This window comes from Aureispira sp. CCB-QB1 (genome assembly GCF_000724545.1).
In the GTDB taxonomy this organism is placed as follows: Bacteria; Bacteroidota; Bacteroidia; order Chitinophagales; family Saprospiraceae; genus Aureispira.
Genome location: NZ_JHBV01000030.1, coordinates 230,687 through 288,357 on the forward strand (window position 1 = coordinate 230,687; position 57,671 = coordinate 288,357).

At 35.6% G+C, this 57,671-nt stretch carries 46 protein-coding genes (2 of these 46 running past the window's edge); 17 read left to right on the forward strand and 29 right to left on the reverse strand.

Annotated elements, in window-relative coordinates:
• The 3 genes in view from CG11_RS15400 to ruvB are tightly spaced (at most 60 nt apart) and all read right to left on the reverse strand, a layout consistent with a single transcriptional unit that may run on beyond the window.
• Positions 1–431, reverse strand: partial view of a ribonuclease HII gene (locus CG11_RS15400; RefSeq protein ID WP_052597676.1) — the 5' portion only. 184 nt of this gene lie to the left of the window's left edge; the window shows 431 of its 615 coding nt (coding positions 1–431); its start codon is at positions 429–431; its stop codon lies beyond the left edge, outside the window.
• A 1-nt stretch (position 432) separates the two neighbouring features.
• The gene (locus CG11_RS15405) at positions 433–888 is read right to left on the reverse strand and encodes a DinB family protein (RefSeq protein ID WP_063833120.1); all 456 of its coding nucleotides are present in this window, start codon (positions 886–888) and stop codon (positions 433–435) included.
• A gap of 60 nt (positions 889–948) precedes the next feature.
• Complete coding sequence (gene ruvB, locus CG11_RS15410) at positions 949–1,986, reverse strand: Holliday junction branch migration DNA helicase RuvB (RefSeq protein WP_052597677.1); 1,038 nt, start codon at positions 1,984–1,986, stop codon at positions 949–951.
• A 1,415-nt stretch (positions 1,987–3,401) separates the two neighbouring features.
• On the opposite strand from ruvB, the gene CG11_RS15420 reads away from it, so the two are divergent.
• Together CG11_RS15420 and CG11_RS15425 are read left to right on the forward strand one after the other, a co-directional pair.
• The gene (locus CG11_RS15420) at positions 3,402–4,664 is read left to right on the forward strand and encodes a TlpA disulfide reductase family protein (RefSeq protein WP_052597679.1); all 1,263 of its coding nucleotides are present in this window, start codon (positions 3,402–3,404) and stop codon (positions 4,662–4,664) included.
• A gap of 250 nt (positions 4,665–4,914) precedes the next feature.
• A complete protein-coding gene (locus CG11_RS15425) occupies positions 4,915–6,228 on the forward strand; it encodes an MATE family efflux transporter (protein ID WP_052597680.1) in 1,314 nt (437 codons plus the stop codon).
• Between the two features lie 40 nt (positions 6,229–6,268).
• On the opposite strand, the gene CG11_RS15430 is transcribed toward CG11_RS15425, so the two are convergent.
• Both CG11_RS15430 and CG11_RS15435 read right to left on the reverse strand, forming a co-directional pair.
• Positions 6,269–6,733 carry an Lrp/AsnC ligand binding domain-containing protein gene (locus CG11_RS15430; protein ID WP_052597681.1) on the reverse strand — a complete coding sequence of 155 codons (465 nt, stop codon included), beginning with the start codon at positions 6,731–6,733 and terminating at the stop codon, positions 6,269–6,271.
• Between the two features lie 34 nt (positions 6,734–6,767).
• Positions 6,768–7,601, reverse strand: coding sequence for a hypothetical protein (locus CG11_RS15435; protein WP_052597682.1), 834 nt, complete (start codon positions 7,599–7,601; stop codon positions 6,768–6,770).
• A gap of 320 nt (positions 7,602–7,921) precedes the next feature.
• Here CG11_RS15435 and CG11_RS15440 point away from each other — a divergent pair, with 320 nt between their 5' ends.
• The 6 genes from CG11_RS15440 to CG11_RS15465 all read left to right on the forward strand — a co-directional run bounded on the left by CG11_RS15440 (position 7,922) and on the right by CG11_RS15465 (position 17,322).
• Positions 7,922–9,622, forward strand: a complete 1,701-nt coding sequence (locus CG11_RS15440) for a S41 family peptidase (protein WP_063833121.1) — start codon at positions 7,922–7,924, stop codon at positions 9,620–9,622.
• A gap of 282 nt (positions 9,623–9,904) precedes the next feature.
• Positions 9,905–10,897, forward strand: coding sequence for a T9SS type A sorting domain-containing protein (locus CG11_RS15445; protein WP_052597683.1), 993 nt, complete (start codon positions 9,905–9,907; stop codon positions 10,895–10,897).
• A 331-nt stretch (positions 10,898–11,228) separates the two neighbouring features.
• A complete protein-coding gene (locus tag CG11_RS15450) occupies positions 11,229–12,158 on the forward strand; it encodes a DUF58 domain-containing protein (protein ID WP_052597684.1) in 930 nt (309 codons plus the stop codon).
• 24 nt (positions 12,159–12,182) lie between these two features.
• Positions 12,183–12,791, forward strand: coding sequence for an FMN-binding negative transcriptional regulator (locus CG11_RS15455; protein ID WP_052597685.1), 609 nt, complete (start codon positions 12,183–12,185; stop codon positions 12,789–12,791).
• A complete protein-coding gene (locus tag CG11_RS15460) occupies positions 12,792–14,789 on the forward strand; it encodes an OmpA family protein (RefSeq protein ID WP_052597686.1) in 1,998 nt (665 codons plus the stop codon).
• Between the two features lie 613 nt (positions 14,790–15,402).
• The gene (locus CG11_RS15465) at positions 15,403–17,322 is read left to right on the forward strand and encodes a CBS domain-containing protein (protein ID WP_052597687.1); all 1,920 of its coding nucleotides are present in this window, start codon (positions 15,403–15,405) and stop codon (positions 17,320–17,322) included.
• A gap of 99 nt (positions 17,323–17,421) precedes the next feature.
• Here the strand turns inward: CG11_RS15465 and CG11_RS15470 are convergent, their stop codons facing one another.
• Positions 17,422–18,021 carry a DUF937 domain-containing protein gene (locus tag CG11_RS15470; protein ID WP_052597688.1) on the reverse strand — a complete coding sequence of 200 codons (600 nt, stop codon included), beginning with the start codon at positions 18,019–18,021 and terminating at the stop codon, positions 17,422–17,424.
• 441 nt (positions 18,022–18,462) lie between these two features.
• Here CG11_RS15470 and CG11_RS15475 point away from each other — a divergent pair, with 441 nt between their 5' ends.
• The 5 genes from CG11_RS15475 (at position 18,463) to CG11_RS15500 (ending at position 22,786) form a co-directional block, all read left to right on the forward strand.
• Entirely contained in the window at positions 18,463–19,434 is a 972-nt protein-coding gene (locus CG11_RS15475) for a paraquat-inducible protein A (protein ID WP_052597689.1), read from the forward strand.
• Between the two features lie 361 nt (positions 19,435–19,795).
• On the forward strand, positions 19,796–21,076 hold the full coding sequence (locus CG11_RS15480) for a hypothetical protein (protein WP_052597690.1): 1,281 nt from the start codon (positions 19,796–19,798) through the stop codon (positions 21,074–21,076).
• Positions 21,077–21,493: 417 nt separating this feature from the next.
• The gene (locus CG11_RS15490; protein WP_052597692.1) at positions 21,494–21,760 is read left to right on the forward strand and encodes a hypothetical protein; all 267 of its coding nucleotides are present in this window, start codon (positions 21,494–21,496) and stop codon (positions 21,758–21,760) included.
• A gap of 4 nt (positions 21,761–21,764) precedes the next feature.
• On the forward strand, positions 21,765–22,460 hold the full coding sequence (locus CG11_RS15495) for a murein L,D-transpeptidase family protein (RefSeq protein ID WP_081909566.1): 696 nt from the start codon (positions 21,765–21,767) through the stop codon (positions 22,458–22,460).
• A gap of 5 nt (positions 22,461–22,465) precedes the next feature.
• Positions 22,466–22,786 (forward strand): YbjQ family protein, encoded by a 321-nt coding sequence (locus tag CG11_RS15500; protein WP_052597693.1) that lies wholly within the window; start codon positions 22,466–22,468, stop codon positions 22,784–22,786.
• Positions 22,787–23,019: 233 nt separating this feature from the next.
• Here CG11_RS15500 and CG11_RS15505 read toward each other — a convergent pair whose 3' ends face one another.
• The 15 genes from CG11_RS15505 to CG11_RS15575 form a co-directional block, all read right to left on the reverse strand.
• On the reverse strand, positions 23,020–23,445 hold the full coding sequence (locus CG11_RS15505) for a 6-carboxytetrahydropterin synthase (RefSeq protein ID WP_052597694.1): 426 nt from the start codon (positions 23,443–23,445) through the stop codon (positions 23,020–23,022).
• A 159-nt stretch (positions 23,446–23,604) separates the two neighbouring features.
• Positions 23,605–24,627: an acyl-CoA reductase gene (locus tag CG11_RS15510; RefSeq protein ID WP_052597695.1), complete on the reverse strand. Its 1,023-nt coding sequence runs from the start codon at positions 24,625–24,627 to the stop codon at positions 23,605–23,607.
• A 171-nt stretch (positions 24,628–24,798) separates the two neighbouring features.
• Positions 24,799–27,930, reverse strand: coding sequence for a DUF2723 domain-containing protein (locus tag CG11_RS15515; protein WP_052597696.1), 3,132 nt, complete (start codon positions 27,928–27,930; stop codon positions 24,799–24,801).
• A gap of 328 nt (positions 27,931–28,258) precedes the next feature.
• Positions 28,259–28,963 (reverse strand): diphthine--ammonia ligase, encoded by a 705-nt coding sequence (locus CG11_RS15520; RefSeq protein ID WP_052597697.1) that lies wholly within the window; start codon positions 28,961–28,963, stop codon positions 28,259–28,261.
• 73 nt (positions 28,964–29,036) lie between these two features.
• Positions 29,037–29,909 (reverse strand): UbiA family prenyltransferase, encoded by an 873-nt coding sequence (locus tag CG11_RS15525; protein WP_052597698.1) that lies wholly within the window; start codon positions 29,907–29,909, stop codon positions 29,037–29,039.
• A gap of 267 nt (positions 29,910–30,176) precedes the next feature.
• Positions 30,177–31,586, reverse strand: a complete 1,410-nt coding sequence (gene dnaA, locus CG11_RS15530; RefSeq protein ID WP_052597699.1) for a chromosomal replication initiator protein DnaA — start codon at positions 31,584–31,586, stop codon at positions 30,177–30,179.
• Between the two features lie 721 nt (positions 31,587–32,307).
• Positions 32,308–33,246 carry a bifunctional UDP-sugar hydrolase/5'-nucleotidase gene (locus CG11_RS15535; RefSeq protein ID WP_052597700.1) on the reverse strand — a complete coding sequence of 313 codons (939 nt, stop codon included), beginning with the start codon at positions 33,244–33,246 and terminating at the stop codon, positions 32,308–32,310.
• 138 nt (positions 33,247–33,384) lie between these two features.
• Positions 33,385–35,232 carry an alkaline phosphatase D family protein gene (locus CG11_RS15540; RefSeq protein ID WP_052597701.1) on the reverse strand — a complete coding sequence of 616 codons (1,848 nt, stop codon included), beginning with the start codon at positions 35,230–35,232 and terminating at the stop codon, positions 33,385–33,387.
• A 279-nt stretch (positions 35,233–35,511) separates the two neighbouring features.
• Positions 35,512–35,796, reverse strand: a complete 285-nt coding sequence (locus CG11_RS15545) for a type B 50S ribosomal protein L31 (RefSeq protein WP_052597702.1) — start codon at positions 35,794–35,796, stop codon at positions 35,512–35,514.
• A gap of 147 nt (positions 35,797–35,943) precedes the next feature.
• Complete coding sequence (locus tag CG11_RS15550; protein ID WP_052597703.1) at positions 35,944–36,699, reverse strand: class I SAM-dependent methyltransferase; 756 nt, start codon at positions 36,697–36,699, stop codon at positions 35,944–35,946.
• Entirely contained in the window at positions 36,680–37,648 is a 969-nt protein-coding gene (locus tag CG11_RS15555; RefSeq protein ID WP_052597704.1) for a glycosyltransferase family 2 protein, read from the reverse strand. Before CG11_RS15555 ends, CG11_RS15550 begins: the two co-directional genes overlap by 20 nt.
• A gap of 120 nt (positions 37,649–37,768) precedes the next feature.
• Complete coding sequence (locus tag CG11_RS15560) at positions 37,769–40,894, reverse strand: glycosyltransferase (RefSeq protein ID WP_197043861.1); 3,126 nt, start codon at positions 40,892–40,894, stop codon at positions 37,769–37,771.
• Positions 40,895–40,959: 65 nt separating this feature from the next.
• Entirely contained in the window at positions 40,960–41,703 is a 744-nt protein-coding gene (locus tag CG11_RS15565; RefSeq protein ID WP_052597706.1) for a glycosyltransferase family 2 protein, read from the reverse strand.
• A 57-nt stretch (positions 41,704–41,760) separates the two neighbouring features.
• Positions 41,761–42,252, reverse strand: a complete 492-nt coding sequence (locus tag CG11_RS31000; protein ID WP_052597707.1) for an acyltransferase — start codon at positions 42,250–42,252, stop codon at positions 41,761–41,763.
• Positions 42,253–42,304: 52 nt separating this feature from the next.
• A complete protein-coding gene (locus CG11_RS15575; RefSeq protein ID WP_197043862.1) occupies positions 42,305–43,339 on the reverse strand; it encodes a Gfo/Idh/MocA family protein in 1,035 nt (344 codons plus the stop codon).
• 1,084 nt (positions 43,340–44,423) lie between these two features.
• On the opposite strand from CG11_RS15575, the gene CG11_RS15580 reads away from it, so the two are divergent.
• The 3 genes from CG11_RS15580 to htpG all read left to right on the forward strand — a co-directional run bounded on the left by CG11_RS15580 (position 44,424) and on the right by htpG (position 48,884).
• Positions 44,424–46,202, forward strand: coding sequence for a DUF4836 family protein (locus CG11_RS15580; protein WP_197043863.1), 1,779 nt, complete (start codon positions 44,424–44,426; stop codon positions 46,200–46,202).
• 103 nt (positions 46,203–46,305) lie between these two features.
• Positions 46,306–46,797: a hypothetical protein gene (locus CG11_RS15585; RefSeq protein ID WP_052597709.1), complete on the forward strand. Its 492-nt coding sequence runs from the start codon at positions 46,306–46,308 to the stop codon at positions 46,795–46,797.
• Between the two features lie 227 nt (positions 46,798–47,024).
• The gene (gene htpG, locus CG11_RS15590; RefSeq protein ID WP_052597710.1) at positions 47,025–48,884 is read left to right on the forward strand and encodes a molecular chaperone HtpG; all 1,860 of its coding nucleotides are present in this window, start codon (positions 47,025–47,027) and stop codon (positions 48,882–48,884) included.
• Positions 48,885–48,957: 73 nt separating this feature from the next.
• Here htpG and CG11_RS15595 read toward each other — a convergent pair whose 3' ends face one another.
• Positions 48,958–50,370, reverse strand: a complete 1,413-nt coding sequence (locus CG11_RS15595; protein ID WP_052597711.1) for a hypothetical protein — start codon at positions 50,368–50,370, stop codon at positions 48,958–48,960.
• Between the two features lie 598 nt (positions 50,371–50,968).
• Here CG11_RS15595 and CG11_RS15600 point away from each other — a divergent pair.
• On the forward strand, positions 50,969–52,402 hold the full coding sequence (locus CG11_RS15600) for a T9SS type A sorting domain-containing protein (protein WP_052597712.1): 1,434 nt from the start codon (positions 50,969–50,971) through the stop codon (positions 52,400–52,402).
• 197 nt (positions 52,403–52,599) lie between these two features.
• Here CG11_RS15600 and lpxK read toward each other — a convergent pair whose 3' ends face one another.
• From lpxK to CG11_RS15635, 7 genes are all read right to left on the reverse strand, one after another.
• Positions 52,600–53,634 (reverse strand): tetraacyldisaccharide 4'-kinase, encoded by a 1,035-nt coding sequence (gene lpxK / locus CG11_RS15605; RefSeq protein WP_197043864.1) that lies wholly within the window; start codon positions 53,632–53,634, stop codon positions 52,600–52,602.
• A 189-nt stretch (positions 53,635–53,823) separates the two neighbouring features.
• Positions 53,824–54,357, reverse strand: coding sequence for a DUF4442 domain-containing protein (locus CG11_RS15610; protein WP_052597714.1), 534 nt, complete (start codon positions 54,355–54,357; stop codon positions 53,824–53,826).
• An 18-nt stretch (positions 54,358–54,375) separates the two neighbouring features.
• Positions 54,376–55,293 (reverse strand): alpha/beta fold hydrolase, encoded by a 918-nt coding sequence (locus CG11_RS15615; RefSeq protein WP_052597715.1) that lies wholly within the window; start codon positions 55,291–55,293, stop codon positions 54,376–54,378.
• Positions 55,294–55,403: 110 nt separating this feature from the next.
• Complete coding sequence (locus CG11_RS15620) at positions 55,404–56,228, reverse strand: alpha/beta fold hydrolase (RefSeq protein WP_156039792.1); 825 nt, start codon at positions 56,226–56,228, stop codon at positions 55,404–55,406.
• Positions 56,229–56,285: 57 nt separating this feature from the next.
• Positions 56,286–56,792: a thioesterase family protein gene (locus CG11_RS15625; protein WP_052597717.1), complete on the reverse strand. Its 507-nt coding sequence runs from the start codon at positions 56,790–56,792 to the stop codon at positions 56,286–56,288.
• Positions 56,793–56,851: 59 nt separating this feature from the next.
• Entirely contained in the window at positions 56,852–57,451 is a 600-nt protein-coding gene (locus CG11_RS15630) for a TetR/AcrR family transcriptional regulator (protein ID WP_052597718.1), read from the reverse strand.
• Between the two features lie 129 nt (positions 57,452–57,580).
• Positions 57,581–57,671, reverse strand: partial view of a hypothetical protein gene (locus CG11_RS15635; RefSeq protein ID WP_052597719.1) — the 3' end only. The gene runs 305 nt beyond the window's last position; only the last 91 of its 396 coding nucleotides appear in the window; the start codon falls outside the window, past its right edge — the gene reads right to left on this strand; the stop codon is at positions 57,581–57,583.

The following is a 57,671-nucleotide window of genomic DNA, read 5'->3' on the forward strand; positions in this document are numbered from 1 at the left end:
CGGTACGTTTTTGCCAAAATAGAAGCAGCGGCAATAGACATGTATTTGCTGTCTCCTTTTACGATACAATCGTGTGTTAGTTTTTTATAAGGCTTAAAACGGTTGCCATCAATAAGCAAGTGTTCGGGCTGCACAGACAACTGCTCTACAGCTCGATGCATTGCCAAAAAAGAAGCGTTTAAAATATTGATTTCATCAATTTCTGCTTCATCAACAACCCCTACTGCCCAAGCTACAGCCTCTTTTTCAATAATCGTTCGCAGCTTGTAACGATCCTTTTCTTTTATTTTTTTCGAATCATTTAGCAATGGGCATTCAAAGTCAGGCGGTAAGATTACGGCGGCGGCATACACTGCCCCAGCCAAACACCCTCGTCCTGCTTCGTCACATCCTGCTTCTATCTTATCTTTGTGTAAATAATTTAACAGCAACTTATAATAATTTTTTGAGTGCTAACAAATAGCCATAATGAATTCCTTCGTGTACATTATTAAAACGAACCGTATCTTCTATAGAGGTAAGATGAGTTCCAAAACCTACTGTATAAGGCTTGAATGTCTGAAACTTTCCTTCTTCTAAATCTTTTTCTAACAAATCGACTGATTTTAGTAACATTTCCTTTAGCCAGTCAACCTCCTCTTGAGTTACAGGTGCTTCAGGGGCACTCCCTTTTTTATATTTTATCCCTATTGATTTATCCACATAAGGGGTAAGATTGGACAACCCATAGCACAATAATTGTTGCACAACCAAGCAATGACCAATATTCCAAACAATATTGTTGTTGTGACTCTCTGGAATATAGTTTAATTGTTCCAAGCTCAAACCATCAAGCTCTTTGACTAAGGTAGTTCTAATTTGTCGAAGTAATTGAATGTGTTCTTTCATCGTTTATTTTACTTTTGAATTGTAATCTCTTAGATCATACTAAAAACCTTCTAAAGATAATTAGAAAAGCGAGCCTTGTGAACCATCATTGTTTTGTTTGGGCGCAATTCCCAAATGTTCGTACGCTTTAAGTGTTGTTTCTCTTCCTCTAGGCGTCCGCTTCAAATAACCTTGTTGGATTAAGTAAGGCTCATGTACATCTTCAACGGTTCCTGGCTCTTCACCAACTGCGGTAGCGATAGTCGTTAAACCAACGGGACCGCCTCCAAAGCTTTCGATAATCGTTCTAAGAATCTTATTGTCCATCTCGTCTAGTCCTCTATCGTCAACATTCAAGGCATCCAAACCATATTTAGCAATATTAGAGTCAATCGTCCCATTGCCTTTTATTTGGGCAAAATCGCGAACTCGGCGTAGCAAAGCATTGGCAATACGAGGCGTTCCTCTACTTCTTCTCGCGATCTCCTCGGCCCCATCTTGTGTAATTGGTACATTTAGGATATTAGCAGAACGTTTGATAATGTTGACTAATGTCTCTATATCATAATAATTGAGCAAACAAGTAATACCAAAACGAGCACGCATAGGAGAAGTCAACAGTCCCATTCGAGTGGTAGCGCCTACTAATGTAAATGGATTTAATGCAATCTGAATAGTACGAGCATTAGGACCAGAATCTATCATAATATCAATTCTATAATCCTCCATAGCAGAGTAAAGGTATTCCTCAACGACTGTATTTAATCGGTGAATCTCATCTATAAATAAGACATCGTTCTCCCCCAAGTTGGTTAGTAAACCCGCCAAATCGCCTGCTTTCTCCAAAACAGGACCTGAAGTCATTTTGATATCTGCTCCCAATTCATTGGCGATAATCAACGACAAGGTAGTCTTACCCAAACCAGGAGGTCCATGCAACAACACGTGATCTAATGCTTCTTCTCGCATTTTAGCAGCCTCAATAAATACCTTAAGGTTTTCAACCAATTTTTTTTGCCCACTAAAGTCTTCCAGCATTTTGGGACGCAGTGCTTTTTCAACTGCCAATTCGCTGTTATCATAATTCTCATTAGTAGGATCTAAATGTTCATTCTTCATAATTCAAACATACAAAAAAGCAAACAAATTGTTTTAGTTTTTTTATAAATTTTACGGTATTGTCCTCTGCTATTTTTTAGTTTTCACAAAAAAAGGGACTACTCAATTTAATGAGCAGTCCCCCACGCAATAGTTTTACCCTATATAAAACTATCTTCTTGAGTCGCGATATGCGAGCATGCAGGAGCCTCCTACACTTCCGACATGCTCCTATACCATTAGGATGGCCTACCAAAATGTGGTATTTTCTTAAAAGAGAGCCGCGACCAAACGGCTCTCCAAGGCAATTGTTTCGCTCGCAGCAAAACAAGTTTTATTTATTTTCGCCTCTGTCTTATTCAATTACCACTTCGTAGATTAGTTTGCTATATATATCAACAGCACTTTTGTGCCACCAACACGAACGTACTCGAAGCGTTGATTCAACTGACTCGGCAATATTTTTTTTATAAAAATGGAAATGTTACATAAGTAGATTGGTATCAAGCCATCACTCGTGATGACAAACAGCTTACTTAAGTTTGTATAGGATTATACTTTGACAAAAACAACGTTATGTCTCAGGCTACTTATACACGTTCCATTACTCATTTTAGAGTGGTTTATTATTTTCTGAATAGTAAAAAATAAAATCGTGTAAAGTTTTTGCATAAATAAGAGGTATTAAAATAATTTGTTGTTGTTTTTGTTGTTCATTTATAATTAAGTAAGTGGACAGAAAAAAGTATAGTTAAAAATGTAATTGTTTTTAGTGCTGTTCAAAGAAAAGAATTGAAGTTTTACCTGCGGTGCTACTTCGTGGTAGCGGGCTAAAACGAGATTTTTTGATGAAGAACAGTGCAAAAAGAATTCTATTTTGCCTATAAATTTTTATGAACGATTACTTATCTCAAAATAAAGTTGAGTAATTATTCTTGTGAATAGAAAATTTCACATTGGAATACTAGCAATACGAAGGGAAATCTGAATATGCTGCTTCCTTTTTAATTTTTTTGTAATTTTTTTTAAAAGTTTTTTGCCATGCTATGCGCACACGCCCATTCTCTCTACTTCTTATAAGTTCTTCAAAAGAAAAATTCACACTTGCTCTAGTCCTCCCTTTTAAGTACTGAACTATGATTATCAAATGTTTGATGTAATTATTTTTGTTCCAATCAGTACTTTTGGCAGTCAACAAACATAAATATCCAAATATGTACATATCTTTATATAACTATTTGTATCTTTGCCCAAGATTTGAAATTTTAGAGAAAATTTCGCTTATTCTCATCCCCACTATCCACACCTAGTGTTGGATTTTTACACCGTACCTAACCACCTTTAATTACTGACACGACCAAAGTAATTAAATCAATTGCTTCTAACGTAAAAGTACTAGAAGTTCATATTTACATTTGCACACTAAAAAATCAATCATGAAACACTTTTTATACTTTGTCGCATGCCTGCTTATTGGTTTCTATGCTTGCAGCTCACCCACCACCGTCAACCTTGATTCACAGTCCATTTTAAACCTAACAGAAGGAATTTGGCGAGGTGTTTTGAATATAGGAAATGATACCAATCCTTTAGAAATCCCATTTAATTTTGAAGTTGTTAATGATCAAAAAATTGTCATTCACAACGGAGATGAGCACATAGAAGTAACGGACATTAATTATAATGAGAAGAACAATAGCTTCTCTATCAAAATGCCTGTTTTTGGGTCAGAATTTAAGTTAGTTAATCACCAAAATAGATGGGAAGGAGAATGGTATAATTACAATAAAAAAGATTACAAAATTCCATTTGAAGCCATCAATAATACGCCTGAACGTTTTCAAAGTACTGGTACCTCTACCGAAGTTATAGCTTTAGAAAAAAGATGGAAAGTAACATTTAGCCCCAATACAGAAAATAGTTATCCTGCTATTGGTCTGTTTAATATTTTAGAAAATGGAAAAGCAACGGGGACGTTTTTAACTCAAACAGGTGATTATCGTTATTTGGAAGGTGCTTTAAATGGCAAGGAATTAAAACTATCTTGCTTTGACGGTGCACACGCCTTTTTATTCAAAGCAACTCTGCAAGATGACGGGAGTTTGAAAGGTGATTTTTGGTCTGGCAATCACTGGCACGAACCATGGGTAGCTGTGCCTGACGAAACTTTCGAGTTGGTCCCAATGAACCAATTAACTTATCTCAAAGAAGGCTATGACAAACTAGCGTTTCGTTTTCCAACAATCAATGGGGACACTATAAGCTTAGAAGACGAACGTTTTCAAGGAAAGCCAACTATTGTTCAAATTACAGGAACTTGGTGCCCTAACTGCATGGATGAAACGCGCTTTTTGGTGGATGTTCATAAAAAATATCAACATAAAGGCTTGGAAATCATTGCTATTGACTACGAAGTTGTCAATGATTTTAACACCTTTCAAAAGAATGCAACTCGCATAAAAAAACATCTTGGCATTGAGTATCCTATTGTATTTGGAGGACCTGCCAAAAAATCGGAAGCAGTCAAAACATTGCCCATGTTGAATCACATCATGTCTTATCCTACGGCCATTTTTATTGATAAAAATGGGGTTATCAAAGAAATTCATACGGGCTTCTCTGGTCCTGGAACAGGTGATTTATATCAAGAATATGTAGACAAAACGATTGCACTAGTAGAAAAAATGCTTGCGGAGTAGTTGGCAACAAACAACACTTTAGTTATCATGTGTTGATGATGTCTTTGCTCGTTCAAAAAATGAAAGCAATTTCAGTTGACCTTGAAATTGCTTTTTGTTTTCCAATCATTCTCATTCTAACACTAGTTCACTTACTAAGCCTATAAATAAAAATAAAACCCAATGGGTTTTTAAATATTCTTAATTGGATACCTTTGCACCAAAGTAGCCATAGTGGTATTCCAAAACTATCTTATCATCGACATTTCTCATGAAACTTAACAAAGAGATATTACAACTCGCAATTCCCAATATTATCAGCAATATTTCTGTTCCTCTAATTAGTTCTGTAGATACCGGTTTGATGGGTAGTTTGTCTGCCTTACACATTGGTGCCGTTGGCTTGGGATCAATGATCTTTAATTTTATTTATTGGAATTTTGGTTTTCTGAGAATGGGAACTACAGGCATGACCGCGCAAGCCTATGGCAAGAACAATACTGCTGCAATGATTCATACATGGGGACGGGCTTTATTAATTGCGCTGCTGCTAAGTGCCGTTATTTTACTCCTTCAACAACCATTGGCTAGTTTAGGTTTTTCATTAATGAATGTCTCCCATGATCAATACGATTTAGTTGCTACGTATTTTAACATAAGAATTTGGGCAGCTCCCGCAAGTTTGGTTCTTGTCGTCATGATGGGTTGGTTTTTTGGGATGCAGAATGCGATTTACCCACTTATACTAACCATTATCATTAACGTTGCCAATATTCTAGCCAGCTATATTTTAGTTCATCATTTCAACCTTGGAGTCGCAGGAGTTGCTTACGGAACGGTCATTGCTCAATATATTGGTGTCACGGCTGCCTTGCTGCTATTTTTATTTAAATACAAGTACCTAATAAAAAGTTTTGAGCGATCTATTTTTCTTTCTAGCCAAGAATTTTTAGGCTTCATTCAAGTCAATAGTGATATCTTTTTAAGAACGTTTTGCTTGACCATTGCCTTTGGATTTTTCTATAGTCAATCGGCGACTGCGGGGACAGAGATATTGGCTGTGAACACAATTTTGATGCAATTCTTGAACTGGATGTCTTTTGGCGTAGATGGTTTTGCCTATGCTGCTGAAAGTTTGGTGGGTAAATATACAGGAGCTAATCAACCCAACACCACTCGAAAAACGATTCAATTATCAATGTATTGGGGAATGGGTTTGGCTGCTTGTTTTAGCATAGTATATGGCATATGGGGAGTAAATTTGGTGCATCTTTTCACCAACAAACCACTTGTCATAGAAGCGGCGATTCCTTACCTTTGGTGGATGGTTTTATTACCTATTATAGGAACTCCTTGTTATATTTGGGACGGTATTTTTGTTGGCTTAACTGCCGTAAAATCCATGCGAAATAGCATGGTCATCGCCTTGGTTGCCTATTTGGGCTGTTATTTAGTGTTAAGTCATTTTTATCCTGCTCCTGCTTTTTTGCCCAACATTCTTTGGCTATCACTAATTACTTTTTTAGCGATTCGAGGATTGGCACAATGGCTTTTATTCAAACGATCAGGTTTAAACTTAAAGTAAACTAGGTGGCCACAATCTATGGCTATTTTATTTCTAACAACTACTCCTCCTCTCCTAGAATTTGGATGGGACGTCGAATGCTTTCTGAAAGAGAGATAAAACTCTCCGTTCGTTGCACTCCTTTTATTTCTTGAATCTGATTGTGTAAAATATCATACAAATCTTGACTATCCTTACAAATGACTTGAGCAAACATTGTATAGGGACCAGTTGTATAATGCACATTGACGACTTCTGGAATTTTTTGGATTTTCAACAAAACCTCTGGATACATAGAACTACGTTCCAAATAAATTCCCAAAAAAGCCACCATATCCAATCCTAGTAGACTATGATTGATCGTTAACTGAGCACCCTCTACCACTCCCAAACGCTTTAAATTTTTCATTCTAACATGAATGGTACCAGCAGAAACATGAATCTGTTTAGCGACATCTACATACGATGTATTCGCATCTTGCATCAAAATTTGTAATATTTGCCTATCAATAGCATCTAGTTTCATACGTACAATTTCTGTTCTTTTCTAATAACAACTGTTAACGAGCATACTCCAATAAGGTTGGGAAAGGACTTTTATATATTTTTCCGACCTTCAATTGATGTTTCTCCAATGCCTGTATTAACAAATCTCGAAACCCAAATCCAATACTGCCAATAAAATGGACAGGTACCTCTTGAGCGTTGGGATATTTTAAGACGTGTCGAATAATAAACGTATCAAAACAACTCAACAACAACGCTTGTATAAAAGGATTCGTTTGGTGTTGATATGCAAACATCGCATAAGAAGCCAATATTCGATTGGGGTTCTTTTTATCTAACAAATCACTAATAATGATATGCTTGTCCATATTGTACATTCGCTCCATTTCTACCGCCAAATCCTTAGGCATTTCACGATAAAAATAAGCCGATAGCAACTGTCGTCCTATGAATGTCCCAGCACCTTCATCTCCCAAAATATATCCCAAAGAAGGTATTTTATCTTTTATAACCTTGCCGTCATAAAAGCAAGAATTAGACCCTGTTCCTAATATACAGCAAATCCCCTCAGAGTGACCAGCAGTAGCACGAGCAGCAGCCAATAAATCATCTCCCAAACTCACAGAAGCATTCGGAAAAAAAGGCACAAGAGCATCCTTAATAACCTGTTGAGTCAACGAATTGGAACAACCAGAACCATAAAAATACAAATCCTGAATTTGAGCACCTTCGAATTCCTCCAGCAATTCCTCTTTCAAACTCTTTTTAACTTCTTCTGTTGTACAATAATAAGGATTGTATCCCTGCGTGGTATATCGTAACAATTGTTGTTCTTTTATTAAGTACCAATCTGTTTTGGTTGAACCACTGTCTGCGATTAACTTCATAAACTATTTTCAATGAGTAGTTTGTATATTGGTTTATTTCAACTCAACTTTTATCTTATAAATAATAATTTTGGTAGAATAGTCTAGTATTAATTGCTTGGCCTTTGCCCCTAAAGTTTGGTTTTATCTATGCTTAGCACTATCTTGCAAATTGTTTTACCTACCAGAGTTTCCCTTCAACACAAAGGTACTATTAATTCATCAAAAACTCGAAGGTCAAACTATTAAGCTCTAACAAACAAAGGTCTGAATAAACCAAAGTACAAGTCTAATAGTTAAACTGTAAAACTTAAGAATTTAAATCATCAATAACGATTCGTATGCAAGAAAACGAGCCTCTTTCTAACAAAGAGAAAATTAATATCTTTCTGCCTCTTGTCTTAGCACTGGCACTGGCAGGAGGTACTTGGCTAGGGTTTGAAATGGCCAATAACAAAAACAAATCTTATGTCGTGGTTTCTGATCAGGGAAAATATCCCGCCAAATCAGGAAAAGTAGAAGAAATTCTTCGCTTCATAGATGCCCGCTACTTAGAAGATGAATCGTCTTCTAAACTAGAAGATGCTGCTATTGAAGCTGTTTTAAAAGAACTTGACCCTCATTCTAGTTATATCTCTTTGGATAATATTGAACGAGTAAACGAATCTTTGAACGGAAATTTTGAGGGCATTGGTATTGAATTTTATATTCTTGAAGACACGATTTATGTTGTTGGTGTTATCGAAAACGGTCCTTCAGACAAAGCTGGCTTGCTCAAAGGTGACAAGATCATCATGATTGATGATTCCTTGGTGGCAGGAAAAGGAATTTACAATACCAATGTGATTAATCACTTAAAAGGCAAAGCAGGCAGTTCTGTAGCATTAAAAATTAAACGAGCAGGTATGCCTAATCTCAAAGATGTAACAATCACTCGTGGCGAAATTCCAATGTATAGCGTATTGGCATCTTGTATGCTTAACGATAATACGGGGTTGATCAAAATCAATCGGTTTAGCGGGACTACTTATGATGAGTTTATGAAGGCACTAAACGATTTGGTAGAAAATAAAGGAATGAAACATTTGATTCTTGATTTGCGCCACAATCCTGGTGGCTACCTCGAAGCTGCTACCAAAATTCTAGATCAGTTATTTACATCTAGGAAACTCTTAGTTTATACCGAAGGACGTAGTTACCGTCGCAAAGAATACAACTCTACAGGAAAGGCGTTGTTTGATATCAACAAAGTAGCTGTTTTGATTGACGAAAGTTCGGCTTCAGCTAGTGAAATTATTGCTGGTGCTATTCAAGACAATGATCGTGGCTTAGTTATTGGTCGCCGTTCTTTTGGCAAAGGTTTGGTTCAAGAACAGTACAAATTGACCGATGGATCAGCCTTGCGCTTAACTGTGGCTCGTTACTTTACCCCATCTGGTCGATATATTCAAAAACCCTATGATGGCTCCGAAGGTTTGTATGGAGATGATTTACGCAATCGTTATGAGTCGGGAGAATTGTATAGTAGAGATAGCATTCACATTTCTGATTCTACGGTATATAGAACCATCAATGGCAGAATTGTACATGGTGGTGGCGGTATTGTTCCCGATATTTTTATCCCTCTGGATACTTCCCGAATCAATGCTTATTTTCAATCTACTAGCTTATTGGGACGAGATTATATTTATAAATTCTTGGACAACAAACGCAGTCTTTTGCTAGAGCAATACCCTACTTTTGAAGATTTTGAACAAAACTATACCATAACCGATCAGTTCTTTCATCAATTGGTTCAATACACAGAAACGAAAGAACTTGAACGCAACAATACACTACTAAATCGCTACAAAGACGATTTAAAAATTGAAATCAAAGCCAATTTAGCCGATCAACTTTATGGAGAAAAAGCCTACTACAAAACGCTTTTCTCTGTTGATGAAATGGTTCAACGAGCCATTGCCGAAATTAATCGCACAGGCAAAGACGCTAACCCTTCGGCAATGATTGAAAAAGAAAGCTCTGATAGTCAAAATAATTAGATGAGTTGCTAAATATAGCAACTCGATATAAAAAAGCCATTTTCAAGTTGTTGAAAATGGCTTTTTTGCTTTTTATAACTTACAAAAGAATCTATTTAACTGTTTGTTTAAAATATCTGATTGAACTAATTATTTTTTTTGTAAAAAAATACTTTTTTTTATTTATATTTGTTAGGATACTCTTTTAGCTAGAACTGAACGATTTGCAAAAAAAAGATAAAGAATCCTTGCCTATAAGATACAGATACATCAATTGTTATTAACAAACTTAAACTAAAAAAAATGCGTATAATTCAATCTTTACAATTGCTAGCATGTTTTACATGTATTTTACTTTCCTCTCAATTATCTGCTCAAAATGGATGGACAACCTGTGGTGCAACGGCTGGAACATTAAGTGGAAGCACTTCTAGTGTTTTTGAAATGGATACAACTCCTGCCGCTGTCTTTGTCAACACTCCAGGACCTATTTCTACTGTTCCTACAACAGAATTTGTTGTTATTTTGCAAGACAGTATGGCTAGCGATACACTTGGCAATGCCATTATAGCAACCAGTATTGATGGGCGTGTTTCTCCTGCTAGTTTAGGCTTAAGTGCTGGAGATACTTTTTATATTGCTTCTTTTTCTTATGATATTCAACAAATAAAACTAGCCGTAGAGGGCATCCTAAAAAATTCTGTTCCATTTTTAGGTACTTGTTGTTCTATATTGGATTCGCAAGCACCATTTCCAGGGATCTGTGATTCTCTAAATGCAGCAGGCATTAACGATAGTAGCGATGTTAATAATATCAATGATTTATTGGTTTTCTTATCTGCTTTTAATGGTGGAGGCTCTGTATCTTTGCGTGGACTAAATGCTGTTTTGGTGGGAATTAATGCTCAAATTGGTACGTTGTCTAACATTGGTTGTACCAATGGGGTTAGTGAAATTTGCTATGCTGCCGATTCCTCAGAAACTAGCCACGAGCGTTATGCTGTCACAACTGCGACAAGTTTATTTGAATTAGAAGATGCTTCATCTCTTCAAGTTGCTGTTCAACCAAACCCATTTGTAGATTATATTTCTACAGGAATATTGGCAGAACAAAGTGGTTCTCATACAATCCGTGTTTTGGATGCTACAGGTAGAACAGTATATCAAACCATTAAAGAACTAAACAGTGGTGCCCAAACAATTGGTCTCAACTTAGGTAATTTACCTGCAGGTTTATATTACTTACAAGTAATGGATCACAAAAATGTCGCTACACAAAAAATTATAAAAAGATAATTAAGTAAAAGTACCCATCGTTTTCGATTATTTTATAGCACGATTAGGTATTTTATTGACAAGTTCCGTTATCAATCATTATAAATTTAGAGCTACCCCAACTTTGTTTGTGGGTAGCTTTTTTTATATCCATTAAAAGCTTTAACAAAATCACAACTAAACATTTCTATAAATAGTTGTATTATGTAGTTTAATAATTTTAACAGACCAATAAGTCAATAGATGATTCCTTTATTCACTTATTTATTGGCATATTAGCATATTAATATTGACAACATAACTAAAAGTAGGGCATACAAAATCCCCCTGCAATAGTAGAAAGATAGCATAAATGAGTATTTTAAAAGAATTTGATGTTCGACAAACGGGCAATTTAGAATTATTAGCCAAGCAAGTCGTAGAAGGATTTATTATTGGGCTACACAAAAGTCCTTTTCATGGTTTTTCGGTAGAATTTGCTGAACATAGGATTTACAATCCAGGTGATTCTATCAAAAATATAGATTGGAAGGTTTTTGCTCGTACGGATCGTTTGTATACCAAACAATATGAAGAAGAAACCAATCTGCGCTGTCAAATTGTGATAGATACCTCTTCTTCCATGTATTTTCCCGAAGCTCCTAGCAAAAAAGGAACGCCTTATGTCAACAAATTAGCCTTTAGCACCTTAGCTGCTGCTACCTTGATGAATTTATTAAGAAAACAAAGGGATGCTTTTGGGCTAAGCACTTTTGCCGATGACTTGGAAAAACATACCAAAGCAAAATCAAGCACTCGCCATTATAATCTCATTATGGCACACTTGGATCAATTGCTAGACAATCCTACTCGCAATCATAGTACTTCTATTGCAAAATCCTTGCACAAAATTGCAGAAGCCACGCATAAACGTTCCTTAATCGTTATTTTCAGCGATATGTTTGAGCAAACGGATGAAAGCGAACAACTTTTTGCGGCACTCCAACATCTAAAATACAACAAACATGAGGTCATTTTATTTCATGTTGTCGATAAACGCTATGAATTGGACTTTGAGTTTGAAAATCGCCCTTATGTATTTATTGATATTGAAACAGGTGAAAAAGTTCGTGTGCAATCCAACCAAGTCAAAGATTTTTATATTGATCAAGTCAAGAAATACAAACAAAAATTAAAAATAAAGTGTTTACAATATAAAATTGACTTTGTAGAAGCAGATGTAAACGAAGGATTCAAGCAGGTGTTAACTTCTTACTTGGTTAAACGCAATAAAATGATGTAAACGAATGATTTAGTCTTCAAAGAAATGTATATACCACCCAAATTTAAACTCACTGACGAATCTCAAATAAGAGCTTATATTTGTCAATATCCCTTTGCAACATTAATAACTGCTGTTGATAACTATCCCATTGCCACACACTTGCCGTTTATATTAGAACAAGAGGGAAGCGAATGGTATTTATTGAGCCATATGGCTAAAGCCAATCCACAATGGAGACAGCTAAAAAATACCTCCACACTTGTTGTTTTTCAAGAACCACATGCTTACATCTCTCCTACCTATTATGAAAAGGAAGAAAATGTACCGACATGGAATTATATTGCCGTTCATGTTTATGGAACCGTAGAAATGCTTCTAGAACCAGAACAGGCCATTGAGGTTTTGGAAAAATCTATTACTACCTTTGAAAAAGGCTTCCAAAAGCAATGGGAACATCTAGATAATGGTTACAAAAAACGCTTGCTCAACGGTATGGTTGCCTTTCGAATTAAAATAGAAACATTGGAAGGCAAAGAAAAACTAAGTCAGAACAAAACAGAAAAAGAACGACAAGCAATTGCTGAAGGTTTGCTAACTATTTCGGATAGTTCGGCACGGCAGTTGGGGGAAATAATGAAAAACAAATTATAAATGAAGGAATTCAAATTAGCTTTTATCACCATTGTTATCGTTAGTTTGACCGCTTGTACGTACACTGAACGTATTAAAGATGGCAAAACAGCTTTTGCTCGAAAACAATTTAACGTTGCTATTCCCATGCTCAAAGAGGAGTTCAAAAAAGCAAAAGATAGTCAAGTGAAAGGGGAAACAGCTTATATGCTTGGAGAATCGTACCGCCGTACCAACCAAACTCAAGCAGCTTCAGATTGGTACAAAAGAGCCCAAACACAACGTTATGGCAAAGACACCGACATCAAATATGCTCGTATGCTACAGCAATTGCAAGATTATGATGAAGCTCGCCGTGCTTTTCAGAGTGCAGGACGTTATGCTGGCAATGTCCGACTGTATCAAGAAGAAATGATTGCTTGTCAAAAAGCAAAACAATGGCTCACAGCAGCAGATAAGAATTTATACAAAATTGAGTCCCTTGGTACGAATACTTCTGCCACGGACTTTAGTCCTGTTCTATACAATGCAGATCAGCTCATCATCACTTCTGATCGAGCAGAAAGTGAAGGAAAGGAGAACTATAAATGGACAGGAGAAAAGTTTTTTGATCTTTACCTTTTGAATATTAATGCTGAAACGGTCGAACGCTTTGAAGCTCCTTTTAATCAATCGTTTCATCAAGGGGCTCCGAGCTTTGGAGAAAATCAAAATAGTGTCTTCTTTACTCAATGCGGAAGTGATGAAAAAATTGCGGTTGACTATTGTCAAATAATGTTTAGTAAAAAAGAAGGTGATGTTTGGTCCAAACCAGAAGCAATTGATTTGGGTGATAATGCTCAAAATTATATCCATCCTATTTTGTCAGAAGATGGGAAATTACTCATTTTTGCCTGCAACAAGGAAGAAGGTTTTGGAGGATATGACTTATACTATTCTATCAAAATTGGAGCAGATAATGAAGCCAAATGGTCTGCTCCTGTCAATTTGGGCAATAAAATTAATACCGATGGGAACGAAGTATTTCCTTTCTTGGACAAAGACACGCTTTATTTTTCTTCGGATGGACACATTGGAATGGGGGGCTTAGATATCTTTAGGTCTGAAAAAAAGGCACACAAATGGCAGACTCCCCAAAACCTAAAAGCACCGATGAATTCAGGAGGCGATGACTTTGGTTTTATTATAGATCATTTGAATGCTCTGCCCAAAGGGATTCTTCAACAAGGGTACTTTTCCTCTAATCGTCTAGGAGGTCAGGGCAGTGACGATATTTATAAGTTTCAACAACAAATTCCTCCCCCACCAGATACTACTATTGTTATAGATTCGCCTAAAATTATATTGGCAATCAATTTAGAGGGTTTGGTAAAAGAAAAAGTATTCAACGAAGCTGGTAATCCTAATAGTGGTCTATCTGGCTATGAAAACCTTATGGGGGCTTCTGTGCAAATAAGCACTATAGATACGGCATTTACCCTTGGCTCTGATGTAGACGGAACATTTTTCGTTCAATTAGACACGGCAACAGATTATAATTTTAAAGCAACAAAACCAGGTTATTTTACACAAGTAGCCACAATCAGTACAAAAGGAATTGTACTAACAGAAGCTAATCCCGACACAACGTTGACGCTTGAAATTATTATGGAAAAAATATATGCCAATCAAGAGATTGTGCTAGAGAACATCTATTATGACTTAGATAAATCATTCATTCGAGATGATGCCAAACCTGCTCTAAATGAGCTGATCTCAATTTTAAAACGCAATCCGAATATTAATATCCAACTCTCTTCGCATACTGATTGTCAAGGCGCAACAGGTTATAATGAAAAATTATCACAAAGAAGGGCCGATGCTGCCGTTCAATATCTTATTCAAAATGGAATCAATCCTGAACGCTTAACCTCTAAGGGGTATGGAGAAAGTTCACTCGCAGTGGACTGTAAATGCTCTGATTGTACCGAAGAAGAACATCAAAGAAATCGACGAACAACATTTCTTGTCTTAGAATAGCATTGTTTCATGAAATAACATCACTTATTAAAATCATATAAACTTGATTATCAGGATAATAAATTTTCACTACTTAGTTTTTTTTAAAAATTGATAATCAACTGCGGAGCACTCACAAAGTACCACGTAGTAGCAGCGCAGCTAACTATTAAAATAAAAAACAAGAGCTATATTGTCAGAAAAGACGATTCTTAATAATGTTTAATATACAAGGACACTACAAATCAGTTTGTAGTGTTTTTTTTATAATTCCATTTTGAGTAAAATTTATCACCTTCAATATTTCAAATATTAAAGATTAGTTTTTAGCTTTAGTAAGTTGTGACACCGAACATAAACCATAAAGTTAAAATCACTCTTAATTATTATCTAAATTTTAGCTTTAAGTGAGGTTGTAAAACATTGTTTTTAGCTACCCTTTAGTAACCTTTACCAAGTATTATAGGCTAAAAATGAGCAGTAATGTGTTAATGCTACACCACTTCTCATAACTTGTTATTGCTATTTATTGGGATCATCTAAAAAACAGATACACAACGTTAAGAAACAAGCAAGCACCTTGCAATACATGACTTCGTAAGTGCTGTTAAAACGACCTACAAAAATACTATCAATGGGAGAAGAACGTGTCAAATTAGCCTCTTCGCAAGGCAAAGACGAAATGCGCAATTTTGTAAGACAATTACTCAATGATGTTGAAGCATTAGAATACATGCTAAAAAACGACTGGTTTGAGGATGATGTAAAATGTATTGGCGCAGAACAAGAAATGTGTTTGATTAACAAACATTACAAGCCTGCTTATAAAGCGATGGATATCTTAAAAGATTTTCATCCAGAATGGTTGACTACCGAGTTGGCTAAATTTAATTTAGAGCTAAATTTAAGCCCTCAGGTATTTGAAGGAACCGCTTTGAGCAAAATGGAAACAGAGCTTAGGGATTATTTGAACCAAGTTGATAATGCTGCGTCCAAACACGATACTCGAATCTTGTTAACAGGTATCTTACCTTCGTTACGCAAATTTGACCTGAGTATGGATCAACTGACTCCAAAGCCTCGCTATCACGCCTTGATGACGGCGCTTAAAATGCTTAGAGGGTCTGATTATGAACTTCGATTAGATGGCATCGATGAGCTTAATTTACTGCATGATTCACCACTCCTAGAGGCTTGCAATACAAGTTTTCAGGTACATCTGCAAGTTGCTCCTAAGAACTTTGTCAAAATGTACAATATTGCACAAGCAATTACAGGACCTACACTAGCTATGTGTACCAATTCTCCTGTGTTATTTGGTAAACGTTTGTGGCACGAAACTAGAATTGCTCTTTTTGCTCAATCTATTGACAATAGAAAATCTAAGGATCATCTTAGGCATAAAAGTGCCCGCGTTAATTTTGGCAATCAATGGTTGGACAAGTCTATTTTAGAAATTTACAAAGAAGATATTCTTCGCTATAGAATTTTGCTAGGAGCCGAAATTGAGCAAAATTCTTTAGAGGCCATTGAGGCTGGTAAAGCCCCCAAACTCCAAGCTTTGCAAGTCCACAATGGAACAGTGTATCGTTGGAATCGCCCCTGTTATGGAATTAGCCCTAATGGAAAGCCTCATTTACGCATTGAAAATAGAGTATTGGGCGCTGGTCCTACCGTTTTGGATGAAATGGCTAGTACTGCATTTTGGTTGGGTACAATGGAAGGAATGGCCGATCAATTCGATGATATTCGAAAGTACATGAGTTTTGACGATGCTCGGGACAACTTCATGAAAGGCGCCCGTTCTGGTATGGATTGTAAATTTACTTGGATTAACAATCAAAAAATATCTGCTCGTGATCTAACCAAAGAAATTTTACTTCCTATTGCTCGCCATGGATTAGAAAAACGAAATATTGATGGGGCTGATATAGATCGCTATTTGGGCATCATAGAAGAACGTGCCAAGCGCCATATGAATGGCTCTAGATGGATTTTGCAAGCCTATACTAAATTTCAAAAAGAAACACATATTGACGAAAGCTTAACTTCATTGACAGCAGCCATTTACAACAATCAAAAACAAAGTAAACCTGCACACGAATGGCCTTTGCCTGAACTAAATGAGTTCCACCATTACAACCCTTCACAATTGCTTGTTGAAGAGTTTATGACTACTGATATTTTTACCTTGCAAAAAGATGATTTGTTGGAATTTGCTTCTTCGCTAATGGATTGGGGCGATATTTCGTCCATGCCTGTTGAAGACTCTAAAGGGCATTTAATTGGTTTGATTACATCTACTCAGATATTAAAATTCTTTGCTCAAAAAGGCAAAATTAACGCTGATACGACAGTAGGTGATATTATGGATCATAATCCTTACACAGTCACCCAACAAATGAAAATAGTAGATGTTATTAAATTGATGAAAGAACACAACCTAAAGGTACTCCCTGTTGTAAAAGGAGAAGAATTGATTGGTCTCATTTCAGAGCGCAACTTTGTTAATATGTCTAAACGCTTTATTCAAGGCATGAGTTCTAACCTTTAAAAATAAAATCATATAAGAATGGAAGATTTGAAATGTTGCTATTAAGTTAGTTCCTTTTAACAACAACATTTTCAAATCTTCTTATATTTTAACAAGGTTTTACTTCCCAAAGAATCCACCTAGCATATTTCCTAAATCATCAATTACACTTCCGTCTCCATCGCTATCCAACATAGACATAATGCCACTCAATTGGCTGTTATTGGTTTGCGCTTGTTGATTTCCTAAAAACTGTGTAATACTCGAAGCATCAAAGCCTTGCTGCTGCTTTGCTTTTCCAAGTAAACTCATGACCATTGGTGCAACAGTAGTCATCAACGATTGTGTTGCCTCAGGACTCATATTGTTCATTTGACTCAAGCCCTGCACCACCGAGGCTTGCTTGTTGCCTAACATATGCTTTAAGATACCATTTCCATCTTCAGCTCTTGGCGCCACGTTCTGAGTAGGACCACTGCCTAAAAAGCTCATCAAATTATTCATCACGCTTCCATCGTGGTCTTTTTCTAATGCCTTATTCAACGATTCTGCTCCTTGAGGAGTAGAGGCATTTTTAGTTACGGCTCCCATTAATGTTGTAAAAACATTTTGAGCAGCTTGAGAAGTTTGCTGTTCATTTCCCCCTAAGCCTACTTTTTGAGCCATTTGGCTAACAACAGCATTGGTCATTTGCTGCTTGAACATATTCATTAAATCCATAATAGTTTATATCTTTTGGTTTAAAACTTAAGTTTTTAAAAATTATTTCTGCTACAAAAACGTTATTTCTCAGCAAGAAGCTTTAACTAATCTTGCCAAAAAAGAAAAATTCTTGCCAAAGTTGTTCTACTTACTTTTGTATTCCTTATAAAGTTAGCATATTTCTATCAGATCAGGGATTATCATGAATTAATTTATATAAGTAATCGTTCATTAAAATTTATAGGCAAAATAGAATTCTTTTTGCACTGTTCTTCATCAAAAAATCTCGTTTTAGCCCGCTACCACGAAGTAGCACCGCAGGTAAAACTTCAATTCTTTTCTTTGAACAGCACTAAAAACAATTACATTTTTAACTATACTTTTTTCTGTCCACTTACTTAGCTAAAAATAGCCTTAACTTGCTAAAGTTATTACTCACAAACCACATAAAACCAGCTTATGAACAAAAAATCAATTGTTATTATTACAAGCCTTTTATTCTTAGTTATTGGGTTTATTCTCAATAGTTTTCTTATCCAAGCTAGCAGCCTTTATAAAACAACTAAAGAAGAATTGGCAGATACGTTGAGTTATAAAAATCGTTTTTTGGATGGAGAGGAATGGGTGCCAATAGAAAATGATTCTATTTCTAATGGATTCGATTATAAAGACAAAACAATTGATGTTGATTTGTTTTTTGGCAGTTCTTCCGTACAAAAAAAGCAACAAAGCATTTTGTTAGAAAACATTCAACAGGCAGAAAATGACATCCAACGAAAAACGTATTACATTTTGGGTTGGATTTGTTGTTATCTATTGGTATTGCTAGTTTTACAATTTCTCTACCAACCTCCGTCCATCCTCTTAATTGGACTTATTAGTTTATCTATAATCTGTTTACATGCAGGGTTATTTACACCTATGTTGGAAATTGCAGCAATAGAAAGAAATTTAAACCTAGGGGATATTCCTGTAGAAAAAGAGGTTTTTGGAATAAAGATTGACTTAACAGTCCATAAAAAATTTGAAGGAGATATTTATTTTTATTATCAAAGTAAGTCCATTGCTCAGCTTATTCAACTGCTTTTCCAACAAGGCAATCTTTTAGTTGCCTTTAGCATCTTGTTGTTTAGTGTTGTTTTTCCTCTTGTAAAAACATTATTAATGATTGGATTTGTTTTTAGACCTCAAATTGCGAATCAAAAATGGTTTAAGAATTTTGTTCTCAACCTTAGTAAATGGTCTATGGCAGATGTATTTGTCGTTGCAATTTTTTTAGGCTTTTTAGCGTTTAAAAATCTACAAGTAGGGATAGGCACGCATAGCAATATGGCCATTGGCTTGTACTTTTTCTTTTCTTACTGTATGCTATCTATTTTTAGCTCTATGCTTGCTAAAATGCCGACAGAAGAAATACTGACAACCAAGTAAGTTAAGATATTGTTACCCTACTAAGCACTGTTAGTTGATAATAAGTAATCGTTCAGAAAAAATTCTATAAAAGCAACCTTCTTTTTTGCACTACTCTTCATCGGGAAAATTTGCTTTAACTCGCTACCACGCAGTAGCACCGCAGGTAAAACCGCACTTTTCCTTTTCGATTAGCACTAAAAATAAGGCTATTTTTCACCTATAATTTTTTATGTTCACTTACTTATCTTATTTCGTTCTTTGGCAAAATGACTTAGAGTGTTTAATTTTAACTAACTTTGAGTTGATCATAAAAGATGACTTCTACTGATTATCAAACTATTTATCAAGAACCTTTTACTCTAAAAAAAATTGATCAAATATGAATTTAAAAAATCTATACTACATCTTACTGCTCGTCAGTCTTCCTATTCTATTGAATGCACAAGAGGGAAATTGTGTTGTTTTTTCCACTGATGGTGCTACATTTCACATAGCTTTGGATAACAAATTTCAGAATAAAGATGCCAATACGAATATCAAAGTAACAGATATCCCTGAAGGAGACTATTGGGTAACGGTGTTTTTTACAGACAAAACCCGCAAAGCATTTAAGTCTAATGTTAGAATACTTGGAAAGAAAGAAACTTCGTTTCAAATTGAAAAAGACGATAATTCTTGGAAACTAAAGCAGTACAGTTCTGTTCCTTTAGCACAAGTTCAATCTGTTAGCAACAAACAAACCGTCTTGGCTTACAATGACGCAGGGGTTAGCATTCAAGGTATGAAGAGTGCCAATGATATAAGCAAAGATATGGTAGAACGTGATCCTGAAATTAACAGAGTACATGGAACATTAGAAGAAGAAGCAGAAAGTAAACGATCTGGTAAATTTAGTGGTTCTTCTGCCGATATCGAAGGAGAGACAGAAGTAGCGGCAGCTACGCCAGCACCTCAAGCAGAAGAAAAAGAGGGGACCACGATTATTAACAAATACATCACAACAACCAATGCCGACGGAACAACGAGCATTGTAGAGGAGACAACCACATTGATTAAGGAAATCGTTGAGAGAAATGGTCAACGTCAAATGCGCACCAAACGAAGTGTTGCCTTAACACCAACCGATTTGACTTGCCTACCAATGGAAAAAGATGCTTTTCTTGCTCTTAAAGACAAAGTTCAAAATGCCGCTGCTGACCAACGCTTAAATATTGCTCAAGATGGTATCAAAGGTCAATGCATGACTCCTAAACAAATCAAGGCGGTTGGTGATTTAATTTTAAGTGAGGTAGATCAAAATAACTTTGCCATTGCAGCAAAAGAGGTTTGTGCCAATCCTAAAAAGTTTCCTTATACCATTTCTGATCCTGTTGTTGTCAAAGAACCAAAGGCAGAACCCCAAAAAGAGGTCAAAGAAGTTAAAGAGGTCATCAAAGAAGAACCTGTTGTGGTCGAAGAACCTACAAAGGAAAAAACAAAAGCAGAGTTAAAAGCAGAACTAAAAGCTTTAAAAGAGAAACAAAAAGCCGAAAAAGCTGCTGCTAAGGCGAAGAAAAAGGCAGAAAAAGCTGCTGCCAAAGCTAAAAAGAAAGCCGAAAAAGAAGCGGCTAAGGCAAAGAAAAAAGCGGAAAAAGAAGCAGCTAAAGCTAAAAAGAAATAGTACGAGTTGCAATTATTGATGCTAACTCAGATCAATTCTACAAATACTATAAGACCTTCTGTGCATTTTGGTTGTACAGGAGGTTTTTTGTTGCTTATTAGATATTGTTGGGAACTAAATTAGGATCAAACCTTGTTACAATAGTATTATTATCAATACAAATAGCTTTACTATTATGATATTAAATTTCACAAGACCTGCCATACTAGCGCAACAATTTTCGTCCCGTGCTAAAAAGCACAAGCAAGTGCCTTTGTCACCCCCCAATCATAGTGCATATAAAAAGGCACAAAGTTTACTTATTTGGGGAAGTATTCTTTTAAGTATTTTTTGTTTAATACTTGCTGCTGCTTATTGGGGTTAGGTAACGTTACTGTTATCACAAAACTATTTTTTCATCTAAAAATATCAATCATTATGCCTGGCGCAGGAAGCATGCTGCATGCTATTGTCTCATTACGAGAAAACAAGCGAAGCCACACTCCTTTTCCAACCAAAGATTTTGACAAATCTATTGGCACAACACCACTTGTATTTAAAAAAGCAAGCCAAACGGAACGCACCAAAGCAGCACAACATTTAGAGCAAATAAAGAACAACGAAAATACACGTTTAATGCTGGTATTTTTTATTATTGCTACAATTACAATAACATTACTAGCTATCTATTTCTTAAACAGATAATTTGATGAACCCTATATTGCTCTTATTTTCCTTTATTTTACTAACAACAGCTTGTAATAACCCTTCTTCTCCTAGACCTCAAACGGTCTCCTCTAGTCCGTTACTTCTATTACAAAAACAACAAATTGACTCTACCAATTTTGAACTGTTTTTAAGAGCATTTAAAAAAGAGCAAATCGTAGAAGTTTGGGCAAAAGAGAAACTTGGACAGCAATTTAAAAAAATACAAACGTATTCTTTTTGTACTTCTTCGGGCTTATTGGGACCTAAACGCCAGGAAGGAGATCGGCAAATTCCTGAAGGGTGTTACTGGATCGATCGCTTTAATCCCAATAGTAAATTTCATTTATCACTCGGTTTAAATTACCCAAATGATTCTGATCGAAAATTGGGGCATGCTCAATATCCTGGTGGTGATATTTTCATTCATGGCGGTTGTGCTAGTATTGGTTGTATTCCCATTACCAATAGAAAAATAGAAGAACTCTATGCTTTAACCTCCGAAGCACAACGCTTGGGGCAAACAAAAATTCAAGTCCATATTTTCCCATCCAACAAAATGAAGTCGTTGATTAATAATGCCACCCAACATATGGTATTTTGGCAAAATTTATATCCTATTTTTGATTACTTTGAAACCAAACATACCCTACCTAAAGTTTGGATAAAACCTAATGGCACTTATGCTATTGCAAACTAAGTATTATGATCTTATCAACAACTGAAATCATCCCGCAAAGACAAATTCGTCAAATTGTTGGACTGGTACGAGGTAATATAGCTTTTGCTAGAAACAAAAGTCGAAATACTTGGGTTGATTTAGCCAATCTAATGGGAGGGGAAATAGAAGATTTTTCTTTGATTCAAGCTCATGCAAGAGAGGAAGCTTTAAATAAAATGATTCAAGCCGCCCAAAAACTAAAAGCAGATGCTATCATTGGGCTTCGTTTTTCTAGTACAACGATAGAAGGCGTCTCTGAAATTTTGGCTTATGGGACTGCAGTGCAATTATATGAAATTGAATAAAGGATAAATACTTTTATAATTGAGACAAAAAGCAGCAAAAAAGATGCTTTCACCCCGACATAAACCATTCAACCTCAAAAACCTTAACAAAAAAAACGGAATAACAATTCTTTTTTGTCACTCCGTTTTTAAACTCTATTCCATAACAAGGCTAACTAAAAGCACTCAATATTTCTATAACTTTTCAGCATCATTCTATAGTTAATGAATCGGTTTTAAGTTTTTTAGTCGCCCTAAAAATCTTCTTCGCCATAGTATTCTGCCCAGATATTGCGCGTTTCATACAACTTCACACAATGCATTCGACAGTTGGCATCCAAATGAGGCTCTATCTGTTTCCAGATATAATACACCAAGTTTTCAGTTGTCGGAGGTGTTCCTTTCGGCAAGAAATTAGGGTCCATGTTTAGATTGCTATGATCTAAGATATCGCAAACTTCTTTTTTAATAATTGTACTCAATTTCTTCGCATCCATAATAAACCCCGTCACAGGATCAGGTTTACCTTTGATGGTCACCATTAAATCATAATTATGGCCATGAAAATTTTTATTGGCACATTTGCCAAATACTTGAAAGTTTTTTTCTTCAGACCATTCGTGTACCCACAATTGGTGAGCAGCATTAAAATTCTCTCTACGAGTTAAATAAATAATCATTTCTTATTCAACGTTTTGTACCTATCAACTAATTTTCAGTTGTTCTGGGGAATAGCCAGTTGGTCGTGACGTAATATTTTTTTAGTTTGCAACTACTTTATAATGATAGTGCTACTCTAAAAATAGTAGAGCGCCTCCTACCCTATTCTTGTTAACAAACTATAATTCTATTAAAAATTGTAGCGTATCAACGCCATCTGCATAGTCCTCCACAGCAGGCTTTTGAGCTTGCCCTAAAAGAACCGTATTTTTTTGTGGAAGGTTCATTTTTGTTGCAATACATTGTATTTGCTCCTTTGCTCCTTCCAATTTTGCTTGTAGATCTTCTTCATTATTATAATACTCAAAATGTACCGAAGAAATACGAGACAACAAACTTTCATGTTCCAATAACATCAAACAATCATTGGCTAAATGAGGGACATTATTCAACAAATAAATAGAACGATTGTAATCGTAATTATTTTTGTATTTATTGTGATCCATTATCGTTTTATAATGCTGATCCATTAGACTCAAGAAATTGAAAAAATCATATTCCTTGGGTACATATAGTTTGGCAACAGAACGGCACCCCAAGCCAAAATAGGCAAAAATATCGCTTCCCAAAGCCAACAATTCTTCCTCTGTTTCTGTCCCATCCAGAACGGCAATTGAATTTCTATTCTTTCGAATGATATTGGGATATTTGCTAAAATATTGCTCAAAGTATAAGGCTGAATTATTACTTCCAGTAGCAATAACCGCATCAAAATCTTTCAATCGCAACACAGGCTTAAAGTAAGCAGCACTTCTTGGATCTTCTTTTATCATAAAGTCAATCATGTATGGAATCAAGTATTGATCTTTTTCAGAATACTTGAGCATAGCTTGATGACCTGCGATAAACGTTGTTAATACATCATGAAAACCAACTGCAGGAATATTACCTGCCAAGACCAGACCAATTTTTTTAGACCTTCTCTCTTCCTTCAAAGATGGATAGTTAGCGATCCAAGCTTCTAAAGCCGATGCGGTTAAAAATTCGGTTGCAAAATTTTGCAAGGCATTTCGTGAATTTTCCTTTGTCAGCCAACGATTATTTCGTTCTGTGTAAGCAATTGCATATTGTCTTGCTTCGGTATCTTGCTGTATATAAGCTCCTAATTTTACCAATAAAGCCAAACGCTCCTGTAATTTCATAGTTGGTTTTTATTTTAGAACTGCAAATTTCTTAAAAAAAAGCGAATATTTAGTGATTAGCCCTCTAATTTTTGGCTTTTCTTTAGTCATAAATCAAAATGCCCCCCAATTTGCAAAAAAAAAGACCTCAAACAATCGTGCTTGAGGTCTTGTTCTGTGTTTTTATTTTTTTTATTTAACAGGAGGTTTTGGAGGACCTTGTTGTTGCGGAGCATAAGGTTGCAAACGCGCTAACATTTCCTTTTTGTAGGCTTCATCAGAAGTCAAACTGACAAACTGCATCAGCTGCTGAATCATTCCCAACATTTCGTTGCGTTCTCCTGCAAAAGCTTTTTGATCTGCCGCAGAAGTTAAACTATTGTAAAACGATAAACGGTCAATCAAGGCTTCTGCCAAAATATCCATATGCTGTTTAGCTTTTTCCTCTGTTGCTTCCGACTTTAATTCTACCAAATAGAAACGAATTCCTTGCAAGGACATTCTACTTTGTTCGTATGGGAAGTTCATATGTGGGAACGACTCAAAGAACTTGTCTACAGTCGCTTCTGCACGTTTCTTGTCTCCTTCTCTAATTAAAGCATCCGTCAAGCGAACAAATCCATACTGCAAGCTATGTACAGAAGGCATATAACTCTCATTGATAAAGAAGTCTTTCTTATCAAAGTTCCCCCACCTAAACTTACCTGGTTGCTCCTCTGTTCCTACCATATTCTCATACATTAAATCGGTATCGACTTTTCCCATCAAGATAGCGGTTGTTGATTGACTTGGAGTTCTATAAGGAACGATACGTAAGGCCATTCCCTCTAACATCAAGTAATCTTTTAGTCCCATAATTTTTTCTGGGCGACAAGTCACCGCAAAATAAATAGGACGTTCCCAACCACGTTGCGCATTGGTCGCAATAATATCCATCAAAGCAATCTCATCTTTCATCATAAACTGCCCTTCTTTCAATTTAAACTTGACAGCAGACAAGAGCATAGAATCAGGAATACTCTCGTTGATAGCTCCATTTTTAATTGCTTTTTCCTTATCAACAGGAAGGTAGACATTTCTAGCAGGAATGTAACTAGCATACTGCTCTAGCATTTGTGGATTCATATTACTTGGCGTAGAACCTACAAATTTAATGACATCGTGCAAATTGATATAACGTTCTCCTTGTGTAATTTGGAAAGGCAAGTAATTTCTGAGTTTTCCTCTATAAGCTGCCTTAGGTATGGTCATTTCTATTTTTGGCGATTCGTTAATTTTACGACGCAACTGGTCGATATACCAGTCCACAGCCAATAAACTAAAGTTGATGACACGAACATCAGGACGAATATTTTCGACCTCTTGAGCATACCACAATGGATAGGTATCGTTGTCTCCATAGGTAAATATAATGGCATTAGGCGCACAAGACTCCAAGAAGTTGATGGCATAATCTCTAGCACCATATTGGTCGGCACGAGAATGATCGTCCCAGTTTTCTGCTCCCATAATAACAGGGGCTGTTAACACCAAAACAGTTGCCAAACCTGCTGCTCCTATTCCTGGTATTTTGTCTTTCAATAACTCATAAATGTATGGCACAGCCATTCCCATCCACATACAGAAGGTAAAGATAGATCCCACAATTACATAATCACGCTCTCTAGGCTCTCTAGGCGGTTGGTTGGTAAAGACAATAATGGCAATTCCTGTCATTAAGAACAACACTCCCAAAGCGGCTGCTTCTCTTGAACGTTTTGAAGCATGAAAAATCAATCCAATTAAACCAAAAATAAATGGCAAAAAGTAATATGTATTTCTCGATTTATCTTCTTTGATGTATTTCGGCAAATTAGATTGGCTGTGCAAACGCATCGCATCAATAGGAGCTATACCCGACAACCAGTTTCCTCTAGTGACTTTACCGTCTGTTCCTTGCAACGCATTTTGTCGACCAATAAAGTTCCAAGCAAAATAACGTCCATACATATACCCTAATTGGTATTCAAAAAAGAAACCGATATTATTGGCCATGGTTGGTTTTCCTGAAGGACCAAGGCTCATCCATTTCATATATTCTCCTGCACGGTCAAAGTGTCCCAATCGAGGGAAAAACATCATGTCACTTGACTTATACCCTACATCTCTTTTTTCATCCACAATCTCATAAACCATTTTCCCATCTTTCTCTACTGGTCTCCAAACATCTTTATCCTTAGGATATTCACCACTGCGTTCAGATGCGAAATGAGGACCATAAATCAACGGACGAGTTCCATATTGTTCGCGATTTAAGTACGACAACATACTATATGGGTCACTTGGATTATTCATATTAATAGCGGTCTCAGCATTGGCACGAACGACAACCATACCATAAGAAGAGAATCCAATCAATATCATAGCAAACATCATTGTTCCTAAATGTAGGTAATAGTTCTTTTTTTGATGTGCGTAACGCAAAGTTGCTATAATACCTCCAACCAAAAGGATGATAAAGAACAAAACACCCATTCCCAAGCCTGTACCTAAGGTATTGACAAAGAAGAAATCAACAGCGGCAGCCATTTGAGGCAAACGAGGTATGATAAAATACTGTACGGCAACCAAGGCACCAAAACCTCCTATAAAGCCAATAATAGCCCCTTTCCAAGAGAAATTCGTGTCTCCATCTTCCAATTCTTTCTTTTTGAAATAGAATAAAACACCCAAAAATGGAATGGCTAACAAACTCAGCAAATGCACTCCGATAGACAAGCCCATCATATAGGCTATAAAAATCAACCAGCGATCTGCTTTCGGATGGTCGGTAACATACCACTTAATAGCTGCCCACATAACCAAACCTGTAAAGCCAGAAGACATCGCATAGACCTCTCCTTCTACCGCAGAGAACCAAACAGAAGTGGCAAAAGTAGTTGCCAAACCAGCTACGACTCCAGACCCTAATATGGCTAAAGTCTCTCCTCCTTCTTGCGGAGCATCATAACGCCCTACCATTGCTAATTTGCTCAGCATAATGGTAGACCAACAGACAAACATAACTAAGAATGCCGTACAAAGTCCTGACATCACATTCAATGAATAAGCAATGGTTGAAGGATCGTCAGAAAATAACGTAGCTATCCATCCAAAAATGGATCCAATCATTAAGAATAAGGGTGCCCCTGGAGGATGCACAACTTCTAATTTATACGCTGCTGAGATAAACTCTCCACAATCCCACAAACTTGAGGTTGGTTCTGCCGTTAACATGTAAACTGTTGCCGCAACAGCAAACATCAACCATCCAGTAATAGTACTGAGTCTATTAAATGATTTCATTCTTATTTTTTAAATTGTTGTGATGCTATATGATATGGTAAAATCAAATTTGGTCTAAAAATTTATCCTAAGTTTTTTAAACTCATTTTTAGGACATACAAAGGTAGAAATTCTATACTCTTATACAAAAGATAGCCTTTGTTTTATCTTAGTCGATTCTAAGTTTTATTGGTTTAATCACAAAGTAGGAATTTTATTTCTTCTTAAAAAAAGATGTTTGATTCTAATTTTAACATTTAACGGGACATTAAACTATTTTTATCGACTTTAAAGTTTTTTTTAGAAAATGTTAGCTATGTTGTCCCTTAGATATAGCCTACAATCGTTGTTAACCATCTGTATTAGCCAATAATATATCTTGAAAATAAAACCCTGTATCATACTCTAGCGTCTCTTTTCCATTAGAATAATCTTTATAAACTACTTCTCCTAATTGTATTGGAACAGGTCGTTTGAAAATAGGTCCATCATATACAAAGCTATGAAACTCTCCATTCTCACCACAAATATCAACATTGGGCGGCAGGTCATTGATAAAATCCATATCTAGTCTTCTTCCCACAAAACTCTTGTCCAAGTACCTAGCATTGACACAAACAACAATTGCTTTGAAGCCAAGGCTAATAAATTCTGTTAGAATTGCTTCTACAGGCAATTGCCACAGTGGAAAAAAAGCCTTGACACCTACTTTTTGGAGTTGCACTTCTCGATACGTCTTTAAATCCTCCAAATGAATGTCCCCAAATATAGAATGAGTCACGCCTGCGGTTTTAAAAACATTCATTTTAGTTTGCATCAACTCATTGTAAACCTCCATCGTATCCGAAGGAGGTAATTCTAACTTATACAAGGGAAGCTCTAAAGCTGCTGCTTGGGCATCTAGCAATTCCTCTCGAATGCCATGCATGGTTATTCGACGCAACTGATGACTTATGGTTGTAAATAAACCGTGTAGAGGAATGCCTCCTGCCAATGTTTTGTAGAGTGCTAAGGTAGAATCTTTTCCACCACTCCAATTCATAATTGCTCGCATCTTTTCTGCCTTTATGTTTTATGATTCGTTTTTTAGGGCAATTTTTGTGTAGAAATGGATGTTGGCTCTAGGCTTAAAAAGCCGTTTGTAACAAACAGCCCGACCACCAAACATAGGCCATACTAAATATAGCAACTATATTGGACATCAATGCAAATAATTTCATCTCCCAAACGGAGTAAGTTTTGTCTTTATATAAAAGAAAAACATCCAACAGCAACCACATTAAGCCCATTGCCAATATTCCTCCAAAAATATATTCTTGATAAACAACTAACAGCAAAATAACTTCTAACAATACAATAGTTATAATAAGTAATTTTGTGTTTCGAACGCCTAAAATTGTTCCCGTTGTTTTTCGTCCAGTTTTTTTATCAGGCTCAATATCCATTACTTCTCCCATCATATGAGATTGTATTGCAAATAGAAATAAATAGACATAGGTTTGCCAAGGCAAACCCTCTAAATTATTGATCCATATACTCAAAGGAACTACTAATAAATATCCCACTTGACACAACAATTCTAAAGGAGGATGGCTCCTCAAACCTTTTTCTGGCAGGTTGTACAAACCATTTATTACAATAAACAGGACTAAAAATAACCCAACCTCCCAACCTCCTATACCAATCAATACAGGAAAAAATAGGAGCTGACTAATTGCAATCGCTTGCCACAAAACGTCTAAATCTTTCTTTGTCCCCCTAGCACCAAACCAAAAACTATCTTTTCTAGGGTTTAAAGCATCTGTCTCATAATCAACAATGTCATTCCAACCATACACCAGAAAATTGAGCGGAAAGCAGACATAAAAAAGCCCGTACCAAAATTCCCAAGTGCTTACGATTGTACTCATTTGACTCGTTGGCAACAAATACAACCAAAGTGTTGCAAACCAAAGACCAGGACGGGATACCTTTAAGTAAAATAAGAGTTGTTTTAACATACTAGAGGATTAGAAGATCGATAGTATAGATGCCACTTAAACAAATTCAATTCATTTAAAAATAAGCAAATTCTTTGTAAATCGTAATCCATCAATCATTCGTAGCATTACTCCTTACCCCTTCCTCATTTCAGCAAACCATTCCTTCTAAAAAAACGAAAGATTTGAAAATTAAAATAATGAATCACATTAAATTTTTAATTTTCAAATCTCTCTATTGATGAACTTAATAACTACTAAATAGTACCACTTATTTCCTTGTCTACACTACAAGCCTGTTGATTTTAAGCGTTTTGAGATATCAGATACTTCACTTTTGAAACGTGTATCGTTTTCCAATAAAGATTCGATAGAACGGCAAGCATGTATTACAGTACTGTGATCTCGTCCTCCAAAAGCATTTCCAATGTGTTTCAAAGACTTATTGCTCAATTGTTTTGCCAAATACATAGACAACTGTCTGGCTCGAACAACAAAGCGTTTTCTTGTTTTTTCTTTTAATTTTTCAACAGGCAAATCGTAGTGTTCGGCTACAATTTTTTGAATTAATTCAACCGTAACCTCACTGGATATGTTGTCAACAAATTTACTAATCACTTCTTTTGCCAGATCAATATCAATATCTCGTTGGTTTAAAGCAGCCTGAGCAATAATAGAAATTAATACCCCTTCCATTTCACGAACATTTGTCCGCACGTTGTACGATATAAATTCGAGTACATTAGGAGGCAAATCAACTCCATCGTTATCCATTTTCATTTGGATGATTGCCATACGAGTTTCTAAGGAAGGAATTTGCAAATCCGCAGACAACCCCCATTTAAATCTAGAAATTAAACGTTCTTCGATGCCTGCCATTTCTTTTGGTGGGCGATCGGAAGTCAAAATCAACTGCTTGCCTCCTTGATGCAAGTGATTAAAAATAGAGAAGAAAATATCCTGTGTTTTTTGTTTGTTTTCCAAAAACTGAATATCATCTACGATCAACAAATCGACCATTTGATAGAACTTCACAAAATCACTAATGGCGTTGTTTCGAAGTGCTTCAATAAATTGATTGGTAAATCGCTCTGAAGAAACGTACAACACTGCTTTTTCTGGAAATTGTGTCGCAACCTCATTGCCAATTGCATGTGCCAGATGTGTTTTTCCTAGACCTACATCGCCAAAAATCATCAAAGGATTAAAGGCGGTTTTTCCTGGACGCTTGGCAATCGCTAAGCCTGCGGAACGTGCCAAGCGGTTGCAGTCGCCTTCAATAAAATGCTCAAAGGTGTAGTTAGGATTCAGTTGAGAATCTATTTTTAACTTTTGGATACCAGGTATTACAAAAGGATTTTTAATTTTTCCACCTTTCAAACCACTCTTAGAAGCATTTGCCTCTAGATTTTCTTTCTTAAAAGAGGGTGTTTTAGGTATGTTTGTTTTTTTAGGAATCAAATACTCCAATTGAGCATCTGCTCCAATTTCTACTTGAATCGCTTCTTTTAAGACAACAACATAGTGTTCTTCTAGCCATTCATAGAAAAATTTATTTGGAACTTGTATTGTTAAAACTGAACCGTCTAGGCGCAACGGTCTAATTGGCTCAAACCAAGTAGAGAAACTTTGTGCGTTAACACTTTCCTTTATTTTTGCTAAACAATTTTGCCAAACTTGGACATGATCTGCACTCATAATGGCTTTATTATAATATAGGGTTATTCTTACTGAATAATACGGACTTGAAAATTTGATTTGGTTATTTGAGCCAACGCTAAGAACTACAATAATTCATGCAAAAATGGCGATTGTCTGAAGCCGTCAAAAGTCATTATTCTTTTTGAATTTTTGGCTGACAAAATCTTACACAGACTATTACAAATTAATAGTGTTTTAATGGGAATCTCCTATAGTATAAATATTTTCTGTATATTTCAAATTATGCTTGTTTTTGATACATTTTTAATCAAATAAGCAAAAAATGAAGCTTGTTTTCCACAAAAAGTTCCTAAACTAATTAGAGAAGTTTGGCTAAGGTCGTTAAAAAAAATGGGAATGGAAAAAAAAAAGGAATTTCAATTGACAAAAAAAAGAACTATTTATTTACCAAAAAAAAAAGCAAAAAAAATCTTTTTTTTTAACCCTACTTAAGACAACATAAATTACTTATTACAAACACCTTACTTGCAACATAAGCAAATAATTTACACCTTATAACACTAAATAAAAGTATTTAAATAGGAAGTTTTTAATTTTTGGAACTTGAATCTTTTTTCTTCACGACAACATCTCTACAAAAAATCATGCCTACTTTGAATGAAAGTACTTTTTTACACACTTTAAAGCCTAACTCTGCTCATTCTTTTCTTTCCAAATTGACCAAAACAACTAATAGAAATCCTGACGAACAATTCAATTATCCAATCGATTGATTTTTACATTGAATGCATTTGTCTTGGCAATTCCGCTCAAAATAAACGTCCAATCGCCCTAAAACCATTCCTGCCCACCCTACTTGGGTAATCAAAGTTTCTTTGTTATCCACCGTTATAATCGTAGGTTTATCTAAAAAAGTATGGGTATGTCCTCCTATGATCAAATCAATATTTTGAGTACTAGTTGCCAGTACTACATCTGAAACTTTGTTGGTTTTATACATATACCCCAAGTGCGACAAGCAAATTACATAATCACACTTTTCTTCATTTTTTAAAATGTTAGCATAGTGGTTTGCCTTCTTTATGGGATCTGTATATCTAGTCTTTTTATACAATGGACTAGGTACCAATCCTTCTAGCTCTACACCAACTCCTAGTACACCAACTTTTATAGGTCCTTTTTGAAAAATTTGGTAGGGCTTGGTATGCCCATTCATAATCGTGTCTGAAAAGTCGTAATTACAATTGACCAATGGAAAATTAGCTTGAGTAGTCAACTGTTTGTGCAAGCCATCAATTCCACCATCAAAATCGTGATTTCCTATTGTGCCAGCATCATAGCCCATTTTGCTCATCAATTTCATCTCCAACTCTCCGCCAAAATAATTGAAGTAAGGAGTGCCTTGAAACATATCTCCCGCATCCAATAGCAAAACATGTTCTTCTTCTTGGCGAATTTTATTAATCAGTGCTGCTCGTTTGGCAATACCTCCACGTCCCTCATTCTTTCCTCCATCCATTGGAAAGGGTTCGATCCTGCTGTGTACATCATTTGTATGTAAAATTGTCAATTTATGCAATCGCCCTTCTTCGCTGCTAAAAGATGCAGCCTTTAAAAAGCTAGGCATCATACTAGTGCTACCCGCTACAACTGCCAAAGAACCCAATTTTCCTAAAAATGATCGTCGATTATACATATAATTCTTCTTGTTAGTACTTCGTTATCGCTTTGCTATTGCACACATCTTTGTATCAATTTTCCCACGAAGCCTTGTCCTGTGTTACTAATATTATTTTAAACCTTCAAATACACTCAAAACTACAAATAAAAATGCTTACTGAATAACGATTACCTTCCCTGTTTCTAAGGATTCTCCTTTTAAACGCAAATAATACGACCCCGCCGATAGCTTTTTTAAATCCAGTTCAACCTTATGCTGGACATTGCTTTTAAAGCGCTGTTGAAGTACTGTCTGGAGCATCTTTCCTGTAGCAACGTCTACGATTTCGATAGAAAGCTCTTGGCTTTTATGTAGTGAAAATGTTATCGAGAATTGCCCATCAGAAGGATTGGGGAAAACAGTTAGTTCTGTCGTATTTTTTACTCGATTCGTTATTTTTTTCTGATTGGTAATCGTAGCATTATAGTCCTTTGGGCTTGTCGGAGTAGTTAGGGGCGTTCGATGCCAATGATTTTCTTCATCTTTTAGCAGTAAACCTCTTTCAAATGTTTGGTTTGTTGTAGCATTTAAGATATCCATGTACCAAAATTCTGCAATAGCTGAATCTGATTTTATATCTAAGATACCGTAACCATGCTCTACAATATTAGAAAAAACTTGATTGGGATTAGCAGTAGCCATATAACCTTCTACAGCACCAACCACCCAACTTGGGTACCCCATTTCATCAAAATTACCTCTAGTGATAGAAGTTGGCAAAAATTCAACCGCTACAGAACCATTTCCTGTACTTCCATTATATCCACTGCCCGTCGGAGCTTGATGCAAATCGGCTGCCATAGAAACATGCGCGTCCCCACTTAAAACCATTACATTATTAATAGCATTATTTTCTATAAAATCTAATAAACGATCTCTAGAACCATCAAAGCCATCCCAACTTTTAGGGTCTAACACAGAGCCATTTCCTATTGTTGCAGGAAAAAATGGTGGGATATTAGCTACCGACCAACCACACATCATTTTTTGATTTCCAATCAACTTCCATTTTGCGGTAGAGTTTTGCAATTCGGTTGTCAGCCAATTATATTGGCTCGTCCCCAAGATACTAGGCTCTCCTGATGGCAGATTATCTATATTTCGATACAGCAAAATATCAATCATAAAAATATCGACCAAAGAACCATAGCTAAATTTACGATAGATTTTTTTAGTATCCGTAGGAGTGACAAGTCGCATAGGCACATATTCTAAAAATGCCGCTCTACTATCTTCCGCTTGAGTAGGACTTCCGTTGTAGTCCGTATCATGGTTATCCCAAATAACAATCCAAGGGTGCATCTGACGAGCTAGCCGCAAATCAGGATCCATCAAATAGTAACGCTGTCGTTCTCTCCACTCTTGCTTAGTAGTTGGAGTACTAGGATACGGCACAGGAACACGAATTTCCTCATCGGGATCGACAAAATCGTAGATATAGTCCCCCAAATGCAGCACCACATCAAGATCCAAACGCTGTGCAATTTGTTGATAAGAATTGAAAAAACCAGAGAAAACAGAACTACAAGAAGCAACTGCCATACGCAAGTGATTGACAGTAGAACTCCCTGAAGCAGCAGGTGCCGTTCTTGTCCTCCCTTTTCGAGTATAATTGCCATTCGGTGCTTGAAAACGATAATAGTATGTTGTATAGGCGTTTAAGCTAGATACGTCTACAGCAACAGTCCAGTCTTTGGTCGAATCAGTTGCTACTGTTCCTGTTTGCACCACATTTAAAAAGTTGCTATCCGTTGCTACTTCCCAATTAACATTAATCGTAGATTGTGTATTGTTAGGAGTAATGTGTGTCCATAGAATCACTTGACTATCCGTTGGGTCAAACGATGCAACTCCATACAAAAAAGGGGCATAGGCTGCATCGGTGTATATATTAGAAGGCAATTGTGCCCATAAGACTCCACCTATTAAGTAACTGATACAAAAGAACGAAAAAGTTTTCATGGCAATAATTTTTATACAAAAATAAACAATGACATCACTGGTTCTTTAAAATAGCTATTTATTAGAATAATACTTCACGTATTTTTAGTTTTTGATAAAAAACATAAGGAACATCTTGTGTCACCTCCACGATCAATGTATACAAACAGGTTTACACAATACTATTAAAGTAAGCATAATACCCCAATGAAGAAAAGGTTAACCAACCAAAGTTGATTAACCCTATATATTCATGCTATCAATAGAAAGCCACTAATGGATTACACCCAATAGTACTTTTTATTCAGCAGCTTTTTCTTCGTCTTTAACCATGTACTTGTCAAACTTAGCAAATTTCTTGTTAAATTTGTCAATACGTCCAGCAGTATCCACGAATTGCATTTTACCAGTGTAGAAAGGATGAGAAGCAGAGCTAATCTCTACTTTCACTAGTGGATATTCAACACCATCAACTTCAATATTTTCGCTAGAAGGTGCAGAAGAATGCATTAAAAAAGTGGTATCTGTAGATATGTCTCTAAAACATACCAGACGATTGCTCTCTGGATGAATATCTTTTTTCATGATAATTCTATTGTTGTTTTTTTATTTTTATTTAAGGTCACTTTGGCAATTTCGTGAATTGCAGGTACAAAGGTAACATAAAATTAAAGAATAAGGAATTTTTTTAGAAAAAAAAGAATAAGTTGAAGAGAAAAAAACCGTTAGCCATTAAGACTTTGTTCCTATGACCAAAACCGAAACTCCGAAAGGCAAACGAATTCCTCGATTTAAAAAGATTAACTCCTTGTTAAACAACCAATGCAGTACTTTATTCACAAAACCATTTGACTGTAAAATTTCGCCATCTGATCCTGTCTGTCCTTCATTTTTTTTCCTAGGAATTATCTTAAACAACATTCGAACGGCCAAAATGGGCAAAAACAAGAAGAAGTTAAAATAAGAACCATAATCGATTTTAAACCCTTCTTTTTCTAAAATAGTAACCAATTCTTTCTTGGTATACCTTCGATAGTGATGGTTGATCACATCATGGTTACTCCACAAAAAATTAAATGCAGGTACGGTCAAATAAATGGTTCCGTTGGGTTTTAGAACACGTTTAATTTCTTGTACCGCCAATACGTGGTCGTCTATGTGTTCAATTACATCAAAAGCAGAAACAACATCAAATGAATTGCTCTCAAAAGGTAGTTCTGTCAAAGAAGCATTAATTGCTTTGATGCCCACCACCTCATCCAAAAACTCACAACAATCTTTGTCGTACTCCAATGAAGTGACTGCTCCATATTGTTCTAACATTGTTGTTGTTGCGCCTGTAGCCACTCCAGTATTTAATATATCTAGGTTTTTTCTTTTCTTGAGTATTCTATTGACAAAAAGAGTTTCTAATATATTTAGGCGAGCTGTAAACCACCAATGGCTTCGCTCTAGTTTATAATACTCTTTATAAAATTTCTTGTCCATTTATTTCTTTTTGTTTTTCTATTCTACTTTCTATAATAAACAAAGGGCGTTTTTTGACTTGAAAGAATATTCTTACAATATATTCTCCCAACACACCTATCGAAATCAGTTGTACCCCACCAAATAAGGTAATTGCAAAGATTAAAGCTGTAAATCCTTCTCCGACAACATCCAAGTAAAATTTTCTATACAAGGTGATCGTTAAGAATATAAAACTTGATAAGACGGCGAGTATCCCTAGGTTGATAATCAATTTGATTGGCACTTCGCTAAAACTAAAAATACCATCCAAAGCAAGTCGAAGCATTTTTGTTAATGGATATTTTGTTTCTCCATATTCTCTTTGTGGGCGATCAAAAAAGATTCCCTTCTGCTTAAATCCGACCCAACTTCTCATACCTCGAATAAAGCGTCTTTCTTCGGGCATTTGATTTAAAATATCAGCAACTCGACGACTTATTAAGGCAAAATCCCCCGTATTCAAAGGGATTTTAGTTTCTGTCATTCTATCAAACAATTGATAAAACCATCTAGATGTTAACCTTTTAAACGACTTTTCAGCATTAGAAGAGCGCTCGGCATATACAACATCATAGCCTTCTTTGTAATACGCATAAAATTTATCTAGCAACTCTGGAGGATCTTGCAAATCACCATCCAAAATCAAAACTGCCTCTGTTGCATTGATGCACGTTAATCCTGCTGTTAATGCTAATTGATGTCCAAAGTTTCTAGACAGGAAAACAGCGCTAAATCGTTCGTCTTTTAAAGCCGTCTCTCGCATAAAAAAAGGCGTTTTGTCCTTGCTCCCATCATCTACCAAAATCACACTAACGTCCAATGTAGTTTTTTCAATTACATTGGTTAGTCGCTCTATCAATTTATCATAGACCTCTTCTTCGTTATAAAGAGGAATTAGTAAGTTGACTTGTGGTTTATTTTTTTCCATGTCATTGTATTAATTAATACTTACTCTGTGAGTATGATTATTTTTAGGACAATTGTTTCATGCTCCGAAGGTGCTCAAATAATCCTACCCTATTCATGCTTGTTATCAAACGACCGTTTATTATTTAATCTTTCCCTCCCTTTTCAAACGCTCCTTTCTAGCTGTTGCTAACATTTGTTTACGAACAGCATCGTCATACATCTTTTTCATTTTTAAGGCCGGCTTATAGTCTGGCAAGATACTAAGAGCCACATTCAAGTTTTGCATTGCCTCTTGCCATTTTCCTTGGGTAGACAATTTTTTGGCCATAAAGAAACTCTTCTTAGCGTCATTTCCTAGATGTTGACAAATATTAATTGCCAAGTCATATCCCTGCGCTGGTTTTCCGCCATATTGGTCAAAGAGTTCTAGGTGTTCTATTGCTTTATTGAGCTCTTGTTTTTGTACCAATAAGTTAGCCAAGTGATAATGACCAAAAGTATATTTAGGATTGCACTCTACTGCTTTGCTAAAACATTTTTCGGCATTTTCAGCATCCTTCATTTGCATATAGCAAATTCCTTCCATCCCATAAGCATTAGAATAATCGGTCATATATTTGTGCAATTCTGTAACTGTTTCTTTGGCTAGTTGCGTATTGCCAGCCTGCAATGCGTATTGAGTTAACAACATCAAAGCACTATCATCTTTGGGATTTTCTTTTAGTACTTCTTGTAACAAAGCAATTGCCTTGGCATAATCCTTAGCCTTAAATGCAGCTGCCGCTTCTACAGATTTTTTGTTCGTCTCAGAACGCTTGCTGATCATACACAACGGCACATTATCCACTTTTACAGCATGTAACAATTCATTTCCTGCTGGCCAAACATCCTGCTCTAATGCTTTTTTATTGATAAATCTAGAAATGTATATTCCATAATCCCAATTGTGTTTAGCCCGTTCATGATAACGAGTATAAATCACCTTTACATTAGGATAATCTTTGAAATAATGATTGATTGGTAAATGTGCTTGCGTTCCAAATCGCACTTCTTCTCCTGCTTTTACCTCTGGTATATTTTCTATGACCCAGTCTACTGCTTCTTTGGTTGAATTCATCCAATAATCAGTTTCATAAGCACCAAAAGCGCCTTCTATTCCTCCCATGAATTCATTAAAGTAGGTATATTGGTGTGGATGTGCCGCAATAGTCCATCTTACTGGCAACGCCAATAAACCAAAGAAAATGACATAAACACCAATTTTAGCTGCTTTGGGTTTTAGATAATCAATCGTGAAAAAGTATCCATAGGTTGCTAAAATAATTAATGGGGGACAAACAAATAAGAAGTGTCTTATCCCATCATACAAAGCAGAATCTTTATAAATAACATAAGCTACAGGAAACAAGGCTGTAAATGCAAGCATCAATGTTATTATTCTATTGCGCGTATCTTTGACAATTGGCACGATAGCAAATATCAATCCCAATAAAACAACCAAAGGCAATACCGTTACCAACCACTTAGGCACATAATACCATGGCAAATACTCAGACCAATAATGTTGCCCTTCCCACAACATGCGTATTCCAACAGAGAAATTAGACATTTCTTGCAAAGCGTAAAACGGATTGTTTAGTGGATCTTCTAAAGCGTATGGCCAATACAGTATACCACCAAAGTATCCTAAAACAACAATAGCTACCAAAATACTCCCCAGTTTTATCAAATACTTAAAGTTAAACAACTGAGCTCGCAACTTAGTATTAAGGAGATGCATTCCTCCTGTAAATAAGAATAAATAAGGAATGATAATAATTCCTCCCGATCGCATTCCCATAGTTAATGAAATGCCTACAATAAGCCCAACAATAGAATTTAAAGAAGGTCGGGGCAGTTGGCGAACAAAATTCATCATAAAATAAATGCTGATGATATATCCTGCTGCAAAAGGAATATCCTTAGGGTTATTCATTGCGTGACCAAAAAGGCGAGGGAAGAAAATGACTAAGATAATTGTCCAAAAAGCTATTTTCCATTTTCTTGTGACTGAATAAGACAACAAACCAACAAACACAAACAAAATAGCTCCTACCAAAGCATTAAACATATGCCTTACTTCAAACAAATCCCAAGTTGTAAATACATACTTGTGCATCCAAGTAACGGTATAGTCAAATATCCCTCCGTAAAAATATAAATTGACAAAATTAAGCGCATTATCATCTACGCCTTCTGTCTCAAAATAATTTAAAACATGTGTCCCATATTTTTCCTGAAATCCTTCGTCTCCTGTAATACCATAATCAAAGCTCAAGTAAGGCAACATAAACAACACCAACAAAGACAAAGCAGCAAATAAGAATCTATAAATAGAATTGGCTTGCTTCCAATTGCTCAAACTATGTTCAACCTTCATTTCTTTGATAGAGTCAATCCAAAAGAAATTGAATATATTCTTAAAAATATTCACAAAGTTGGTCAAAGCATTCCCTGTACTTGTTGAAGATGCTCCTTTTTTTACATTATCAATAGATGCTTCTACAATAGCCAGATCATACAAATGAGCATAATGAATTACTTCTAGGTCAGGCGTCTTACTTTTGGAGCTAAGTTTATCAAATAATAATTTGCCAACTGTTTGAGGATACAATCTAAAAGGAGCTTCTACATCAACTACATTCATACCCGACCACAACTGTACCCATCCATTTGACAACTTCTTCACAATGCCGTCTGTTGTACTTTCGCCTTCTACATAATTCCTAACTCCTACGATAATACTACTATCATCCCAATCCTCTTGGGCGAGTTTTCTCAACCAATTAATAGGCGACTCTCCTTCTTCTTGAGATTTCCGAGACCAAGTCAAAATATGATTCCCAGTAGCTTGAGCCACACCAGCTTTTAGAGCAGCGGCTACTGTTTGGTGTTCTTCTAAATCAATTACCTCATAAGAAACTTGTTCAGATTGTCCCTCGTTATTATAAGTTTGGTTGATGACAGATAAGGTATCGTCACTACTTCCATTATTAACAAAAATAACTTCGTAAGGTAATTTCCAGTTTTGCTCCACTTTTTGAAGCTCCCTAAATATTGTTTGAAGTCCATCCTCTTCGTTATAAACAGGAATAACGATAGACAACTTACCTTGATATTTATTTTCAGGATATTTTCTTGACTGTTGGGCTTGTCGAGAACTCTTCTTCTTATTTTTAGCCGCCATATAATTATTAGGTTTAACTTGTATTGCTACTTTTCTCACACTAAATTTAGTTAGAGAACGTATTGGGTATTGATTTTAAGAGCAAAACTACAATTTATTGTGTCCTATTTTGATAATTTATTTTTATTTTTTCGTTTAAATCGTCTAAAAACTAGAATCAAACGGGGAATATCAATCACAGCTTGCTTCACAATAGCCCATGAAGCGCCTTTGCTTTTCCCTGCCTGTCTTGGCAAGTATTTAGACTTTACTTCTATCGCTTGATGTCCCAAATACATTAGTTTGCTACATATTTCGGACTCTACCAAAGAGCTTGTTATTTCTAGTTCCAAATCTTGTAAAGCGTTATTTTTATAGACCTTTACCCAGTTCACATCTTTGAGTTTGAGACCAATAAACAGCCAATTTAAAACATTATTGAACAAAGACAAAATATTTCTAGACAGTGTATAAGTAGTATTCTCTACTCGATAAAAAGCTATAATTGTCCTTTCTGGTATATTTTTGTAGGGCAGCAACTCTCCCAAGTCAAATTGACCATCGCCAGGAATCATCACTACATTATCCCCTGTTGCTTGTCGATACCCCGAATGCAAGGCTTTTCCGATGCCTAAGTTTATAGGATGGTGAATGTACTTAATGTTTTTGTGCTGTGGTTCGTCCAGCAATCCTCGAATTACTGCATCGGAATTGTCAGAACTACCATCGTTTACCACAATAATCTCTCCTTGAGGATTAGAAATAAGGGCTAACTTAGCTTGAACATGCTGAATAACACGTACAATGTTTTCTGCTTCATTAAAACAAAGAACAACAATTGACCAACTCTGATTCGCAACTTCTGACAATTTGATAAACGTTTAGTGCCTGTGATATAAAAATTCGTATAGTTGAGCCTCGATCTGCTAGGTTATAAATCGCACCAACTTAGCAGGATTGCCAACAACTACAGCATTTGCAGGAACATCCTTGGTAACCACAGAACCAGCTCCTACCAAGGCATTTTCACCAATAGTTACGCCTCCTAGTATCGTAGCACTCGTTCCTATCGAAGCCCCTTTCTTAACCAAGGTTTCTACTAATGTCCAATCCTTCTCTGTTTGAGGACTTCCATCTGGATTGGTTGCCCTTGGTACCATATCATTAATAAAAGAGACGTTATGACCAACAAATACGTTGTCTTCTATCTGCACACCTTCACAAATAAAAGAATGGCTGGATATTTTACAATTTTTGCCAATTCGTACTCCTTTCTGAATTTCTACAAAGGTACCAATTTTTGAACCATCATCAATAGAACAATGATAAGCATTCACAAAACTATATATTTTAACATCCTTACCAACCTTTACATGGTTAAGAATTTGCTGATTGGCATTCCATGTTAATTCTTTCATTTTTAATCTTCATTTATATACTTTCAATAGTTAATTACTATTTCGGCTCTTATTACCAATAAGAAACTTTTACCTCTTTACCTCCATTTTTGATAGATAACTGAGAAGCCTCTAAAACTTTGATGACATTGATTCCTGAAACGTAATCTGAGAGGGGTTGTTTTTGGTATAAAATAGCAGCAATAAAATCCGCTGCAACTCCAGACAATGCTTCTATCATAGGTATTTTAGGAATTTGAATATCTCCTACCCTATAATCTACCAAAACCCTTCTCTTTTCCTCATCACTGCGTTTTTCGGTGTAGTGATAACTGGTATCATAAATACGTACTTTTTCGGTGGGTTCTGTATCATCAAAAACAATCATTTTTTGATCTCCACCGATTAAGAACTTGCGTATTTTTACAGGAGAAGTCCACGAGCAATTAAAGTGTGCGATGATATTACTCTCGTAGTTCATTGTCAAATAAGCAATGTTTTCTATGCCATTATTGGTATGCGAAACCCCTGTTGCTTGCACACTGTAAGGCTTTTCATCTGTCAAATGGTTTAGAATAGAAATATCATGGGGTGCCAAATCCCACAATACATTCACATCAGGCTGAAATAATCCTAGGTTAATTCGTGTAGAGTCTATGTATTGTAATTTGCCAATCATCCCTGAGTCTACCAATCGCTTAATCGACTGTACCGCTCCCGTATACAAAAACGTGTGATCCACCATAAGAATCCGTTGCTTTTGTTCTGCTAAGTTGATGAGTATTTCTGCTTCTTCAGAAGTAGTCACCATCGGTTTTTCCAACAAAACGTGCTTGCCTGCCTCTAGTGCTTTTTTTGCCAATTCAAAATGTGTAAATACAGGGGTTGCAATTACAACAGCATCCACCTCAACATCTAAAATTGCTTGATCAGGAGATTTAGTTGTCTTGATAGCAGGATATAATTGTTCCGCTACCCGTAGGCGCTCTTCACGAAAATCGGCGACATAGAGTACTTCCCCATTTGTTTGTGCATTAAAATTTCGCACCATATTGGGGCCCCAGTATCCAAATCCAATTACTGCTACTTTTACGATATTTTGAGTCATTATAATATTTGCACGAGATTAATTCATAATTGATGCTGTTCTAAAGTAATAATATCGATATCGTCGAATATAGTCGTTCATTAAATAACCTCTGGCACTACGTCCGCACAAGCCTGCTCGACAAACTTAGTTAACGACATTGCTACTGCATGATTTCAACGACCATGTAGTAGCAGCACAACTAACTGCTGTTGACTACATTTTTTTACTTATTAGCATTATTTTAAAAGACCTATCGTCTCTACTCTATAAGAATACCAATTTTTGATTTTTTGAACAAAAAACCAAAACACTGTTCATATTAACAAGTTTCATTCTTAACAATCATCAACACTTCAAATAATTGGTGGGGACAAACAACTGTCTATTGTTATTGGAAGTTTTAAGTACTGGTAAAAATAGAACCTTTTCTTTATTAAAGGAGACTTTATTGTGAATTAATTTGCAAAGAAGAAAAATACTGATTTTTATAGTAGTTTTATGATTGCTATTGGAAAGCCTTTGAGACAAAAGATAAACCAACACAAAATTTAAATCCAACAGAGGTTTTCTACATTTTTTAGAATGTTATTGATCAAACATATAGTCTCTTGTTTATTAAATAAAGAATTTTGTATTGAACTATAATTAGTCTAATTTTGTATTTTATATGCTACAACTGCTGATTTTTTGAATCCTCAAAAGCTTAGTATATTGTAATAAGAATTTTTGATTGTTATCTAGAGTATTTTGGCAAAAACTCAAAACATTCTACACCTTGATAATCTTAACTATCAGAGTGAGGATAGGATATAAGACTTGCCAAAGGCTTGCTTAAAAATTTATGTTGCAGTGTACTAAAGTATGCAAGGTCACAATAAATATACTAAGTAAATCTAAAAAATAATTTGTCGATTTGCCTAATCTTTTTGTTTCCTTTCAACCTAAAATTTGTGCGTTTTATCTATTATGCACCACAATCTTAGTCTAAAATGAATCCAAAAATATCGTTGCAAATTTTTGATAGCTTATTTTTCAATCTTTACTAACCAACAAAATTATAAAATAAATTATGAAAAGTATTTCCACCCTAATTGTACTCTTTATGGCTACACAACTGCTAGTTGCTCAAGAAAATACAATGCAACGATTTATTGATAAAGACAAAGCTGCTTTTATCGCAACGTTATCTCCCTACCAAACTTATAGCAAACTAGACAAAGCCACTACAGACAAATACAATGTTAGTGAAATTCTTGCCCCCATGTTGCTTGGAATTGCTGGCGGGGATATGTCCGAAGAAAACGTCAAAAAAGTAGAACAAGATTTGGCTGACACCAAAAAAGTGGGGTTAAACACTCAAGAAGATATTTACATTTGGGCACAACGTCCAAACGAAATGAACGAAGAAGACCCAGAAGCTTTATTTATTAATCTAATCGTTCCAGTGACAGATGGCGACAAATTTAGATCCTTTCTAGATCAATTGTTTGGCGCAGACAAAATCAAATCAATGATCCCTAAAGGGGAGGCACTAAATATGGTACACAATGGTATGCTCATTAACTGGAATAAAGAACGCTTAATTATAACTGCATCTACTAGTGAGCAAAGTTTTTTTGAAGAAAGAGAGGAATTTGAAAGCCGTCAATCTGAAATGTATTTGGAACATGCCAAATCTTTGGGTTCGGTTACCTTGGATAACTCATTGGCAAAAGACACCGATTATCAACAACAATTGGACAAAGACGCTGACTTTAGCATTTGGATGGACTACAACAATTTAATGCCTCCTTTAGCGCAAGTTCCCATGCAAGCTAGAGACTTGGTAGGTTCTTTGTATGATCTTGTTGGCGGCATTAAAATTAGTGGTCACGGTTATGCAAAAAAAGGAGAAGGTGAATTCACAACAACAATGTATGCCAACGAATCTATGGCTCGCGTTTTTAACCAAGCATACAACCTTAAAATCAACAAAGACTTTTTCAAATATATTGACAATACTAACCTAATGGGTATGTATACCTTCGCCATGAGTCCCAAAGGTTTTATGGATTCTTACAGCTCTGAGGTTTACAAAGCATTAAAGAAAAGTAAAGAAGGAGCACTTGTTGCCAATATGCTTGATATCGTTGATATTTTTATTGATGAAGAAGAAATTTATACCTTGCTAAAAGGAGATATGTTGTTTGCTGTTACCGATATAAAAGTATTGGATCGCAAATCTTCTGACTTTGAATACGACGAAGAAACCGATAAATGGGAAGAAATTACAACAACCGTAAAAGAGCCCATGCCTATGGCTGTTATGATGTTCTCTTATGGCAGCGAAGAAAATATTATGAAATTCATTGATTTTGGTGCCAATGCTGGTGTACTTTCCAAAAGAGCAGATGGCGTTTGGGCTGTTGGTGGTGTTAGAGAAGAGATTGGTGTCGATATGTTTGTCATTATCAAAGATGGTGTTTTAATGTTTACCAATGATGAAAATATTACCAAAAATCTCAATGGTCTTCCCAAAAACAAACAGATGCCTGCAAAAGCTGTAAAGGATATTACGGCTCTAGTGCAATATGGTTTCTTGGATGCTCAAAAAATGATTAGCACTTCTAAATCAACTATGAAGGAAATGGGGCAAACCTTCCCCAAAGAGTTGGCTACTGTAGAAGAAAATCTAAACAAGTTTGAAATTAAAACATTTGCTCCTGAGGGTAATCAAATTAAATCAGATATGCGTCTAATTTTCAAAAACAAAGATGCTAACTCTCTACAAATCATGGTTGATGGAATGCTTAAAGTAATGGAAAGCAAAATGGGAGGTCGTGACGAAGAGCCTGTTTATGACGAAGAGGAAGAGAGTGAAGATGGCACTAAAAAACTATAGCCTTTTTTAATCCTTTATTTATTTTTAATAGCCCCTTGGTTGTTGTCTCAAATGGCATAAAATCAAGGGGCTATTTGTTTAATTATAAATTAATACGATAAACATGAATAATTTATTCAATTGTTTCGCAGAACAAAAAAACATTTTGCAGAAGAATACTCCTCGCCTTTTAGATTATTATGCCCAACTTGCTTCAAGTTATAAGCAACTAAAAGAACAGCATGACTTTGAACACCTTTTTATTGTTAATCATGAGACTAAGTTCTTTCAAAATGTCTCTATTGTTGATAAGAATGAAGACTGGACAAGTTTAGACCAATTTGAAGTAAGTTTTAGCGACCATCAAGCATTTGGCTTATGGGATACAGAAGACGAAAATCCAGAACATCCTATCAGTGATTTTTTATGGTTAGAAACAAGCATTCAGCTCAACCATATTTTTACACTTTGGATGCTAGAAACAGCACATCAATCTCAATTAAAAAATATTGCTGCTTCTATTTTTTATAGTACCAACGGACATTTTGAAAATATTTGGAACTTAAAAACATGGGCAGGACCTGTTGATATTGATGATTTAAAAACTATTCTATAAATACCCAATAGGTTCAACATAAGGAAGAAATATAAAAAACAGCTTTGCTAAACCTTCCCCACTTCTCGCACATTTTCCGTCAAAAGTACCCTTTTCAAATGTTTCTTAACAACATCTGACAGCTATAAAGTCATTTTGTCAGTCATTTTTTGGATGGAATACATTTTGGTAAGAATAGTTTATTATTATAAAAATGTAAATTATTAACTCAAAAAATAAATTAAATCATGCGAAAGGGCAGTATTTCTGTAGAAACGGAAAATATTTTTCCAATCATTAAGCAATTTTTATATTCTGACCAAGAAATCTTCTTGCGTGAGCTAATTGCCAATGCAACAGATGCGACAAGCAAACTACTTACCTTAGCTAGACGTGGCGAAGTAGAACATGAAGTTACCGACACTAGAATCCGTGTGTCTATTGATGCTGATGCTAAGACATTAACGATTTCTGATCGTGGTATCGGAATGACAGAAGAGGAAGTTTTAAAATACTTGAATCAAGTAGCCTTTTCTTCTGCAACAGAATTTGTAGAAAAATATAAAGAGGAAGCATCTATTATCGGACATTTTGGTCTTGGTTTTTATTCTGCATTTATGGTAGCGGATAAGGTAGATGTTATCACCAAATCATACAAAAAAGATAGTGCTCCTGTAAAATGGTCTTGCACAGGAGATCCTGAGTACACACTAGAAGAAGTTGAAAAAGCAGACTATGGAACAGATATCGTGTTGCACATTAGTGAAGATAGCGAGGAGTTCTTGCAACAATACAGAATTAGTGAATTGTTGAACAAGCACTGTAAATTCTTGCCTATCGAAATCGAATTTGGAACGCGTACCGAATACTTAGAGGATGAAACCATTACAAAAGAAGATGGTACTGAAGAGAAAAAATCCATCGAAGTTCCTAATGTTATCAACAACCCTAATCCTGCTTGGAAGAAACAACCTTCTGAGTTAAGCGATGAAGAATACCGCAGTTTTTATACGGAGTTGTTACCTTCTGGCGAACCTCCAATGTTTTGGGTACATTTGAACATTGACTATCCATTTAACTTGACAGGTATTTTGTATTTCCCTAAATTGGGCAACCAATTAGAAATTCAACGCAACAAAATTCACTTGTATAGCAACCAAGTTTATGTTACGGATGAAGTCAAAGAAATTGTACCAGAATTTTTGACCTTGTTGCATGGTGTTATTGACTCTCCCGACATTCCACTAAACGTTTCTCGCTCTTACCTACAAAGTGATCGTAATGTAAAGAAAATCACAGAATACATCACTCGTAAAGTGGCAGATCGCTTGGACGAAATGTTCCGCAAAGAACGGGAAGAGTTTGATAAAAACTGGGAGAACATGAGCGTATTTGTTAAATATGGTTATGTAACAGAAGAAAAATTTGCAGATAAAGCTCAAAAATTCATCTTATTAGAAAATGTAGACGGAGAGCGTTTTACCATCGAGGAATATCAAGAAAAAGTAGGCGTTAATCAAGTAGACAAAGACAATAGAACGGTTGTTCTGTATACCAATGACAGAGATGAGCACGATGCTTATATCCAAGCGGCTAAAGAAATGGGCTACGATGTTCTACACATGGATACTATGATTGATGTTCACTTCATTCAAGCCTTAGAGCGCAAGTTGCAAAATGTACACTTTGTTCGCGTTGATTCCGATACACCAACCAACTTGATTCCTAAAGATGAAACACGTGAATCGGTTCTATCTGATGATGAGCAAAAGAACTTGGAAGAAATTTTCAAAAAATGCGTGACAGAACAAGGAGCTACTGTAAAACTAGAAGCCTTGGCACCTTCTGATTTGCCAATCGTTATCACTCGCCCAGAATTCATGCGCCGTATGCAAGAAATGTCGGTTATGCAAGGTATGACAATGAACATGGGAGATATGTACAATGTTGTTATTAATACCAACCACGAAGTAGTAGGCAATGTATTAAAGGGCAACGACGAATCTAAAGCAAAACATCTTTATGATTTGGCTCGTTTGCACAACGGTATGCTAAAAGGAGGTGAATTGACCAATTTCATCAAAAAATCGGTCGATTTAATGAAATAGTAGTGTAGAAAATACAACTGTATTATATAAAGCGTTCTTAGTTGCTATCAATTAAGAACGCTTTTTTTATGCTTTAATCCAATTGCTCCAAGAGCCATTTTTTCTCCAGTAATTTTTGAGTTCCCTCTATCTCTTTATACAATTTTTCTCTTGCCTTCTTATTAAAGGGAGGTAAATTGATGAGTTTTTGCATCATCCGAATAAAGTTCTTATAAATCTCTTGATGGTAAGCCAAGATTTCTTTTCGTCGCAAAAATACTTTAAAGCTATTGATAAATGATTCCAAAACATCGTACTCGTCTAGTTGATAATAGACTTTCATCAACAATACTTTGGCATCCATTGTAATAAAAAGTTCCCTATAATCCACTTGCTGTAAACGAATCATTGTTTCCTCATATTTCCCTTGTGCAAAGTAAAGCATCGAATAGGCATTGTGGACATAAGTCTCATGAAATTGAGGTTCTACAAATGGCTTGTATTGCTCAATAAACTGTTCTGTCCAATCAATTTTGCCTAAGCGCAACGCTAACTTTGTAATATTATTAAAAGTAAAAGGGCTAAGTATTCCATTTTCGTCAAACAAAACTCTTAAATCCAAGCCTACATTATAAAAATCAAATAGCTCTAGTTGGTATTCATTTTTACCAATATTGATGCTTTTGATACAATAATTTAAGGCAAAAGTATACAAATCCTGCAATTCTCCATGCTCAAAGGCTTCTGGTGAATTTAAAAAGATGGCTTTAAACTTTTGAAAATCAGCTTCGGCTTCTTCCCCATCTAATGTGGTTGCTCTATAATAATAATAATACAAGGAAATTGCTGGATACTCTAATAACTCTGGCGCTTGTTCGATGTACGGCAACACAACATCCAACAAACCCAAATCATATTTTTGTTTATAAACTGCCTCATGCGCTAGAGCCACACAAGCCATTTTTAATTTTTGAGACAAGAAATATAAATCTAACTTTGTATTTACCTCTTGCAAATTTTTGGAGGTGTTACGTTGTTGTACCGACAAGAAAGTATAATGATCCAACTCTATTGCCAATGCCTTTTTGTGGTGATAAATATCTCTCAAAGGACTTTTTTGTTGGTGTCGTTCTGCAGCTACTAATGCTTGTCGATAATGTTTGGACAGCCCCAACTTTCGATATTCTTCCATCAAGGCTATTTGCACATTGATCTTATTCTCGACGGCATTTTCGTACACCAAAAACTGTTCAATGACTTTGAATAAAAAAGACATTGTATAATCCATCTGGTCAGAACTATATTTTTTCTTGCCAAATATTTTGGGAAATGCTTTTTCTTTTCGAAGGGCAACTCGATTTTCTAAAGGAGTTTTATACAAAAGCTCAAACAAAGCAATCACATCTTCCCGCTTATTATGATAAGGAGAGCATACGAATTTACGCAAACCTCTAAGCTGACTTTTCGACAAACGATAAAAAATATCGACCAATTTACTACTATACATAACTTTTTTTTTTGAGAAAATGACAGTGTAAAGCTTATATTAAGGCTAAATTAAATTAAATTAATTAGAGAATTGAACTTTTTTGTCTTTTTTTCTACGATAATCTATTTAGATATTTGTATAAGAGAAGAAGCCAATACTATTAAAATATTAGAATTGGCAGCAACTAGAAAAAGTCTGGTTGTCTTACTTTGGTTAGAATATGTGTAAAAGCATGTTCATTAAATACAGAATTTGTTGGTTACTTCCATCTTAAATTTGAAAAGGGGTTTTCAAATTTTGAATCATTCAAGCAAGATGGAAGGTTTATTAGAGAAATCTAGTAAAAATTTAGGAGCTAAAGTTGTTATTAAGTTGGGGAACGAAAAAAAACTTTAGCTCCTTTTTCTAAAAAAAAGTCATCGTACACCTAGGTAGTACGATTTTTGATACATTAAGAGAACCTATTATAATCTAGCACGGATTTATATGATTATTACCTGCTGAATCAAAAATATACGCAGCACCACCACCATTAAAATCATAGATCCATAGAGGTGTTGAACCTACCAAACATTCTACGTTCAACTGAGAGATTAGACGAAAAAAAAAAGTACACATGGATAAATCTAAACACAATCTCCGTTCAAATTTCCTATTAGTCCTATTTGCAATAAGCAGCTTTTCTTTATTTGCACAAAAACAAGTCAACACAGGCAGTGTCACTCTAAGTAATAACAATGGTCAAACAGGAACGACACAAATACAATCAAATAGAATTCGAAACCTCTCTATTACGTCTAGCACAACGGCACAGCAAGAGCGTAAAATTTCTGGAACTAGCTTAGGAGTTATTCCTGGAAATGTTTATACCAATAATATTTTAACTTCTGCTGGTGGAGATATGACAAGCAACAGCAATAGCAATAACGATGTTGTTAATTGTCCGATGATGTATGTACAGGTAACCATTCCTTTTTTGCAAAGTTGTGTCAATTCAGTTGCTCAAATAGACTACTGTAATCATGGAACGGCAACAGCAATAAATTCTTACGTTGATATTGAGTTACCTGCGGAGTTATCATTGGATAGTGCTGAAATTCCCTATACAGTTCAAGGAGCTAATGTGTACCGCTTTCAACTTGGCAATATTCCTGTTGCTAATTGCAATCAATTTGAGCTTTATTTTACAACAACTTGTGATTCTAGTCTTATAGGAGATCAACATTGTATTCAAGCACATATTTATCCTGACACGCTTTGCAATAGTGTGCAAAATACGCCTTTGATAACTGTCAATGCTAATTGTAATGCAGCAGGAAAAACAACTTTTACTCTTAATAATCATGGTACTGAAGTTACATTAGATCAGTACATGCAATTAATTGTTATTGAGGATCACTTATTGGCAGGAGGCACACCTGCTGTTTATTTGGATGACACTTTGGAGCTTGAAAGTCAGGGTACTTTTGCTCGTGGCTTTACTGGAGGGCAACAACATTATGAACTCAAACTAACAGATGGACAAGGCAATCAATTGGTACACTCAAGAGTAAACAACTGTTATGCAGGCTCTCAAAATGTTGTTATCAATACATTCCACACACACCAACACTTGAATCAATTTGGAAATGGCGGTATATTGCCGTCTATTAGTCAAGGTTGCGCTATCAATGGAGAAGCAACGGCTCAGACCAACTCATCCTTTATTCCTGCCGCTAATTCATCGCCTAATTACAATAATAGTTCAACAACTAACAGTAATAATAATGGAAATACTTCCGATTTAGAACAATTAGAAGTAGCCGAAACAACTGTAAAAGTTTTCCCTAATCCATTTAATTACTATACAACAGTTGAAATAGAAGGTCCTATAGCTGACCGATTCATGTTTAGATTATATGATGCAACAGGCAAGATAGTCCGTATCATGGAAATTGAAGGTCAACGAACATTCCAAATTGAGCGAGAAAACTTATTGCAAGGTATGTATCTTTATCAAATAGAAGCTCAAGGCAAGTTTATCGACTCTGGAAAATTAATAATAAAATAAATAAAGGTTATACAAATAAAATCGCATTAAATTGATTATCAACAAGGTATACTTTCACCTGTTTTAATTCTAAAAAACTGATAATCAACTGCACAGCACTCAAGAAATAAAATAATAACAAGATAGAAAGTTGGTTATAAGTAGTTCGTTGCTACTTTTGTTCCTGCTAGTAGGGGTACTAGCAGGAATTTTTTATTTCAGTCCCTATTCAAATGATTTAATAAAGTTTCTCGGAGTAAATTCTCTTCGTTAAAAGCAATCTGAACTTCAATTGGCAATACATATATTAGCAGATTCTCTTGTGCTAAGTAAGCCTGATATGGCTTTAGTTTAGTTGCATCCTTTTCTGTTGTAATAATAAGTTGACTTGAACTTATTTTTTTGATTTTTTCAAGATCTTTTAGCGTATAATGATGGTGATCAGGAAATTTTAGTGCTTGAACCTCGGAAGCATAAGATGTAATATATTCTTCCAAATAATGAGTATTAGCAATTGCTGTTACCAAAGTAATTTTCTGGTTTTTCAATTGGTCTAACTCTACCAATTGTTGTTTATCAAACAATTGATACAAGGCTTGATACTTAAAATAAGAAAAGAAAACACGTTGAGAAGGCAATGGCTTTATAGCTTGAAGGAAGGCAACTTTTTGTGCCTGACTAATGATCGTAGGGCACTTGGTAATAATAATAATATCCGCCCGCTGATAACCACTTCTAAACTCTCTTAAACGCCCCATTGGCAGTACCCAATCTCTAAAAAAAGGTTGTTCAAATGTAGTCAACATAATCTGTAAGCTAGGCTGTATCGCCCAATGTTGAAAGGCGTCATCTAACAAAATACAATCAATTGCCTTGTTTTCTTTTAAGGCAGCTTCTACCCCTAACACTCGGCGCTCGGCCACTACCACTGTATTATTGGGAAAACGTTGTTTCAATTGCAAAGGCTCATCCCCTACCTCACTAGCAAGACTATTTGTTTCAACCAATCGAACTCCTGTTGTTTGTCTATGATAACCTCGACTAACAATTCCAGGCGTCAAAATGGGTTGTAGCATTTGAGTAAAATAAGCGACATGAGGACTTTTTCCTGTTCCGCCTACCGATAAGTTGCCCACATTAATCACAGGAATATCAAATGACTTTGCTTTTTTATTTCCGTACTGATAAAAGGCTCTGTGCAATCTAACTAAATTACCATACAACAACGAAAATGGATACAATATGTAACGCAATACATTCAAAATCGTTTATTTTTCTCTTTTGTTATCAATTGAATATAAAAAATAACAAGTACCTTGCAGTAGTAGTGCAACACACTATTGCATAACAAAGTAACAATAAAAAATGAGCTACTCCAACTTATGAAGTAGCTCGTATTTAAAATTATGTTTTTAATTCTTTCTGATACTTTAACTGTTGGTTTATACAGATGCAGCTTTTCGCTTGGCGCGCTTTTCTTTATAATAAGATTTGTTGGCAATATAAATTGTCTTTCTTACTTCACAATAAACCTTCGTTTGATCTTTGTTGGTCAAATAAGTTGTTTTTACAATTTCTATCTCTTGTTCCGTTTCTACTTTTTTCTTGATTGCTTCCACTTCGTCCAATGTGTATGTAAAACTAGCATAGATATTTTCTCTAGCAGGTATTTTGAAGAAAATTTCAGCAGCTTTATCCCACACAACATAGTTCTCATCCAATATATTCATTAACTGAACCATCGGAATAGGATCTACAGCAGAAAACATACTTCCACCAAAAATAGAATTGACATAGTTTTTGTTTTTATAACTAATTGGCAGTTCAATTTTAATTGTCATTAAGTCTGTAGATACCTCCAAAATCTTAGCCGTACTTCTTCGATACATAGGAGACCAGTTGAAACCATATTTAAATAAGGTGGACTTTCCAATATACTTGGAGCCAATTTTGGCAATTGATTGATAGATTGACATAGTATTGTGGTTGATTGATTAATTGTACTTTTTCAAATGAGCATCCATCGCTTTCCAAACCTCTTTAGGCTGGTCTTGTACCAACCAATGGCTAGCATCTAACTCAATGAGTTGGTACTCGCCTTTCATATACTGTTGAGTAGCTTCTACAGATTGACGGCCTAAAGCTTGGTCTTTGTTGCCCCAAATTAAGGTTGTTGGTATTTGAACTTCAGCAATATTCAAATTTTCTGAAATTTGAATCATTTTATTCCAATTCTTGCGATAATAGTGCAAACAAGTGGTCAAGGCTCTTTTTCCACTAAAAACAGCTTGATAAGCTGCCACTTGTTCAGGTGTTGATAGATACCAACACGATTCTTTTAACCGTTTAAAATCTTTGGCTTTTAGAACCGCTTCTGGCAAAAAACTTAATTGAAACAACCTAGCATACGAACTCATTTCTTTTTGTTTTTCGTCGTTCTTAACCGCATTACCTAATGCAGTTAGATGCGGAACCGATAAAGCCACCCAAGATTTGACGTGTTGAGGATACAAACCAACAATAGACCAGCCAATTGCAGAACCCCAATCGTGCCCCATAAGATGAAAATTTTCGATTCCTTTAGCTTTAGCAATTTCAATAATGTCTTTGGCGATCTTTTCAATCGCATAATTTTTAATTCCTTTTGGTCTTGCCTTAGGACTGTATCCTCTCATATCAGGAGCAATACAATAATAGCCTTGAAGATGCAAATGTTCCATCGTAGATTCCCACATATGAGAAGTTTCAGGAAACCCATGCAATAGAATGATAGCAGGACCATCAGAAGGAGTGCCAATTGTTCGACAGTTAAACTCAAAGTCATTGGCTTTTATTTGTTCTAATTTTATTTCTGTCGCCATTAGATGCAAAGAAAAACTGACAAAGAACAAGACCAATAAGATTTTATTCATAAGGTGATTTTTATTTTAGACAACCAAAAATTAACAAATGATTGTCAAGTATATACAAAAGTATTTTTCATTTCCACAAACAACAAAAGAAAGCCTAATAGGCTGCTAACTTAGTTAAGTTGTTCTGTAGCAATTTTTTTAAGTTCATCTGACCACAGAATAGAATAGTGTCCCAGATTATCCAGCTCAATTAAACGAGACTGATGAATTGCTTTGTGCGCAATTCTCGCAGAATCAATGGGAATCACTCGATCTGTTTTAGAATGTACGATTAGAGCATTTTTCACATGCTTTACCTTCGTTCCATAGTTATTGATATTCATATCATTAATTGGAATTCCCATATCCGATTCTACCAATTCAATTACTTTATTGACCGTTCGAGTCCCAACACCCAACGTTTTAGAAACCTGCTCTATACGATCTCTAAAATCATGAGGGGTCGTTACAGCCATCCATTGTTGGATTGGTATTTCGATATTGTTGCTCATTGCAATTATGCTGGTAACACTCCCAAAAGAATGGCTTATAATCGTGGTCGGCTTATATTGGTTCAAAAGATCCGTTGCCAATTCTGAGAACTCAAACATACTAGTATTGCCTTTTGAACTTCGACCATGCGAGGGACCATCAAAAGCAACTACATAGTATCCCTTTGACAACAAAATATCTACCATTGCCCCAAAATTACCTGCCTGCCCTTCCCAACCATGTATCAACAAAGCTGTTTTATCGTTAGGGTTTCCCCACATATACATTTGTATGTCAAATTGCTTGAATCGAATGCGCTCTTGTTTAGCTCGATCCAAAACTTCATCCTCAAAAGCACGCAACTTTTTGATTCTAGGGTTAGACATGAATTGATACACTTGTTTAGCCAAAACACTAGGAAACAAGGTATTCATTATTTTGAAATACATTTTTGATAACATCATGTTCTTTATTTTTTTGAAAGAAGTTCTAAAAAACAAGCCCTTCTATCAGTCAACAGATTACACTAACACAGGTTCTTGCTGAACAGCATTCCTTCTCCAATATTGGTTACGAGCATCAAAATTAGCTTGCTCTACAGGCAATACCACTTGTCCAAACAGTTCCATCAATTCTTCTGAATGAGTGCCCACTTTTTGATTTTTCAAGTTGACTTGGACAAAGCGTACCCACAAAAATGCTTTTAATTGTGTTCTATTTTTATTCCACATTCGTATTTCCACATCAAGGTGTTTCTCCGAAAAATTCATCAACTGAGAGTCCATATACAAATCTTCCATGGTAACAGCTGAGTTGATATAAGAAATTTGATTGGTGGCAACGACCCATCCAATACCTTTGTTTCTAGCCAAATCAAATAAATCCAAGCCATAGTGTTCTTGAATTTGATCTTCTCTAGCATTCATCATATAATCAATGTATTTTCCATTGTTGAGATGATTAAAAGGATCTGAATCTTGAAACCTAACCTTTGTTCTGCTACTGATTACCTTTTCTAATTTTTGCATAATCTTTCATTATCAATAATATACCGATCGGTATATTATTAGGTAAAAAAATATTTTTACTATGAATACTTCAATTCTAATTTTATCATTTTATCAATATGATTCATCATATCAACTACATAACTTTTGTCCCCTAAAGTCAAGGTCATAAAAATACCGCCTTGAATCATCGCAAACAAACGCTTACTATACTGTTCTGCATTTACTCCAGCTTTCATTTCACCTTGCTCAATTCCTTTTAGAATAATATTCGCCATACTTTGCTCTAATTTGCGAATAACATATTTTACTCTAGCCAATAAGCGTTCGTTTTGATTGTTGGCATCAACACCAATATTCAAAATTGGGCAGCCACCATTAGAATCTGTAAAATCTAAATAGTTTCTATAAAAATCGGTAATGGCAAACAGCTGGTTCAATGGAGATGTTTCGGCTTTAATTCGAGCAGAGACCTGCCCCATAATTAACCGAACATTGTAATTAAATGCCTCTATGGCTAATTCTTCTTTGTCTTTAAAATTACCATAAATAGCTCCCTTAGTCAACCCTACTGCATCTGTAATTGCTTTCATACTCGTTCCCATATATCCATGTTTATTGAATATAGGAGCTACTTTTTTGAGAATATACAAGCTTGTTTCAGCAGATTTTCTAGCCATTTTTTCTATTTTCTTAATATGATTTGAATACAAAGATACAAAAATATACCAAACGGTATAATTTTAAAAGCATAAAAAAATACCGATTGGTATATTTTTATAAACAATACTCTATGCACCTCCAGACATTTAGAACTTCGTCCAAATTTGTTTGCCCCCTGGAGCATTGGGATGTTTGGCGTTAATTATTTTGAGTTGACTGGCTGATTCTACTTCTATA

What these genes read in the sequence shown, in the direction of transcription:
- CG11_RS15405 (WP_063833120.1), bottom strand. Translation starts at nt 888, where the DNA reads ATGAAAGAACACATTCAATTACTTCGACAAATTAGAACTACCTTAGTC.
- ruvB (WP_052597677.1), bottom strand. Translation starts at nt 1,986, where the DNA reads ATGAAGAATGAACATTTAGATCCTACTAATGAGAATTATGATAACAGC.
- CG11_RS15420 (WP_052597679.1), top strand. Translation starts at nt 3,402, where the DNA reads ATGAAACACTTTTTATACTTTGTCGCATGCCTGCTTATTGGTTTCTAT.
- CG11_RS15425 (WP_052597680.1), top strand. Translation starts at nt 4,915, where the DNA reads ATGAAACTTAACAAAGAGATATTACAACTCGCAATTCCCAATATTATC.
- CG11_RS15430 (WP_052597681.1), bottom strand. Translation starts at nt 6,733, where the DNA reads ATGAAACTAGATGCTATTGATAGGCAAATATTACAAATTTTGATGCAA.
- CG11_RS15435 (WP_052597682.1), bottom strand. Translation starts at nt 7,601, where the DNA reads ATGAAGTTAATCGCAGACAGTGGTTCAACCAAAACAGATTGGTACTTA.
- CG11_RS15440 (WP_063833121.1), top strand. Translation starts at nt 7,922, where the DNA reads ATGCAAGAAAACGAGCCTCTTTCTAACAAAGAGAAAATTAATATCTTT.
- CG11_RS15445 (WP_052597683.1), top strand. Translation starts at nt 9,905, where the DNA reads ATGCGTATAATTCAATCTTTACAATTGCTAGCATGTTTTACATGTATT.
- CG11_RS15450 (WP_052597684.1), top strand. Translation starts at nt 11,229, where the DNA reads ATGAGTATTTTAAAAGAATTTGATGTTCGACAAACGGGCAATTTAGAA.
- CG11_RS15455 (WP_052597685.1), top strand. Translation starts at nt 12,183, where the DNA reads ATGTATATACCACCCAAATTTAAACTCACTGACGAATCTCAAATAAGA.
- CG11_RS15460 (WP_052597686.1), top strand. Translation starts at nt 12,792, where the DNA reads ATGAAGGAATTCAAATTAGCTTTTATCACCATTGTTATCGTTAGTTTG.
- CG11_RS15465 (WP_052597687.1), top strand. Translation starts at nt 15,403, where the DNA reads ATGGGAGAAGAACGTGTCAAATTAGCCTCTTCGCAAGGCAAAGACGAA.
- CG11_RS15470 (WP_052597688.1), bottom strand. Translation starts at nt 18,021, where the DNA reads ATGGATTTAATGAATATGTTCAAGCAGCAAATGACCAATGCTGTTGTT.
- CG11_RS15475 (WP_052597689.1), top strand. Translation starts at nt 18,463, where the DNA reads ATGAACAAAAAATCAATTGTTATTATTACAAGCCTTTTATTCTTAGTT.
- CG11_RS15480 (WP_052597690.1), top strand. Translation starts at nt 19,796, where the DNA reads ATGAATTTAAAAAATCTATACTACATCTTACTGCTCGTCAGTCTTCCT.
- CG11_RS15490 (WP_052597692.1), top strand. Translation starts at nt 21,494, where the DNA reads ATGCCTGGCGCAGGAAGCATGCTGCATGCTATTGTCTCATTACGAGAA.
- CG11_RS15495 (WP_081909566.1), top strand. Translation starts at nt 21,765, where the DNA reads ATGAACCCTATATTGCTCTTATTTTCCTTTATTTTACTAACAACAGCT.
- CG11_RS15500 (WP_052597693.1), top strand. Translation starts at nt 22,466, where the DNA reads ATGATCTTATCAACAACTGAAATCATCCCGCAAAGACAAATTCGTCAA.
- CG11_RS15505 (WP_052597694.1), bottom strand. Translation starts at nt 23,445, where the DNA reads ATGATTATTTATTTAACTCGTAGAGAGAATTTTAATGCTGCTCACCAA.
- CG11_RS15510 (WP_052597695.1), bottom strand. Translation starts at nt 24,627, where the DNA reads ATGAAATTACAGGAGCGTTTGGCTTTATTGGTAAAATTAGGAGCTTAT.
- CG11_RS15515 (WP_052597696.1), bottom strand. Translation starts at nt 27,930, where the DNA reads ATGAAATCATTTAATAGACTCAGTACTATTACTGGATGGTTGATGTTT.
- CG11_RS15520 (WP_052597697.1), bottom strand. Translation starts at nt 28,963, where the DNA reads ATGCGAGCAATTATGAATTGGAGTGGTGGAAAAGATTCTACCTTAGCA.
- CG11_RS15525 (WP_052597698.1), bottom strand. Translation starts at nt 29,909, where the DNA reads ATGTTAAAACAACTCTTATTTTACTTAAAGGTATCCCGTCCTGGTCTT.
- dnaA (WP_052597699.1), bottom strand. Translation starts at nt 31,586, where the DNA reads ATGAGTGCAGATCATGTCCAAGTTTGGCAAAATTGTTTAGCAAAAATA.
- CG11_RS15535 (WP_052597700.1), bottom strand. Translation starts at nt 33,246, where the DNA reads ATGTATAATCGACGATCATTTTTAGGAAAATTGGGTTCTTTGGCAGTT.
- CG11_RS15540 (WP_052597701.1), bottom strand. Translation starts at nt 35,232, where the DNA reads ATGAAAACTTTTTCGTTCTTTTGTATCAGTTACTTAATAGGTGGAGTC.
- CG11_RS15545 (WP_052597702.1), bottom strand. Translation starts at nt 35,796, where the DNA reads ATGAAAAAAGATATTCATCCAGAGAGCAATCGTCTGGTATGTTTTAGA.
- CG11_RS15550 (WP_052597703.1), bottom strand. Translation starts at nt 36,699, where the DNA reads ATGGACAAGAAATTTTATAAAGAGTATTATAAACTAGAGCGAAGCCAT.
- CG11_RS15555 (WP_052597704.1), bottom strand. Translation starts at nt 37,648, where the DNA reads ATGGAAAAAAATAAACCACAAGTCAACTTACTAATTCCTCTTTATAAC.
- CG11_RS31000 (WP_052597707.1), bottom strand. Translation starts at nt 42,252, where the DNA reads ATGAAAGAATTAACATGGAATGCCAATCAGCAAATTCTTAACCATGTA.
- CG11_RS15575 (WP_197043862.1), bottom strand. Translation starts at nt 43,339, where the DNA reads ATGACTCAAAATATCGTAAAAGTAGCAGTAATTGGATTTGGATACTGG.
- CG11_RS15580 (WP_197043863.1), top strand. Translation starts at nt 44,424, where the DNA reads ATGGCTACACAACTGCTAGTTGCTCAAGAAAATACAATGCAACGATTT.
- CG11_RS15585 (WP_052597709.1), top strand. Translation starts at nt 46,306, where the DNA reads ATGAATAATTTATTCAATTGTTTCGCAGAACAAAAAAACATTTTGCAG.
- htpG (WP_052597710.1), top strand. Translation starts at nt 47,025, where the DNA reads ATGCGAAAGGGCAGTATTTCTGTAGAAACGGAAAATATTTTTCCAATC.
- CG11_RS15595 (WP_052597711.1), bottom strand. Translation starts at nt 50,370, where the DNA reads ATGTATAGTAGTAAATTGGTCGATATTTTTTATCGTTTGTCGAAAAGT.
- CG11_RS15600 (WP_052597712.1), top strand. Translation starts at nt 50,969, where the DNA reads ATGGATAAATCTAAACACAATCTCCGTTCAAATTTCCTATTAGTCCTA.
- CG11_RS15610 (WP_052597714.1), bottom strand. Translation starts at nt 54,357, where the DNA reads ATGTCAATCTATCAATCAATTGCCAAAATTGGCTCCAAGTATATTGGA.
- CG11_RS15615 (WP_052597715.1), bottom strand. Translation starts at nt 55,293, where the DNA reads ATGAATAAAATCTTATTGGTCTTGTTCTTTGTCAGTTTTTCTTTGCAT.
- CG11_RS15620 (WP_156039792.1), bottom strand. Translation starts at nt 56,228, where the DNA reads ATGATGTTATCAAAAATGTATTTCAAAATAATGAATACCTTGTTTCCT.
- CG11_RS15625 (WP_052597717.1), bottom strand. Translation starts at nt 56,792, where the DNA reads ATGCAAAAATTAGAAAAGGTAATCAGTAGCAGAACAAAGGTTAGGTTT.
- CG11_RS15630 (WP_052597718.1), bottom strand. Translation starts at nt 57,451, where the DNA reads ATGGCTAGAAAATCTGCTGAAACAAGCTTGTATATTCTCAAAAAAGTA.